The sequence below is a fragment of the Lactiplantibacillus nangangensis genome, assembly GCF_005405065.1.
In the GTDB taxonomy this organism is placed as follows: domain Bacteria; phylum Bacillota; class Bacilli; order Lactobacillales; family Lactobacillaceae; genus Lactiplantibacillus; species Lactiplantibacillus nangangensis.
Genome location: NZ_BJDI01000017.1, coordinates 1 through 57,671, shown reverse-complemented (window position 1 = coordinate 57,671; position 57,671 = coordinate 1). Strand labels below are relative to the sequence as shown.

The following is a 57,671-nucleotide window of genomic DNA, read 5'->3' as shown; positions in this document are numbered from 1 at the left end:
TTGGTGGCACAAAGTCGATTAATTGTGAGGCAGTCGCATTACCTTTTAAATACATAAAGCGCAAAATATTAGTCGTGTCATCGTTTGGATGCATGAATAGATTCGCCCGTTGGTAAATTGAGATGGCCACGCAAAAAGTTGAAACACCTAAAATTGAAATGAACATGCGCACTAGCCAGGGCAGACTTGGGATGCCAAGCGTGGTAAAGGCGGCCGTAAATAGGTCAACAAAATAGCTAAAGCACAAGACGAAGATGATTTCACCGACAAACCGTTTGAGATCTAAACGACGAATGAGTAGCTGATTGGTAATGGCATTGATCAGGCCAATTAGAAATAAAAGCAAGCCAACGTCTAAACCAAAGGCTTCGTTCATATTTACGGCTGAGGCAGTCCAAATCCCACTCCCAACGTTGGAAGTGATACAGAGGGCGTTACCGCAAGCGTTTAAAACTAAACTGAAAATTAAGGCGGCAATTCGTGCGGTTAACGAATTACCAGCAGTTGGTTGGTCATGAGTCAAAATAAATCCTCCTAAAAAGTCACAAGGATTATCATACCGCGCCGAATGGTCGAATAACAGGCTTAGTCACTGGTCACATAATTTTTAATAAGTGGCAACGATTCTTAAGCGCAGCCTAAGCTTGGCATTTTAGCGGCGATATTGGTGGTGTTTTGGGAGTTACTTCGTTAAGTTAAAGAAGTCTTGCAAGTAAACGGCGACCCCGTCCTGTGTGTTAGGCAGGGTAATATCGCTGGCGGCTTCTTTGAGTATGTCCGCTGCGTTGCCCATTGCCACACTGTGTTTAGCGACTTTGAACATGCCGAGATCATTTAAGTTGTCACCAAAAACAATCGTGTGGTCACGGTCAATGCCCGTTGCCGCTTGAATGGCAGTAATGGCGGTCGCTTTGTCGATCCCGTGTGGAATCAGTTCTAAATTGTGGGGGCTCGAACTAGCAATGTTTAAGTTAGTCTGTTGGGCGAGTGCGATTCGAACCAAGGCTAGATCGGCCGGAAGTCCATAAGCAATGGCGTTGGTAATGTGTCCCGCCAAGTTAGGTAACATTTCCGGGCCGATTAATGGCATGGCGTGTAAGTTTGGCATGTCGACGACGTTGGCCTTGGCCGCGTCACGGGCATACGGTTCTTCGTCGCCCGTATAATAGAGGCGGTTCGTTTCAAAGAAGAAGACTTTACAGTTATAGCCGAGCACGATCTCGTAAATTTTGTCGAGTTGGTCGGCAGTGAGAAAGCTGGTGACTAATGAGTCGTTTTGTTCGAAAGTGGCCCCGTTAGCGGCAATGATTTTGACGGGACCACCGATTTGTTCAGCTGCTTGGCGAGCCAACGGTAACATTCGGCCGCTAGCAATATAAAAGTGATGGCCAAGCGACATCACTTGATGGAGCGTTTGTTTGGTTGTCGTTGTCAGACGGGTATGATCGATCATCAAGGTGCCGTCGACATCAGAAAAAATTAAGTAAGTCTGCATGAAATTCCTCCTAGTCATCTTCATTATACTAGACCTGATTGCGTGCAAATCGTTTTATTATTAAATTTATGATTGGGACAAAAGTCCGGTCTGACGGCATTTTTATGAAAATAATTAAAAATTTTCAGTTCAAACTAGACAATTGATATCCAAGTTGTATAATGGACCTGTAAGCGTTAACAAAAACCGAATTTGGGGGCGTTATTTATGGTTAAAAGTAAAGCAATTATGATTGGTTCAGGGCTATCAAACATGGCCGCAGCGGTTTATCTGATTCAAGATGGCCACTGGGATGGTAAAGATATTACCTTCTACGGTGTTGATATGCATGGTGCCAATGATGGTGGGATTACAACTGATTTCACGAATGAATATTGGAACAAGGAACATCCAATGGAAAACACAACTGGGTATGTTGCCCGTGGTGGCCGGATGTTAAATTACCGGACTTATGTTGACCTCATGGACGTCTTGGACCGGATTCCATCAGTGACGGAACCAGGAATGACGGCAGCCGAAGATACGCGTGACTTCGATTCGAAGCACCGCACCTTTGACAAAGCCCGCTTATTACAAGGTGGCAAAGGGATTATCAATGCCAGCAAGATGGGCTTTAACAATAAAGACCGCGAATTGCTGACGAAGTTGATTTTGATGCCGGATAACGAAGAAGAAAAGCTCGACAATGTTTCAATTGCCGACTACTTCAAGGATGATCCACATATGTTCCAGACTAACTTCTGGTATATGTGGGAAACGACTTTTGCGTTCAGAACCCAAAGTTCAGCACAAGAACTACGTCGTTACATGCATCAAATGATTTATGAATTTACACAAATTGAACATTTAGTTGGGGTTAACCGGACCCGTTACAACCAATTTGAAAGTATGATCGAACCATTGATCAAGTACTTACAAGGCCAAGATGTCACTTTCATCGACAACAAGATCGTGGAAGACTGGCAATTTAAAGACACTGACATGCAAGACGAGATCACGGTCACTGGGCTAAAAGTGAAGGATGTTAAATCCGGTGAAGTCGAAGACGTTGAAGTTGACGACGACACGGCGGTTATCTTTACCAACGGCTCAATTACCGACTCCGCAACCATGGGTGATTTCAATACGCCAGCACCTGAAAACATGGAATATGGGATCAGTGCCGCACTTTGGAAGAAAGCCACGGAACGCTTCTACAACTTAGGGACGCCGGACAAGTTCTTCAACGATCGGAGTGCCAGTGAATGGGTCAGCTTCACTTTGACGACTAAGAACCATTTGTTCTTAAACGAAATTGTGCGGATTACGACTCAGGAACCAGGGAACGCATTGAACTCCTTCTTATCAACTACGCCAATCACGCCGTTGAACCAAAAGGATGTCAACATGTCGATCGTGGTTCATCATCAACCACACTTTACCACTCAAAATCCTAATGAAACTGTGCTTTGGGGCTACTTCCTCTATCCACGGCGGCAAGGTGAATTCGTTCATAAGCCATACATTAAGATGACTGGTAAGGAAATGGCACAAGAATTAATTGGTCAACTCTCCAAGGTTGATCCTGGTCCTGGCAACATCAAGGATAAGGAAAAGGAAATCATGGACAGTATCATCAACAACATTCCAGTTTACATGCCATATGCTTCCGCACTCTTCAACAACCGTGCCAAGACTGACCGGCCAGAAGTATTGCCAAAGCATTCAACAAACTTAGCCTTCACAGGTGAATTTGCTGAACAACCTTACCAAATGATCTTCACTGAACAAAGTGCGGTTCGTTCTGGTGAAATTGCGGCTTATCACTTTGCAGGGGTTCCAATGGAGAACTTGGTCAAGACACCACGTTACGACAAGGATCCTAAGACCTTGATGAAAGCTACTAAGAAGTTATTTGATTAAAAATTGAGTTTTAGAAACATACTAAGATTAGCTTCGTAAGATCAAACGGTCTTACGGAGCTTTTTTGAGTTACAGTGAAGATGAAGCTAAAGTCGCACATAGACTCTTGGATTTCGAATCCGTAATATAAAACGATTTCCGTTATTTTCATTTCTAATTCAGTTCTAAGTATGTTGTTCTTCGAGACCGTGTTTAGGAAATTAGATTCGAGAAAATGAAAATTACGCTTACCTGTATTTAGGAGGTTATAATTTGAATCAAATTGATGTTATTGATTGATGTTTCGATGGGAAAAAGTCACTGTGCCGCTTCTCACGACGACAAATGTATTCGTAATTTTGTATCTTCTCACACACAAACAGGATTTTGTACATTACATGATACTGTTTCCTCGTTAAACTAGTCTTGTAATTTATTTTGAATCAACTGGTGTCTACTCACGGCCCGTCAAAGCCTTTTGTGAGGCTAATCAACTAGCTTACGTGGAATTGAATCCACTAAGCTTACACTTTCAAATCAGTACCCTGAGACGATTAAAAACAGATCGTACTGATGCCAAAAAGATTGCCCAGTACGGTATTCAATACCCACAATCACATTCTCATCAATTTACTGATGACTTATCAACGAATTCGTGAGTTAACCCGTTTTTATTTACACATACAGAAGAATATCAAATACCAGCGTACATTACTTCATGCGGTTCTCCAACAAACCTTCCCTGAGTTAAAACACCTATTCTCTAATCGGCTCTCTAAACTTGCACTCAACGTTGTTGGCCTATTTCCACATCCTGATTTAGTCATTGGGCTTTCTCAGACAAAGATTAAGAATATTCTGTTGAAAAGCACCACAAAAAAATCTCAAATGTCAAAGCACTGCGACGCGCTAAAGAGTTAATACACTATGCACATATCAGCTATCCAGCATACAATGCTGACAGTATCCAAGTGAATGAAGTTCGTTACTACGCAAAGTTATTATATGAGCTGACAGTCCAAGCCGAAAAAACTAACAAACAATTGGTGGCTGAAGCTAAAGTTTTGCCTGAATTCGATGTGATGACCAGTATGCCTGGAATTGGTCCATTGTCTGCTTCCGAACGGATTGGTGAAGTCGGTGACATGCGGCGATTTACTAATAATCGTAAGCTGAACGCGTATGTAGGCGTAGACCTCAATCGTTATCAATCCGGCACATATACTCGTCAAGACCATATCAATAAGCGGGGTGATGCCAAAGCACGAGCTGTTCGTTATGTTGTGGTAGACAGTATGATCAAACAACAAGCGGCTGCGCCCAATCACATTGTTAACTATTATTACCGATTAAAAAAAGGACCTCATCCAAAACCGGATAAGGTCGCACGGGTAGCCTGCATGAATAAGACGCTCAAATGTCTTTTAACCATGGTGAAAGCTAACCAAAAGTATGATTACTCATACCACGGACTCGAGGTCCAATAAGATATCACTATCTTATGTTTACATTCTAACAGTTGCACCCTGAAATAAGGTAACCGTTTATAAAAACTAAACCCCAATGCCAAGTTCAAAATCAACATTGCCACCAGTTCAAATTCTTGGCGATTGACCCTTGACTGGAGGTAGGAACATCAATACCAATAACATCGATTTGATTCAAATTATAACCTCCTAAATACAGGCAAGCGTAATTTTCATTTTCTCGAATCTAATTTCCTAAACACGGTCTCGAAGAACAACATACTTAGAACTGAATTAGAAATGAAAATAACGGAAATCGTTTTATATTACGGATTCGAAATCCAAGAGTCTATGTGCGACTTTAGCTTCATCTTCACTGTAACTCAAAAAAGCTCCGTAAGACCGTTTGATCTTACGAAGCTAATCTTAGTATGTCTTTGGTACTATTTTGTAAAATGATTTGATAGGTGAGGGAAAATGGCATCATAATTAACTTGAATCTATAAATTTTGGTGACTGAGATCAACGAATCGATTGAATTTCCTGATCAGAAGAAGCATTCAATTTTTCGATATAGTGATCAATACCATTTGGACTGTCTATTGAATCCAGATATAATCTGGCCGTCCACTTGTTCACTTTAGCAGTTGGTGGAAAAACGGCCACGCGATAAATAATTGGCGAGTTCTTGACGGTTAGGTGGTTGCTGGTTTTGTGTAAATAGTTAAAATACTTATGGCTTACGGTCAATGTCTTTTGATTAGAAAAGCCATATTCATAGTAGCCAACACCACTGAATAATTCATTGCCAGTTAACTTGAAACTAACACGTTCATAACGAGTGTCAGCGGGATAACCTTGTTGCTTTAAAACTTTTTCCATGACTCGCTGGGCTTGATAGCGTTTATAGGCACTAGTTGCCCAGATCCCAGAAATAGCTCCGACAAGTAACAAAGCGATAATAACTGATATGCTGATTAATTTATGCCGTCGGATGATGACTCTCATGATTAGTACCTTCCAACCTTGTAAGGAGCATAAGATTTATAAAAGTATGTTGGAAGAGCTTTTGGTGTGATAAATGCAGGTGTCCCTGTTGCAACGTTTTTATTGCCAGTTCCAAACCAAAATGATTGCCAAACCATCTTAGAACAATAATTTGGATTCGTGGTTCGTGGCCCAGCAACAATTCCATAAGTGATATGCCTATTCTTCTTGGTACCATGAGTACTGCTCCAAAATGTAGCGTCAGCATATGTTGCCGCGCTGCTTCCGATACCATTGCGTGGACGCCAGATTTCTATCCAATTTTTGATGTGGTTCTTTGCCCAATCTCGAGTCCTAAATTGATGATTGTTATCGGGGATACCAGTTTTAGTCCAATTAATAATATTCCCACCACCACTCATTTCTATAATCCAATTGTTAGTGGTGGCAATCGCAGCATGCCCAAATCCAGCACTATTTACGATTATAATATCTCCTTTACGAATATCTTTTACAAATCTTTCGATGTTTCCGGTAGCAGATCGTGGCTCAATTTTGACCGAATTAGGATCAACCCCTGATCCATCTGGCATAGCGCCATAGTTGACATTGTTCAACCAATCATCATAACTGATGTTAACCAGACTATCTCTTTGTTGTGTATATAGACCTAATCCTTGTTCATACGTGTATTGAAAAGCGCTTTTACTATATGTGCTTGGATTTATCTTCCCGGATAAGATTCCTTGTTCATAGGCGCTATCGATATTCTCCTCCGTTATTGAATTTGCACTCGCATCAACAAAAAAGATAGCTAAAAAAAACGCCATCAAACTTGTGGCATAAACTAGTGTGCGATGATAATGTATAGTCATTTGTGTTTCCCCCCTGAAATGTTTTTATAATCCCTCACAAATTAATTCTATCATAGTGTAAGCGCTTTTTCTTGACTTTGTTAGTTATATCACATTACTAATTTTTTTAATCGTATATTGGTACTTTTATATAAACATAATAACTTATTTTATGGTTTCAATATGCTTGTTGATTTCGGTTAAAGCTCTTCGAGTATTTCAGTATTATAATGATTTGGTGGGTTAATAAAAAGTTGTTTTATTAAAGTATAACCGCTATAAAACGACCCCGTTGCTAATAAACGGGGTCGTTTTACTTATGCCGATCAAGATTAAAAGAGCCTATTTAGCGGTTTTTAAACCAGCGGTGGCAGTCCAGCCGGCGCCAGTTAAGAAGACGTATTCATGGGCAGCGGCTTTAGGACTGGTCTTAGCGTAGAATGCTTTAGTTACATGGTAAGTCTTACCAGCTTTGAGGCTGCCGGCTTTAGTTAGGGTAACAGTTGGGCGGTCAGCGGCGAAGGCTGCCTTGTAGTAGGTGGCTGCTTTGACTGCGGTAAGGCCTTTTTTAGTTGCTGTGGCTTCTTTAGTCAACTGTAAAGTTGTGGCCTTAGCCGTGGTCTTCTTTACGGTTGCTTTCTTGGGTGCGATCTTTTTGGTGACTTTCTTAGTAGTCACCTTTTTAGTTGCTTTCTTAGTGGCAACTTTTTTAGTCTTGGCCGGTGCTTTTTTAGCGGTCGCTTTCTTGGCTTTAGCTGGAGTAGTTGCCTTTTTAGCAACCTTTTTAGTTGATTTAGCGGCTGCTTTTGTTTTAGGTGTCGCATAAGCCCCAGCGGCTAAACTAGTTCCTTTGACCCAGCCAAGTGTGGTGCCCTTACTCGTTTTGAGCAAGTAGTAAGTCGTCGGTTTAGCGCCTTTCTTACCAGTGGAAAGCTCGATGGCCTTAGTGGTCGTATACGTGGTTTTAGCGGCTAATTTCGTCTTAGTTGGGGTCAAGGTGGCCGTCGACTTATCGGCGCCGAAAACGGCCTTTTCGAGCGTCAAACCTGACTTGGTGACGTGATAATTGGTCTTTTTTAAAGTTGGGGCTTTAACTAGCGTGTAAGTTGTTCCTTTAGCGGCTTTAGTCGTTGAAGCGTTGGCAATTAAAGTTGCGGCTGGTGCCAGCGGTGTAACTGCCATGGGTAAAGCTAAAGCAACGGTTGCAAGTAAAGTTTTAATTTTTTTCATATCTAGAATCCCCCTTGGATAACTCTTTCTTTGTTACAGGGACAGTCTAGTGCCTTAATTATATTTTTACAATATTATTATCAATAATTGTTTTAAAATATCAGGTTGGCGTAGTTATTATAATTAACGACTTTATACCGAATTTTGAAGTTGCTATTTGACGTTAATTGTGGCCATGTATAAACTCGTGCTTTTCAGGACTATACATTACACCTTGATAAAATTGAAACGTACAAGTCAAGAAATACCGGTGATTATGCTATGCTAATAAAGGATTTTTTTGAAAGGGGTGGGCCAGATGCCTGCAATCACAACTTTAATTACGCCTGCGGAAAATCGTTTTTTTCGACTGAGCGAACAAGCCCGGCGGAGCACGACTTTGCAGCAGATCAGCGGGTTATTGCGTGAGCACGTGACGGTCAAAGTGGATAGTGACTTCTTATTAGATACGGTCCGCAATCTCATCATGCACGATCATGCGGCTTGGTTGACTGCTTGTAGCCACGAGTGGCAGCTGTTGGCAAGTTTGCCCTATGTGATTAACCCGAGCAATAATCGGCGCCAATGGCAGCATTGTGAACTATGCCATAAGCCGGTGCGCTATGAATATCACGTGCAAAATAAGCATGATCAGCGCGAATTAATCGTCGGTTCCGAATGTGTTAAGAAATTTATGAACGCTGAAACGCGTTATTTGATGGTCATTACGACGGAAGATAACTTTTACGCCGTCGCACAATATCAGGATTTGACCGCGCAAGTGCCGGTGGTGCCAGCGATTATGTTCAAGCAACCTTGGCTACCGAAGCTGCCTGAAACACATCAAGCACAGGCAAGAGCTGTTCGGCAAACTACGAGCCAAACGGTGACGACTTATTTAAAACATCGCACGAAGATTTTACCACTGACAGCTTTAAAGCCAACGTTGAAGACCTATGACGACTTGGTACAACTAGAAGCTGACACGATTAAGGCTGAGGAAGTGGCTGAGGCTGAGAAAGTCATTGTGGCGCAACAACACGCTCGCGCAACGGCCCAGCAAGTGGCTCAGGCGGATGAACAGGATTTACGGCAGAGTCAAGCGTATCGGCAATATTTGCGGCAACTCGCGGGCATCATTGTCCAGCGCCCAACGCGAGTAGTGGCTAAGCAGACGTTTGATCAAGTGAAAGCGCCTAGCTTGAAGCGACCACTAGTCAATTCTTACCAGTTTAGCTTGATGGTGATTGAATATGCGCAAACGGGCCAAATTCAAGTTCGACGTTTAGCCATGCTTGACCGGAAATTTGTTACTGATTTAAATCAATTGACGCGCCAGCTCGATCAGCGACAGACGACCCGTTTCTATGATGATGTTTACAACAGTTGTTGGGGTTGGAACTATCATCACAGTGCCGATCAATTGGCCGACTGGCAACGGTTATTAGGGACGCGTTGGGCGGCCAAGTTAACGTTAGCGTGGTTTCAACAAGCGGCACAACTAACGACGCCGGCCACGATTGAGGCGTGGTTAAAGGGCCACGCTGAGCCGGAGCTATTAAAACAGCTGACCAAGCGCTTAGCTGAGCGACCACAATTGACCGGTATTGCGCGGACACGACTCAAACGGTCGGAGTTGCGTGAATTTTGTCACCGTGAATTAGCAGCCAGTCCAGATATGACGACGTTTATCCAGCGGTTTGATCAAGCTTATCAGCTATCGGCACCCAAACAGGCCTTAACGCAAGAAACGTTGGCGTATTACTACATTGCAAAGCACAGTGTTGGTGATCACCAAGCTGCTTTAGCACAGTTGAAGATGCTCTTAACGGACTAACGGTTACCTTTGGGTGAGTTTTAGACAACTGTCATAGCGATAAAAATAAGTCAAAAAACAGGTAGGCCATGACGCTCAAAATGAGTGATGGCCTACCTGTTCTTTTTGAAAAATACCAAAATTATTTTGAATCCAGCAATACTGATGTTCGTTACGTCTAGAATGGCCGTATGTGACTTATCATTCCACTAAAATAGCTGACTAACCATTTAAAATAGTTGACTAGCTGGGGGTTGTGGTTGTGTGCATCGGGCGTGTGGGTGGCGTTTGACCGGTGATTTTCCGGCCTTACGCCACGGACCGGCTGGGAGACTTGTGGTTTAGGCAAGGCTTCCGGGCGAGGGGCAAGACGATCCTATGGCTTGGCCCGGTCCCTCGCCCGCATGTACGCAACCACAACCGGAAGCGGCAATCCTAATCTAACAAGTCTTCCGCCGTCTTCAAGACATTGACTCCGTTCATGGTGCCGTAATCATGCATATTGATGACGGTCATTGGAATACCGGCCTGATCAGCAATGACTTGCGCTTTTTCGGCAATATAACGGATCTGTGGACCGAGTAATAAGACGTCGGGCCGATGATCCCCCGTTAGGCGATCAGGAATCTCAGCAGCAGCCGTAGCGAAAATGTCGTAGTCAGCGCCGTTGGCTTTGGCGGCTGCCTTCATTTTGGTGACTAGCAAGGAAGTGGACATCCCACCAGCACAGGCAAGCATAATGATTTTTTTAGTCATTTAAAAGGCCTCCATATAAGGTTATCGATAAATAACGGTAGCATAATTTTGCGCAAATGGAAAGTCAGGACCATGTGGACACGGGTTGGACGCAACCTGTATTCAAGCCAAAAAGAACGTCTGGCAACAATGATAGTTGTCGGACGTTCTTTGGGTTGAATCTGGTTATGTGTTACTTGTCACCAAGTAGTTTTTCAGCATTAGTCAGAACAGCTTCACCGTTCATCATGCCGTAATCTTGCATATTAATCATGGCCATTGGAATACCAACTTTATCAGTCTTCTTCTTAATGTCATTAGCCATGTAGCCAATTTGTGGTCCAAGTAGCAAGACATCTGGTTTGCTTTCACCATTTAATTGATGATCGATATCAGATGAGGCCGTGGCGAAAATCTTATAATCAACGCCATCAGCTTTAGCGGCCGCTTGCATTTTGGAAACTAAGAGTGAAGTTGACATGCCGGCTGAGCAAGCCAACATAATTGTTTTTTCAGCCATAATGATTAAATCCTTTCAAAATCCGAAATGTTACTTAGCAGCTTCGGCGTTACCGGCAGCAGCTTCAGCAACAGCTTTGTCATGTTCTTGTTTCGTCAAGATAGCATCGTACTTCTTAGCAAATGGGAAGTAGATTCCGACAGACATCAACAAGGTGATGGTTTGCCAGATGGCCATCTTCCAGCCACCGATTAAGAAACCGGAAATAATGGCTGGTGTCGTCCAAGGCGCAGCGAAACCATTTAATGGTGGCACAATCCCGAAGCGGATAACCAAGTAAGTGGAAGCCGCAACGATCACTGGTGTCAAGAAGAATGGAATTGCCAAGAATGGGTTCATAACGATTGGCAAACCAAACAGGAATGGTTCGTTAATGTTGAATAGAGCTGGAACGAATTCAATTTTACCAATAGTCTTAAATTGAACTGAGTGAGCTGCGACTAAGGTGAAGACAACCAACCCTAAGGTAATCCCAGAACCAGTTAAGTTAATGAAGTTATTGTAGAATTCGTTGGTAACAACGTGAGCACCTTGTGCAATGGTCAATTTACCAGCTTTATATAAAGCGGCGTTATCAAAAGTGTTAGGAATTAAGATCCCACTAGTAATACCACCCATGATCAAACCACCATGGACCCCGAAGAACCAGAAGAATGGGACTAAGAAGGCGATGATGACCGCACCACCAAAGGAATCAGATAACCCTTGGAGTGGTGTTTGAAGTAATTTGTAGATTAATTGCAAAACGTCGGTGTTCCCAAAAGCAGAGAAAGCGGCGTAGATTAACATTGCGACGATCAAAATGACGCCGGCAGGAATCATAGCAGTAAATTGGTTAGCAACACTTGATGGCACTTGTTCTGGTAAGGTAATCTTCCAGCCTTTACGAATCATAGCGGAGTAAGCCCAACCAACTAAGATCCCACAAAGGATTGCGGCAATCATCCCTTGGCCACCAAGCCAAGTAATGTTAATAACACCGGTAACAGGTGAGGTTAAGAAACCTTGTAAAGCATGTGGTAATTTGTCGATGTTGGCAGCAACGGCAGTCCCAGACATCACTGTTTTACCAGCGGCGTTGGTAATCCCGGTACCGGCTTTGCCCATCGCACCAACAAGTGGGTTGGCGATGTTCAAAGTTTGAAGGAGTAAGAAGGTTGCCATGGAAGTTAATCCGGCTGGCAAAGCTTCATAGCCTTCGTTACGAACATAGACATACGCGATCCCAACAGCGGCCCAGAGCGCCATGATCCCGAAGGTAACGGTGTAGGCTTGGTTGAAGAAAGCAGCCCAGCCAGAAGCCTTCATTGCTGCAGCGACAGCTGGAATTGGAATATTAGACAAGATCAAGAAGACTGACCCAATAATGATAAATGGTAAGGCGTAAACCATCCCATCTTGTAAAGCTTTCACCGGTTTGGTGTTAACGAACTTCATCACCGGTGGCAAAATTTTGTTGTTAATGAAATTACTAAACGCACTTTTACTTTGCGTATTATCCATTACAATTCATCTCCGTTTTTTTCTAGTAGTGCTTGTAACCAATAGAACGACTTCTTCGGAACGCGCTTCAAGTCTTTCAAATCGTGGTTACTGCGGTTGACGTAAACAACGCCGTAGCGTTTTTCGATGTCGGCATGTGAACTTGGAATGTCGATCAAGCCCCAGCCAAGGTAGCCTAAGACTTTGGCACCATCGATAAACATGGCATCTTTCATGGCTTTGATGTGTTCTGCGTGATACTTAATGCGCAGGTCATCTTCAATCATGTGCTGACCGTCCCAGTGCTCGCTAATGCCGATCCCATTTTCAATTGGGAAAACGGGCACTTGGTAGCGATTGTATAAGTCGGTAATCAATGTTCGAAAACCAAGTGGATCGATTGTCCAATCCCACTCATTGGCATCGAGGAAGCGGTTACTTTCCATCCCGTAATTTAAATAGCGGTTAGGCGCTGTTCCTGCTGGAATCTTATCGGCATTGATCGTGGTTGTACGATAATAGCTAAATGAAATAAAGTCGGCGTGCATCTTGGCGAGAATTTCGTTATCGCCAGGCTGTAAATCATAATCGATATCATGATTCTTGATATAGGTTAAAACTTCGTGGTCATAGTGACCGTAAACGAACGCTTCGTTCAAGTTTTGGTTTGAAAATTGATCCAATTGCCGAGCAGCAAAGACGTCATTCGGTTTAGCGGTGGCCGGATAAACCGGTGTATCCGCTAACATTCCGCCGAATTTTAAATCAGCATAATGGACGTGAACGTACGCATCTAATTGCGCATGGGCGAGCATCGTGTGATGGAAAATCGTATACATATCGTTGAGGGAACGATCACCCTTGGTATAGCCAGAAATATTGAAAACTTCATCACTGAAGTAAAGATTATGTTCGTTGAACGTAATCCAGTAGTGAACGCGGTCGGCGAAGTGGTCGATCACTTTTTTACCAAAACGGACGAAGGCGTCGACCGTGTGACGGGACATGAATCCGTTTTCTTTTTTAGCTAACGCTAATGGCATGTCAAAGTGATAGAGACAGATCATCGGGGTAATGCCGCGTTTGAGCATGGCGTTGACGAGTCGGTCGTAAAAAGCTAAACCGGCTTCGTTGAACTCGCCATCACCATCGGGAACGACCCGTGACCAAGAAACTTGAATCCGATACATGTTCATGTGCATCGACTTCATTAAATCAAGATCTTCATCGTAACGATGATATTCGTCGATGGCGTCGTGCCAATCGGAAGTCTTGTCGGTTGCGGGGCGGACGTCGTAAACGGACAACCCTTTACCGTCAATATTCCAGGCGCCTTCGGTCTGCATACTTGAAACTGAATTGCCCCAGAAAAAATCTTTAGGCATTTTACGTGAAACTGACATATTCTCCTCCAATCTGAGAGTTACAGGAAGCGCTTTCCTTAACATTTGATAGTATAAACTGAATTGGTATTAAAAACAATCCTTTTATCGCAATTTGTATAGTCTTTTATAAATATAAGCGCATGTAATCGCTTTCAGAGCTGACTTGACGCCGTTTGAAAAAATAAAAAAATTTAAGAAAGTCTAAAAAAAACGTGTCGACTGTCAAAGTCGACACGTTAGTTCTAAATTAAGACCCAGTGGTGTAGGTCACTATTTGAACGGATTCCAGAAACGGCCGCCATTCACATGGAAGAGTAAGCCGCCTAAAAGAATCAGTAAGGCAACGATAATTAAGGCTAAGTAGTCGTTAGCGCGGAACTTTTGGGCCATATACCAACTGCGGTGCTTACCCTTACCGAAACGCCGCAGTTCCATGGCTTGGCTGATGATTTCGATCCGATCCAAGCTGGAAAAGATTAATGGCAATAGAATTTGAATGCCGCCCCGTACCCGGGTCATGAATTTTGCTTTTTTAGAAATTTCAAAACCACGGGCTTGTTGCGCCAGACTAATCGTGCGGTAATCGCTTTGCACATCTGGAATGTAACGTAGGGCGATGGCGACCGAGTAGCTGACGCGATAAGAGATCCCGATTTTATTTAAGCTGGCGGCAAACTCGCTAGGGTTCGTCGTCATTAAGAAAATCAACGCCAGCGGCACTGCAAAAGTGTATTTCAATAACAAGTTGAATTCATAAAAGAGCTGTTCCGTTGTCAGGTTGAAATAGTGCTGATTGTTACCAAGTAGCAGATGTTCCGTGCCATAAATTGAAACGCCGTAATGGGGCGCAAAGACGTAGACCATTACGAGGTTCAAGACGGAAAAGCCAATAATAACGCTGACAACGAAAGAAATTTCACGATACTTAATCTTTGAAAAGTGGAAGATCACTAATGAGAATAACATGATGCCAATCAAATAACGGGTGTCATAGGTCATCATCCCGATAATGGACAAGCCGACGAAGCAGAGCAGCTTGGTACTGCCGCTCAAGCGGTTTAGGAACGTGTGTCGATCCGCATAGCCAATTAAAAGTTGGTGTTGCATTAGCGAGCCTCCCGTTCTGCTTGGACGAATTTAGCCACGAATTCTCGTGGATCTAGCTGATTTTGTTCAGCTAAGGTGTAGAGACTCGTTTTAGCCAATGACGCTTGTTCAATAATGGCTTCATTTGTTAAGACGTCCGCGGGGGCAGCGTCCATCAAAATCTGGCCGTTACCGAGGACAATGGTCCGGTCGGTGTATTCCAGCATCAAGTGCATGTCGTGGGTGATCAGCATAATGGTCATCCCTTGTTCGTGGTTAATCTTAGTTAAAAAGGCCATCATTTCCGTATAATGCTGTAAGTCCTGCCCGGCAGTTGGTTCATCGAGAATCAACATGGCGGGTTCGAGGACTAAGATGGCAGCAATCGTGACCCGTTTCTTTTGCCCAAAGCTGAGCGCTGAGATTGGCCAGTGCCGAAATTCATATAGCCCACAGACTTTCAACGTGGCGAGAACCCGTTTCTCGATCGTGGCTTGATCCAAGCTACGTAAGACTAACCCGGCTGCGACTTCGTCAAAAATCAATGTTTTCGATAACATTTGATTGGGGTCTTGCAGAATATAGCCAATGTGATCCGCCCGTTCTTTCACGGACAGGTCAGCTAAATTTTGGCCGTCAAAGGTCATCTTGCCAGCTTGCGGCGTCAAAAAGCCGGTAATCAAGTTGCTGAGCGTCGATTTACCCGTTCCGTTTTGCCCAACGAGGCTGATCATTTCGCCCCGATGCAAGGTCACCGACAAGTCGTCAATGATCTTATGATGGGGGTCATAACCAAACTGTAAGTGGTCAATGTTGAGCAACGGTTCAGAATGGGTCACTGGCGGATTTAAGGTAACCCCAGCGGTCCACTGTTGTAGCGTGGCTTTTAAATTTGGAACCGTCAATTTGTCGAGACTGTCGAGGTGTTGGCAGTCAGCCAAGTCTACGCCGGCGTGTAATAGTGCCGAGAGATACAAAGGTTCACGTAACCCTAATTGTGCCATCAAAGATTGGCGCAGGATTGGTTCGGGCCGGTCATTGGCGACAATTTGGCCTTCTTGCATCACGACTAAGCGGTCGATCGGTTGTTGGAGTACATCTTCAATTCGATGTTCAATGATGACAACGGTTAAGTCTTCAGCGTGGGTCAGCTTGTCGATTAAAGCCATCGAAGCCTTGCCGGACGCGGGATCTAAGCTGGCTAACGGCTCATCAAATAGTAAGATCTTGCTATTATCGATGAGCACGCCCGCCATTGCCACGCGTTGTTTCTGTCCGCCAGATAATTCTTGCGGACGATGGGTGAGCAAGTCTTGCAAGTCCAGTGTCTGGGCCCATTTAGCCGTCGCAGTTTGCATGGTTGCTTGGGTTTGCTGATCATTTTCAAGCGAAAAAGCCATGTCTTCCACGACCGTCAAGCCAACAAATTGGCTGTCGGGATCTTGCAGCACCGTCCCGACCTGCATCGATAAGTCGAAAATTGAGCTGGCTTGAATCTCGTGGCCGTTGATCAAGACCTGACCACTGATCTGGCCGGGATAAGATTGTGGAATCAGCCCGTTCAAACAGCGACCGAGCGTTGACTTACCCGAACCAGAAGGGCCCGCGATCAGGACCTTTTCCCCTGGATAAATGTCCAAGTTCAAGTGTCGTAAGGTGGGCTCAGTTTGGCTATTATATTGAAATGAAAAATCTTTAAAGCTGATAATCGGTGCAGTCATAGGTTAACGTTCCTTTGTTAAGCTCCCGCGTTTAGTTCGAGTTTTGGCGTATAAAACAAGTAAAATCGTCCCAATCACGGCAACTGAGATTGAATCCACGATCCAAGTCGTCACACCTTGGATGTAAACTTTGTTAGCTGGTTCATGATAAATAATGATATCACCGGTTGGGGCTAAAAGCACCCAACCAATGAAGTTAACGATGATTTGATAAATGTTGAACCAGATCAATTTGGCTTTGCCAAGGACACCATTTTCAATTTTAAGGTGATTCTTGGCTAAACCAAAGGCGACCCCAATTAAACCATCAACGATGACCCACGTCCACCAAGGTGAACCATAAGTGACAAAGTCGTTCAAGGCATGCCCGATAAAGACAGCCAGACCAGCGGCAACGGGACCAAAGATGGCGCCTAGTAACGCAAGAAAGCCGATAGCCACGTTGACTTGGGTATTAGGAATCCCGGTTGGAATTGCGACGAACTTCATCAGGACGAAGATCACAGCGGCGCCAATCCCGGTGGCGACGACGGTGCGAATGGAATTAGATTGTTTGTTTTGCATAATTAAGACAACTCCTTAAATAGATAGTAGTAGTAACAAAAAATAATGGCAGGTTAATTCAGCGAACAAAAGCCAACAAAAAACGCGCCCGAAAGCAATTGCTTTCAAGGACGCGTTAGCGCGGTACCACCTAGTTTTTCCGATGACTCGGACTTCTCTTGATGGTAACGGATCGCTCCGGCTAGGCTGGACCTAGCAGCTTCTTCAAGACCATCTTCAACGTGAGTTGTCATCGCTTTGCACCAACAGCGACTCTCTAGGGACAACAGCACGTTTACTCATCTTGTCACAGCTTTTTCTCATCTGAATTTAACTTATCATAGCATACGCCAAACGACGCGCGGGTGCAAGTAAATCCGAACGAATGAAGCCGGTTACATCAAGATTGGCCGGATAATTTATTTTTTATGAACTTTATGGGCCATATAATAGGCGCCCCATTCGGCTAATTGGCCTTTGGAGATAGCTTTGGCATAGCCTTGTTCTAATAATTGTTCGAAAACGGGTAAAAATTGCGCGGTGGTTTCTTTAGCCAGAATGCGGGCCTCTTCTTGATTAGTCGTTTTTGAGAAATCAACGTCGATTTCTGGCTTGAATCCTGACAATGCTTTGATAGCGGCTGAATAGATTACGGCATCTTGATCGAGTTTTAATGTATGGACTTCCATGTGGGTCACCTCAGTTTAGTATTTGGGCTTTAAGTGCGAATTGCGGTTCGTTGCCGCCTGCCGGTTGGCAACGATGAGGCTGGAACGTGGTGGGCACGGTTACGAGCCAAAGGGCGGTCTCGTAAGCCGGCCTTTTACTAAGCCACCGGCCAAACCCGCCGCTGACTAAGTAAAATTTCACCACTGAGCCTCATCGCTGCCAACCTCTCGGCTAGTGCAGTGTTCTGTTGTTATGCTTAGTTTAAAGCTTGATTGGGAATTAAGCTACTAGTCAGTGCGCAAGTAGTAAAATTACATGACGTTTAGACACTTGGTGCTAGTTAAAATTGCCGCCTACCGGTTGGTTCCTAAAACGCTGGAACGCCGTAGGTCATTTTGAAGCCAAAAAGCGGTCTTCAAAACTGTCGTTGGTCTAAGTCCGAGTACACCACTCGCACTAAGGCCAACGACACGGCTGAGCATTTTAGAAACCAACCTCTCGGCTCAATTTGTGGTCGACAATAGGTAAGCGTTAATTTTCGTTAATCAACGCCGGGCGGTTCTGGCCCAATCAAAGTGCCAACTTAAGCTAACTAGCACCGAGCGTAACGTTTATGCTTAAGGCTGACATCAATTCGTTTATTGACAGAGGCTTAATGGGTTGTTTCTAATTTAGTCGTTTAAGTTGGTAAGACATATAGTAGAAACGGTCATAATTTAAATCATAGTTTTAACGAATTTAGCCTCATCTGGCTCGACCGGCAGGCGGCAATGAACGACCAAAACCGTTATTTAATTATTATAGCGATTTAGCAGTTGTGGCGGTCACTTTAAGTTCTAATCAAGCAAAAATGATAGTTTGGCTAAAAAGTATATACAAATGTTTCCCTTTGGGTATGAAATGGGGTAAACTATTTGACAAGAAGTTAACAAAGAAAGAATGTGACTAATTTGGCTTATAAGTATGAAGCAATCGCTGAAAGCTTACGTCAGGACATTAAAACTGGTAAATATGCCCCTGGGGAGCTCATGCCTGATCAGAATAAACTGGCAGCGACGTTTGATACGACCCGGATTACGATTCACAAAGCCATCCAATTGTTGATTATTGAAGGGATGGTTTACTCGAAGCGGGGTGCGGGGACTTTTGTGCGTAAAGATTTCGGTTTAACGGATACTCGGCAAGAAACGCAAGTCGATCGCCCATTGGGGACCACGCGTACGAACGAAGGTAAAAAAGTAACCAGTAAAGTTTTGGAATTAGAAGCCCGTTTACCCTCAAAACGCGAAGCGGAACAATTAATGATCGATACGATGGATCCTGTTTACGTGATTCGGCGGACACGGTACGTTGAGGGTAAGGTTTGGGCCTACGAACACACCATCATGCCAACCAGTATCGTCACCTTGACGAAGCAGGTTTTGGAAGGCTCAATTTATGGTTATTTGGAAAAAGAACGCGGCATGTCGATTGCGGGCACTCACCGTTTGATTTCTGCAGCCAAAGCGACTGAAGAAGATGTAGAAGCCATGAATGCCAAACTCGACGATCCAGTCTTAGTCATTAATCAGGTCAGTTATACGGATGATGGCCAACCGTTTGAAGTTTCTGAATCACATTTTCCTTATGATAGTAGTACCGTCGTCGCGGACGTTCAAGTTCATTAATGACGATTGTAAAAGACTCGTTAAAGAGTCTTTTTTTAACGAAGATTCTTGGGAAGACTGGTCTGCGGACGGGTTTGCATTCGTGAAATAAGAGGTGCATAATTTACGTCATAAAGAAAGCGTTTTCTTTTAAAAAAAGGGGGCTTAAACGATGGCTGGAAATTTTTATCAACGGTTGATCGATAAGTATGAGCCGATGACAGAGGCGGCGTTTTTAACGTTAGTCAGTGTTCGAAAACCGATTAAAAGTGATGATATCCCGCAAAAAATCGCGGATTTGACTCATAACAAACTACAATTGGGTTTAGGGACGCTATTCACGAATTTGCATGCGATGACCAAGGACTATTTAATGACGGAGCGTGTCGATGCAGATGAGGTGCATATTTATGAGATTACGGGGAGCGGCGAAGCCTTGCTAACTGCTGAACGTGAGCGGCTCAAATTGTTGGTGGATATTATTGAAAATGAAGATTTAAAAGCTGACTAGTGATCGAACTAGGGGGAGACTAGTTCGATTTGATGGGGAGTGTTTGGAATGCGACGTTATCGAACGTTAATTAAGGGATCGGCTTCGGAACTGATCTGGTTAAATCGCCTGGCGCAAAAGGGCTGGGTGATCACCAAGGTCCATGGCAATTGGTATGACTTTAAAAGGACCAATGCGCATTATCGGATTTTTAGTGAATACGTGCCAAATGAAATTGCGACCGATATGGCTACGGCTCATGACCAAATTTTTCAGGTGTTGGCTAGTGTGCCATTAGCAGTCGCACCGGTCCAAGTGGTTTATAGCGGCAGTACGCGGGACGAGGTTGCTCAGACGCGGGTCGAGCAACATAATGCGCCGTTGGAATTGAAAATTGCTCTAGCGATGCGTAGTCATCAGTTAAATGTGATGAATACGTTCTTTTTCGTTGGTTTAGCATTCATTATTATCGCGCTATTGATCACGCATGGTGCGATTCCAAATGAAATTCAAAGTTGGATCGGCACAATTTGGCTCACAATTACGGCAGTCTTAGCGCTGCGGTCGTCACATAGTCATCGAATTGCGCGTCAATTGCGACAAGAAACCCAAAACTATGACGGCGCTTGGCGGCCGACGATGCATGTCTTCTTAAAACCATTTTTGAGTGACTTGGATACCGACAAACTCGCAAGCCTAGGTCACTGGCACTTGGTGGGTCACGGTAAAAATGTCTATTGGTATGATTTAGAGACGCTAGCGAGCGATGAGGAAGTTCGCCAATCAGTTAAAAAGATTGTGCCAGCCGATGTCACGGTAACGGTCATGACATCATTAGGACTAGCACCAATTGGTTATTTCTAAGTAAAATTAATGAATTAAGTTATGAGGAAGCGGTAAGATGTGGCGTTATCGATTTTTGATTAAGGGGTCTGTGCAAGAATTAAATTGGTTAAATCGGTTGGCTAAGCATGGGTGGTTACTGAGCAAAATTCGGGGAAATTGGTACCATTTTAAACATGTTAAGACTCACTTTCGAATCTTCAGTGAATATGTTCCCACGGATTTAGTGGCAGAAGTAACGGCTACAACACAAATATTTAAAGTGTTAGCGACTGTACGAGTCAAGCAACCAGATGTTCAAGTGATTTATACCGGCAGTGATCAGTCTACGGTCTTACAAGCGCAAGTGTCTCCTGGCGACCCGCAGATGCGGCTGAACGTTGCGCTGGGAATGCGGGACAAAGCGATGAATACGATGAATTTGGCGCTCTTCTTGGGAGTTATTTTCCTAGGTGTTTTAGTTTTTACAATTAATAGCTCACGTCAAGTTGATCTAATTGGCGTGTATGCCATAATTGGTTTATTTGTTGGGGCACGGTTTGCGTGGACGGCTAAGAATTTGCAAAAACAGATCGTGACTTTACGTCGTGAGACAGAACAATATGATGGCGCTTGGATGCCAACAATGCACGTCTATATTAGTCCATTAAAAGCCGAAATAGATACTGAAGCGTTGAAGTCATTGGGACGCTGGCATTTAGTGGGACATAGCCGTAAGGGCGTATATTGGTATGATCTTGAAACTTTGGCTTCTGAAAGTGAGATTAAGCAAGTGTTACAACCCATAGTTCCAGCAGGCACGACGGTCAATGTGCTTAGTTGGTTGGGATTAGCACCGTTGGGATGGTTTATATAGCGTTTCTATAGCGCTATGTGGAATTGGTTGTGACTTTTATCATAAAAATATTAATAAAATGAGTAGGCGTGACCGTGGCATTATCGGGAACGCCTTTTTGCGTTGTAGGCGCTAGGATAATTCTTAAATAATTATTATATAAATAATATTAAGTGACATTAAATAAAAATAGTAGTATTCTATTGTATGACCAAAGCCGGTATGGGTTGAGTGTTTATTAAATTCTGACGCTAAATTAAAATATCAATAAATAATACTATGAATGTTTTTGTATTCGTCATATTTTTTTCATAAAATCAGTATAAATTATAATTAGGTTCAATTAGTAACGGGTGCGGGACCGAATACTAGAAAATATCGAGGTGATTTTGATGCGACTAAAAGATTTAACTGGCGAGACATTTAGCCGATTAACAGTCATTGAACGTGCTGAAAGCGCGCCAAACGGGAATGCCCGTTGGTTGTGTCAATGTTCATGTGGCCGTAAGGTGGTTGTCGATAGTTATCGACTACGTAAAGGGATTACGAAGAGCTGTGGCTGCTTGCGTGCAGACGTCAGTCGTAAGAATATCTTCGAGAATCCTAAGACCCGACAGAACATGGGTCGAAGCGACAATTTGCCACTATACCAAGGCACTTCCGTGGATCGTTTGAAACCAAACAGTCGTAACCGTAGTGGTGTGATTGGGGTTTCATTTGATCGTTGCTCACAGAAATGGGTCGCACGGTTGATGTATCGTGGGCACTTGGTTTTAAATCAGCAGTTTGCTGACATGGATGATGCGATTTTAGCACGGCGACAAGCCGAAGAACGTTACGTTAAACCCGTTTTGGCGGAATATGCGAAAACAAGCGCGGAATAAAACGCGTACATACAATAATCACAAGTCTAGGCAAACGCTGCTTAGGCTTGTTTTTTTAGGCCACTTTGGTTGTGTTTTAAAGCGATAACCGCTACGCTTAGGCAACTAATTGAGTTGAATGGAGGATTTTAGCATGGAAATGGGTTTAGCACATAAACGAGTTCTTGTTACGGGGTCGACTAAAGGGATTGGACGCGCGATTGCGGCAGCTTTTGCGAAAGAAGGGGCCGATGTGGTCATTAATGGTCGGCGAGCTGAAACGGTCAACGCGGTGGTCGCCGAGTTCGCTGCGGCTTATTCAGAAACCCGGCCGGTGGCAGCGCCATTTGATGTGAGTGATCCAACGGCTGCCAAGCAGCTTTTCGAACTGGTTCCGACCGTGGATGTGCTGGTGAATAACATGGGAATCTTTGCGCCAATGGCTTATGATGCGATTGACGATGCCACTTGGGAACGGTTCTTTAAAGTGAATGTTTTGTCGGGTAACCGCTTGGCACGGCACTATTTACCGGGGATGTTAGCGACTGATTTTGGCCGGATTATTTTTATCGCTAGTGAAGAGGCTGTGATGCCGTCTGGTGAAATGCCACAATATTCGATGACGAAGTCGATGAACTTGTCGTTGGCTAAGAGCTTGTCGAAGCTCACGGTTGGGACGCACGTAACGGTCAATACCGTCATGCCGGGGTCAACGCTGACAGAAGGCGTGCAACATATGCTGGATGAAATGTACGCCGATTCTGATTTGCCAGCCGACCAGTGGGAACACGACTTTATGATCAATCATCGGCCGCTCTCACAGATTCAACGCTTGATTCGGCCTGAGGAGATTGGTCGCTTAGCAGTCTTTGTGGCAAGTCCATTCGCCAGCAGCTTTTCCGGTGAAGCGTTGCGGGCCGATGGTGGCTTGGTCCCAACGATTTTTTAAAGTAGTTTAGGAGCAGCGTGATGATTGCGTTGCTTTTTTTGCGTTTTTAAAGTGACTTATGCTTGCTTGAAGGGCCGATGATGTTACGTTTTAAAGGTGTTGATAAGTTTTGTTGTTTTATTGACTCGCCAGTCATTGACTTATGAGTCAACAGAGACTATGATTGCTCTTACATTAGAAAATCTGAGTGTGCGCGGGTGAGTTTTTATGGTTGAAACGTGTTCGCCAAAGCTGCTGGTTCCGCTTGCTACGCTATCACCAAATGCCAAAAACGCATTCGGTGATAGCTAGGCAATGCTCGTCAGCAACCCGCTTTGGCTCACACTCTAGGAGGAATTTAAAATGGCAACGACAGCACCACTACTAAAGATCTCACATTTACAAAAACGCTTTGGCAAGTTCCAAGCGTTGAAAAATATTGATTTTGAAATTTATCCGGGCGAAGTGTTTGGGTTTATTGGTCCGAATGGCGCGGGTAAATCGACGACGATTCGGGTGCTACTTGGTATTCTTAAAGCCAGTGGCGGGTCCGCGACGATTTTTGGTCAAGATGTCTGGCAAAAGAGTGTCGCGATTCATCGACGCATTGCGTATGTGCCGGGGGACGTTTATTTGTGGCCGAATTTAAGCGGTGGTGAAATTATTGACCTCTTCTTAAAAATGAACGGGGCTAAACATTCTGCGACGACGGATGCGTTGATCAAAGAATTTGGGTTAGATCCTCGTAAGAAGGCACGGACGTATTCGAAAGGTAATCGGCAAAAAGTCGCGTTGATTGCGGCTTTTTCCACGCCAGCTGATTTTTACATTTTTGACGAACCCACTTCCGGACTGGATCCGTTGAACGAGCAAACGTTCCAAGAACATGTGCTGCAACTTAAAGCGCAAGGCAAGAGCGTTCTTCTATCGAGTCACATTTTATCGGAAGTTGAAAAAATGTGTGATCGAATTGGCATCATTCGTGAAGGGACGATCGTGGAAACGGGGACCTTAGCTGAGATGCGTCATTTGACACGGACGACGATTGAGGTGCAAACGGTCCAACCGTTGACGAAATTGGCAAGTTTACCGGGGGTGCATGGGCTAACGAGTAAGCACGGTGAAAATCACATGAGTTTGGCGGTTGACGCGGACCAGTTATCGGCAGTGATGAGCTACTTGACGGCGCAACAATTAGTCACTTTGACGAGTACCCCACCAACTTTGGAAGACCTGTTCATGCGTTATTATGAATCACCAAACGATGCGCGGGCCAACGATGGGAAGTGAGTCGACGATGTCAGAACAATTATTGACACGGACCGGATTACTGATCCGGCTAAATTTAAAACGCGATTGGACGAAAATCCTCATTTGGACGCTGGCTTTGGCCGGCTTATTTACCGCGATTGCGGCTAAATTTGATGGTATTTACAGCACACAAAAGGCCATCGATTCGGTTGTTGTCACCCTGAAAACGCCCGCAATGATCTCCTTATTTGGGGCGTTCACGGCCAAAGCACCGTATACGACGGCTAAGATTTTTGCTACCGAAATGGTTGTTTTCATGGCAATGGTCATGATTATCATGAATATTATGTTGGCCGTCGCTACGACACGTGGTGAAGAAGATGATGGTCTATTAGAATTAGTCCGCGCACATTCAGTGGGTCGCTTGGCGCCGTTAACAGCGGGTATCGTTGAATTGACTGGGCTAAACGTTGTGATTGGGCTGTTATTCGGCGCAGGGTTGCAAGTTGCTGGGATGCCGGGGGCTAACACGACCGGAAATTGGTTGATTGGTGCCGGTCTAGCGGCAATGGGCTGGTTGTTTGGTATGTTGACCTTGCTCGTTGCACAGCTGGCTGACAATGCCGGCGAGACCACCATGCTCAGTTATGCCATCTTCGGGATCATGTATATTGCCCGGATGGGGACGGATGTCAGCAATCCGAAGCTCACTTGGTGGATCCCATTTGGCTGGATTGAAAAGCTCAGTATTTATCAACATAATGATTGGCTACCAGTGCTCTGGATACTGTTACTAGGCATGGTCGTGGCGATTGCCGCGGCTGGGTTGAATTGGAAACGTGATCTCGGGGCAGGTTTCTTAGCGACTCGGCAAGGCCGACCAACCGCGTCACCACTATTACGGGGGCCATTAAGTCTGCTGTGGCGCAACTCTCGCACAACAGTGATTGCTTGGCTGGTTGGGAGCTTTGTCTTAGGCGCGTCGTATGGGTCAATCTTTAATACGATTGGTGATTTGGCCAAAAGTAACCCGATGATCAAGCAACTTTTAGGGGCAACGGCATTGGCGGCAGCTAATCGGGTGATTGTTAAAAACTTCATCGCCGTCCTCGCCATCGTCGTCGTAATCGTGGCTTTAATTCCAGCTGTGCAAACGATGCTGAAACTTGTTAGTGACGAAAACAAGGGCTATTTGCATCAACTGTACGCAACGGCGACGTCGCGTTGGCAAGTTTGGGGCAGTTATACGGGTTTTGCCTTGGTCGAAGCGATCCTAGTCGCCTTTGCTGGTTTCGGCGGGATGTATTTAACCGGCGCCGTTGTGATGAGTGATCCGATTAAATGGCTCACATACTGGCATGTGCTATTGGCCTATGTTCCGGCCATGCTAGTCATGATTGCCTTCGCCAGCTTCTTAGCGGGCTGGCTACCAAAATGGCGGGTTTTAGCCTGGGTCTGGGTACTCTATGGGTTCTTCTCACTATATTTAGGCGCCTTGATCAAGTTGCCAACTTGGGCGAAAAAGTTAACCCCACTCGGCTTTGTCAATAAAGTACCGTTGCACGCCATTGATTGGTCAACCAACTGGTGGTTGCTGGCGCTAACTGTGCTAATATTGGTGGTAGCAAGTCTTGGCTATCGTCATCGTGATTTGGCGCAGTAGCAGAAAGGAAGTCGGGCAATGGTACGGGAAAATACCCCCAAAGATCCCGAAAAAGTTAAACGCATCATGGCCGCTGCAACGCATGAGTTTGCGAGTCAGGGTTATACCGCGGCAAAGACCGAAGCAATCGCCAAAAACGCTGAGGTTTCCAAGGGACTGATCTTCCATTACTATGGGAGTAAACAACGGTTATACTTTCAGACGGTCGTGGCCGCAACGGAACGAATTAAGGCTGAAGTTAATCCGAAAGCGTTTGAGATTCCAGACGATCTCGTTACGCTGGTCGTTCGAAGTACGAAATATAAGAGTGAATTTGGTCGGCAACACCCCGATGAAATGCGGCTAATGATTAACGCGTACGGTAACGTTGATAAATTGCCAGCTAAAATTCAAGGCGAAATGCAGGCCTTGTATACGCAGAGTTTGAAGGTCTCACAAGTCATGATTGGCCAGATTGTGGACCGCTTACCGTTACGACCAGAAGTTGATCGCGATACGGTTGTTAGCTTAATTATGGGTGTTTATAATCAGATTTTTGCAGAATTTAAAGCGCATATGCAGACAACACCGGACGTCGAAACGATGCAGGATGCCCAATGGGTCGTCGATTTGGCGAAGAAATATATGACGATTTTAGAAAATGGGTTTATTCAACCTGAATAGGTCAAGGGTGGTGGCGATTGTCACCGCCTTTTTTGTTGAATTGTGTTAAATTAGAGCTAGTAAATCGATTAAGTGAGGTCGCGGGGATGAAGTTACAATTGACGCCAGAACAGCAAGCATTATGGCAGCAGTTAACTAAATTTAGTCAAGAAAAGTTAGCTCCTTTTGATGCACAGCTGGCACAAGGACAACAAGCTAGCACCGAAATTTATCAGTTGCTCGTCAATGAGGACTTGCCGGAACTGGGTTTAGCAAAACCGTTCGGACTGGGGGCGAGTCTGACCGAACAAGTTATTGCGATTACGGCAATTGCGCAAGGGTCAGTGAGTGCCGCATTAACGCTTGCCGGAACGTGGGTTGCGGCAACGGCATTAACGCTATATAGCCAGCCCGCTCAATTTGCCGAAACGCTACAAGCGGCGAAGGCCCAACCACTCGCACTGGCAGTAACTGAGCCGGACGGTGGTGGTCATGATGCCATTCAGTGTAGTGCGTCCAAACAGGCGGATGATCGTTGGTCGCTCGTTGGTGACAAGACTTTCGTCCTCAATGGTGGTCAGGCAGCGGCCTATATTGTCTTGGCGAAGACGCTACGCGAAAACAGTTTACAGTTTGTCATTCCAGCTGATCAGACTGGTCTACGTTTATTGGCGCCAGTCTCATTGGCCGGCTTACCGGCTGTGCCGATGGCAACGTTGCGTTTGAATGGTGTCCAAGCAGAAAAAAACCAACTACTAGGCTATCAAGGGCAAGGTCTGACCATTGCGCGGCATATTAATGCTTTAGCCAGAATCTTCATTGGCGCGATCAGTGTTGGAATTGGTCAACGAACCATGGCGATCGTCAAACGCTATACGCGTGAACGGACGTTAGGCAAAGGGCTATTAAATGCCGATACTAGCATTCAACAACAAGCTGGTATACTCGCAACCAAGTTACGCGTCAATGAATTGTTAACTTGGGATGCCGCCCGACAAGTCGATCAAAAACAAGATTTTGAAGTTGCCGCGACCATGGCCGCAGTGACAGGAAGTGAGCATAGTGGTGCCATTGTGCAGCAAGCTAGTCAGTTACTGGGTGGTATTGCGGCGACGACGGCACTGCCACTGACGCAATTAGCCGGTGAGGCTCAGGCCTTGTCGTTAGTGACGGGGACATTAACCCAATTGCAACGCCAAATTGGGCAGCAGGCGCTCGGTTTGACTCATACGGAACCGTTGACGGCGGACCAGCCAGTGGCGGTGGCAAAACGGATTCAAGTTTCCAGTTTGCACCGTGTGGTTAAAGACTTGCGTTTGACGGAAGAAGTCCCCGTCAATGTCGGGTCCATTAAAAATGCAAAGCGCATTATTGCCCTCGGTCAAGGGGCGCTTGAACCAGCGACACTGCTACAAGCCCAGCAACTGGCGAAGTGGATTGGGGCAGCGATTGCGGTAACCCAACCACTGACTAAGTTGGAACAATTTAGTTTGGAACAGTTAATTGGCATCGATGGCGCTACGGTCACGCCAGAAGTGATCATCAATATCGGCATCTCTGGCGCGGAACAATACGTGTTAGGTATGGCCGGGGCCCAACATATTTTATCAGTCAATCCAGATGAAAAGGCACCGATCTTTAAAGTTTCTCAACAAGCCTTTGTCGGTACCGCAACGGACTTCTTAACTGGCATGATTGCAGCATTGAATTAAACGTTAATATTGTGAATGATGAGCTAACTGTTTTAAATGGTTAGCTCTTTTTTAGTCTCATCAGTGCCTAAATAGTTATCTAAAAGGGGTTCCGTTGGTTAGTTAACTCATGTTACAATTAATTCATCATTTCACAATATTAGTTAAATTCATTTTGGAGGGGATCGCTATGAAGACACGTGGCTTGGCGCTAGTTGCCAGTTTGACCATGATTGTCGCAAGTTTGGCTGGTTGCGGGAGTACCAGTTCAACGAGTTCGAAATCAAGCTCCAGTAGTAAAAGTAGTTCTAAGAAAACCGAAGTGACTTCGGGTGCTTCGAAGACCCAATATTCATCGATGAAAGATCTCAAGTCAAAATATGATGTGGTTATCGTCGGGGGCGGTGGTGCCGGGATGTCGGCCGCTTTAGCCGCCAAAGAGAAGGGCTTGAAGCCGGTTATCTTAGAAAAAATGCCAGTTGCTGGTGGGAACACCTTGAAAGCTTCTTCTGGGATGAACGCTTCGGAAACGAAAGTGCAGAAAAAAGCCGGTATCAAGGATACTAACGATAAATTTTATCAAGAAACCTTAGCTGGCGGTCATGGCACTAATGATAAAAAGATGCTGCGGTTTTTTGTGGATCATTCAGCCAGTGCCGTTGATTGGTTAGATGGCATGGGAATCAAGTTGACTAACTTGACGATTACTGGTGGGATGAGTGTTAAACGAACTCATCGACCAGCAGATGGGTCCGCAGTCGGTGGCTATTTGGTAAACGGCTTACTCAAGAATGTGAAGAAGCAGGCAATTCCAATTTATGTTAATGCGGATGTAAAAAAGATCAACGAAACTGACGGAAAAGTTGCTGGGGTCAAAGTGACTTTTGACCAAGATAAGACGAAGACAATCAGTTCAAAAGCCGTTATCGTAACAACGGGTGGTTTTGGCGCCAGCAAAGCGATGATTAAGAAATACCGGCCAGACCTTTCAAAGTACGTCACGACTAATCAAGCCGGGAGCACTGGTGACGGAATTAAGATGATCACTGATTTGGGTGGTTATACGGTCGATATGAGTAAGATTCAAATTCATCCAACGGTCTATCAAAAGCCACCATACTTAGTTGGTGAAGCGGTTCGTGGTGAAGGCGGTATCCTAGTGAATACTAAGGGTGAACGCTTCACCAATGAAATGGGCACGCGGGATGTCGTTTCAGCCGCCATCAACAAGCAACCAGACAAGTATGCGTATGTCTTATTTGATGGTGGGGTTAAGCAACGGGTCACTGCGATTAATCAGTACGAAAAGAAAGGCATGGTCGAATCAGGCGCAACGCTGGGTGATTTAGCGAAGAAGCTAAATGTTCCAAGCAGTACGTTGGAAAAGACGGTGCAAGCTTGGAATACTGACGTTAAAGTGAAAAAAGATGCCCAGTACGCGCGGACAACTGGGATGGATCATCAGTTGAACACACCGAAGTATTATGCCATCAAGATTGCGCCCGGCATCCATTACACGATGGGTGGCGTGAAGATCAATCCACAGACAGAAGTTTTAAAGAAGTCCGGTCAAGCCATTCCTGGCCTTTATGCGGCAGGTGAAGTGACTGGTGGCCTCCATGGAGATAATCGAATTGGCGGGAACTCGGTCGCCGAAATCGTGATCTTTGGACGCCAAGCTGGGACTCAAGTTGCTAAATATGTTAAGTAGGTAAGACAAAAATGATCGATTAACCAAACGCTGGCTAATCGATCATTTTTATTTGGCGTTAAACTGAGCTGTTAATTGGTTAATAATGGGTACTTTGAATAGCACCACCAGCACAGTTGTATAGACTAGGTAAGAGACGATTTCTTGAATGAACCGAGTCGTCAGTAACGCTGACCATGGCGTCATATACATGATGTGGAGCCAGAGACTATTGAGAAAGAGGTTCAAAATGAATAGCACGATAAAGTTAGCCAGCAGAATGCGCGTTAACGAGGTCCGTTGTTGAAAGGCCATCCCAAAAATGAGGCCGGTCAAGAAGGCGGTCAAAATAAAGCCAGGGAAAAAAGTGAACTTAGGAAACAAGACCATGCCGAGAAAGTAAGCCAGCGCAGTGCTACCGGCAGTCACGAGTGGTGAAAATAGCCGGGCCGTGATGGCGACGACGACAAAGGCAAACGCAATCTTGGTCGTGAGAAATTGGATCGATAACAGACTATTCAACATGATTTGCATGGCGGTTAAGACGCCGAGTAACGTAATCGATTTGACGGATGCATGGGTAGACATGAGTGGGACCTCCTGAATTGATGCTTTGTTTAGTATTGTACTGGAAAAAGATGGGTAATGCTAGTGAAAAATCAGCTTGAGTTGATTTAAAAACTATCTTGAATGAATATGGAATTTGCAAAAGTATCTCATAAGCTAAGATGTGCCAGATTTGGAATACTTTATAGCCAGGTAAAAAGATGACAGATGTTTTATGGAACCTTTACAAAAATATGATAGTCACCAAATCGCATTGCGCTATGGTTAAGCTAATTAAATGATTAGTGGAGGGTGACAAATGAGTAAGGTCATCGAGGTTGAGTCATTACGGGTCACCGTTTTGACGACGAAATTAGTTCGCATTGAATATTCACCAACGGGGGTCTTTGAAGACCGATTCACGCAATTGGTTCAAAATCGTGAGTTTGAACCGTGTGAGGTCACGGTATTACAGCCATCACCACAACATGTGCTAGAAGTTGTGACGACCGGCTTTCACTTGTACTATGACGGCGGTGATCCCGCTGTGGGTAATCTCTATATTGATGCGGCCCATAATTGTCGCACCTATGATAATCGTTGGTTCTTTGGCGATGCCGTGGGGCGAAATCTCAAGGGGACAATACGCACGCTTGATAAGGTCGATGGGGCAACACCTTTGCCAGATGGCCTAATGTCACGCGATGGGATCAGTGTGCTGGACGATTCGCAATCGTTCACTTTGATGGGTGAGACGGTGGCGCCACGACAGCACGCCGAAACGGATCTTTACTACTTTGCTTACGGGCATGATTACCAACAAACGTTGACCGCATATTATCAATTGACGGGCTTTCCACCGTTGATTCCGCGATTCGCGCTTGGCAATTGGTGGAGTCGCTTCTATCGCTATACGCAAGCAGAGTATCTGCAGTTAATGGCTAAGTTTGATCAGGAAAAAATTCCAATTAGCGTGGCCGTATTGGATATGGATTGGCATCCAACCCAGATTCCAGCCAAGTATGGGAGCGGTTGGACCGGCTACACGTGGAATTTAGATTATTTTCCAAAGCCAGAAGCGCTATTAGAAACGCTACACGCACAAGGCCGAAAAGTGACGTTGAATGTGCACCCAGCGGCCGGAATTCGGGCTAACGAGGCTTGTTATCCAGCAGTAGCGACAGCTTTAAAGCTCGACCACGATCAACCGGCCAAATTTGACTTGCAGAATAAGGCCTTCAAACAAGCCTATTTTAAGTTGGCGCACCGACCGTTAGAACGCGCGGGTGTGGATTTTTGGTGGCTGGATTGGCAACAGGGCGGTGCGCGGAGTGCCGTCAAAGTTGATCCACTCTGGTTGTTGAACATCGCTCACTATCAGGATAATGCGCGACAACATCCCGGTGCTGGCCTGATATTGTCGCGCTATGCCGGTCCGGGGAGTCACCGTTACCCCATTGGTTTTTCTGGCGATACGGTTGCGTCATGGGCTTCATTACAGTTTCAACCGTACTTTACGGCGACAGCGACGAATATTGGCTACACTTGGTGGAGTCATGATATCGGGGGACATATGCACGGCGCCTACGATGCGGAATTAAGCTTACGTTGGCTACAGCTAGGTGTGTTTAGTCCAATCTTACGGCTACACAGTTCAAGTAATCCATTTATGAGTAAGGAACCTTGGCGCTATCCGAGTAATATTGCGGCGTCAATGCGGCAGTTTTTGCAATTACGGGCGCAACTGATCCCGTATTTAGAGAGTGCGAATGCCATGACGCATACTACGGGCGTCCCACTGATTCGGCCAATGTATTACGGGCATGGTGATGAGAATCGGGCCTATCAAGTCCCCAATGAATTTCAGTTTGGCTCGGCAATGATCGTGGCGCCGATCACGACCCCCGTTGATGCGGAAGGACATTTAGCTAGTACCGCCGTTTGGTTGCCTGCTGGCCAATGGGTCGATCTCTTCACCGGTATTCATTATCAAGGTGATCGTTACTTTCAAGCGTATCGTGAACAGACGCAGCTGCCGGTTTTTGTTAAGGTCGGCAGTATTATTCCTTTGAATCCGGATGTCATGCTACCAGCTGACACGTTGCCGTCCAAGTTAAAGCTCAAGCTTTTTGTCGGTGCTGATGGCACCTATGAGCTAATTGAGCATGCCCACGGCGCCACGGCAACAACGACCTTTAGTTGGAATGACGCTGAGCGTCGTCTCACAATTAAGGTGGATGATCCGAGTCAGATCATTCCAGCACAGCGTGAGGTTCAACCCGAATTAGTGGGAGCAACGGGTACGGTCGTCAGTTCGTCAAAAACGCAATTCAACTTTTCCACCATGACGATGGTTGGGGATAACTTTAGCGTGATGACGCTGATTCAGCAACGGTTACAGTTCGCAGATTTACCGTTCGACTTGAAGCGTGAGATTTGGCAGATGGTTCAGACGAGTCCGAGTCACGATCGGTTGTTAGCGTACATTAGCACCCTCAAGCAACCTAGCTTGCAAGGAATGCTCACAGAATTACTCACTTGCTAAATTAAAAGCCGCCACCACGGGGCTTTTTTTTGGACACTATTTGAACTTTAAGCCAGCGGGTTAGTCCGCAGTAAGTTTTAAAACAATATAATTAATGAAACGGGACTACGCAAATTTATGCAATCGCTTGCAAAAAGTGTGGAAACGTTTTATATTTAAGCAGTAATGTATTCGGATTGGAGGCAGTAATATGGCAACAATCAAGGATGTTGCCCAGCGTGCAGGGGTATCGCCATCGACGGCGTCACGCGCGTTGCATGGCAGCAAGATTATTAGTCAGCCAACACGGGAAAAAGTAGTTAAGGCGGCACGCGCCTTGAATTACGCACCGGATTTTAACGCGCAAAATTTAGCAACCAAGGCCAGCAATACGATTGGGGTCGTTTTGCCGGTCGATCATCATGAAATTTTCTCGAATCCATTCTTCTTGGAAATGATTCGTGGCATTAATGAGGTTTGTAGTCAAAATGGGTCGATGACGACTTTAGCGACGGGGATTTCTAGCGATGAGCTCGTACACAACATCGATGTGATGATTGCGCAGGGACATATTCGCAACTTTATTCTATTATATTCGGAGAAGAATGATCCCGTTGTCGAACGGTTAAATCAGTTTGACGTGCATTATGTCGTGATTGGGAAACCGTATCACGATGTTAACCGGATCTCATACGTTGATAATGACAACGTGCAAGCTGGGACGGATGCGGCGCAATATTTGCTCGATCACGGGCATCGCCGGATTTGTTTCTTGTGTTCAGATCTCTCGAAAATGGTTCAGGGTGACCGCATGTTGGGGTATCAACGGGTGATGATGCAACATCAGTTGCCGAATATTATCTTGTCAGAACGCTTTGAAAGCCATGAAACGGGTGTGCAAGCCTTACATAAATTCTTTAAAAATTATCCAGACGTGACGGCGTTTGTGGCCGTTGACGATATGATGGCTTTGAAGTTGCAGCAAGTTTTGCACAATGACGCCGAGTGGAAAGTTAAGCAGTTTTCGCTAATTGGCTTTAATAATTCAATCTTTTCGGAATTGGCGCACCCGACTTTAACGTCGATCGCGGTCTTTCCGCAACGTTTGGGTGAAGAAGCCGCGAAGATTGCCATTGCAGATCGTCCCAAAGATGAACTTTCAACGGCGGTCATCGTCCCACACCAAATTATTAAGCGTCATTCTGTGCATCAAGTTAAAAAATTATTGTAGTGGGCCGTTAGCGCTGTAGCGTCACCATTGGCTACGGTGCTTTTACGATTAAAGGGGGAGTTTTGGTTATGGCAACGTTAAATGACGTCGCACAACGCGCAAATGTTTCCAAAATGACCGTTTCGCGGACAATTAATCACCCGGAACAGGTCCGACCGGAATTACGATCGGCTATTTCGCAAGTCATGCGTGACTTGAATTATCAGCCGAATGCGGCGGCGCGGGCGTTGGTGAGCCGGTGTACCCGCGTGATTAAGTTGACGATTTTCGAGGATATGGATACAACTGAGCCCTACTATATGATGTTGTTAGCCGGCATTGCCAATGAGCTGAACCGGCATCAGTATGCGCTCCAGCTGGCAACGCGCAACTCTTATGAAGTTGGCGAGTGTGATGGGTACATTTTAACGGGGATTCGTGATGAAGATTACGCTTGGGTCAAGCAATTGCAACAACCCGTAGTCTTTTTTGGTCGCAACTTAAAGGGCTATGACTATGTGGATACGGACAACTATCAAGCGATTCGTGACAGCACGATGTACGCCCTACATCGTGGCTACACGCGCCTGATCTTTATCGGGATCGCGGCGGATAAGCCGTTTGAACTGGATCGTGAACAGGGCTTTCGCGAGCTGATGGCCGAAAAGCATTTACCCGCTGAAGTGGTGCGCTTAGCCAATCATGGTCATGTCGCCACCAAGTATATTGATGAACATTGGGCGACGATGACCCCTAATACGGCTTTTATTTGTGCCAGTGACCGCTTAGCTATCGGGATAGAGGATGGCATTCTGCTGCATGGCGGACGCGTCCCAGAAGATTTCGGCGTGATTGGGTTCGACGGCATGCTCTTGAATCAAGTGGCGTCAAAACGCTTAACCACGATGAAGCAGCCGCTAGAAGCCATGGGGCAAGCTGCGGCCAAACTATTACTGACCAAGATTAATCAGCCGCAGCCCGAACAAACAAAAGTTATTGTGAAATCAAAATTGTCGATTGCAGAATCGACACGTTAAAGAGGAGTTTACAGCATGAACAAGCATTGGTATGACCAACAGACGATTTATCAAATTTATCCGAAGAGTTTTAACGACAGTAATCATGACGGAATTGGCGATATTCCTGGGATCACGGCGAAAGTGCCTTATTTGAAAAAGTTAGGGATCACGACACTGTGGCTCAATCCGATCTATCAGTCCCCGCAAGTGGATAATGGTTATGACGTTTCAGATTACTACCAAGTTGATCCCAGTTTAGGGACGATGGCTGAAGTGGAAACGTTGATTAAAACGGTGCATGCAAACGGCATGTATCTCATTTTTGACTTTGTCTTGAATCATACCTCAGACCAACATCCTTGGTTCCAGCAGGCGATTGCTGACCCCAAGAGCCCTTACCGAGATTACTATTTGTGGCAAGATCCGGCAGCCGATGGTGGTCGCCCCAACAATTGGGGCTCGTTCTTTGGCGGCAGCGTCTGGGCGAAAGATCCGGCCGGCACGGGTCAGTATTATTTCCATTTGTTTGATAAGCGGATGCCCGATTTAAACTGGCAAAATCCCGCTGTGCAACAAGCCATGCGCGACGTTGCGGAATTTTGGGTTGAAAAAGGCATTGATGGCTTACGGTTGGATGCCTTTATTCATCTAGCCAAAGCCGATTTTCGGCAAACATACCCTAGCAAAACCGGTGATCAGACGCCAATTATTTCAGATATGTTCTATGCCCATTTACCAAAAGTTCATCAATATTTACATGACTTTGTGGCCGCAATCAAGGCTAAGCACCCAGAGACCTATGTCGTGGGGGAAGCGTCGTCAGCTGATCCTCATTTGATGGTCGATTACACCAAGCCGGGGACGGATGAATGCGATAATGTCATTACTTTCAAGACGTTTGCGGATGACGATTCCGTGAATGATCCTAGTTTCAATGACACGTTCCAACCGCGCCCAATGGACGTGACGACGTACAAGCAGCATACTGTCGGGATTCAAGCGGCTTTAAATGGGGTCAGCTTACCGACGCTTTATTGGAATAACCATGATATGGCGCGGGTGGCAACGCGCTATGGCGATGCCAACTATCCAAAGCAAAGTGCGAAATCCTTAGCGACCTTACTTTATCTGCAACCGGGGATTCCCATCATCTATTACGGCGAAGAAATTGGCTTGACCAATATTCGTTATACCGACTTGGCCGACTTCGAAGACCAAACCGTGCCAGAATTTGCCGCCAGTGCTAAAGCGGCGGGCAAGACGGATGCCGAGATCATGACAATGCTTAATCGGACGCACAAAATGGCTGGTCGTGGCCCCATGCAGTGGGACGAGACCGCTTATCATGGCTTTTCAAATCATTTGCCATGGAAACATGGTGACACGGATGCCATGAATGCTGCCGACGAAGCTAAAGACCCTGACAGTGTTCTGAACTACTATCGGGCGCTACTCGGACTTAAGCGGCAACCGTTATTTGCAGCGGGTAAATTTGTGATGTTACCAAGCGATGACCAACTATTTACGTACTTGGTCGATAACGGTCAGCATCAAGCCGCAATCGTTTGCAACCTAACCAGCAAAGCACAGACATACACGTTGCCATTTGCGGCCAAACAAGTCTTACTAGGTCAAGGTGGCGCCACGGTTGCTGACCGGACCGTCACGTTACCAGCTTGGAGCAATTTGGTCGTTAAGGCCTAGGCGTGCAAGAAAATGCATCGAGTTTCATAATTGGTCTAGATACAAAAGAGTTAATATTAATAAACGATTAGAATGATTTTTTGATAAATCGGTCTAATCCTTACAGCGACAATAACTCTCAGCATTTTTGACGGCTGAGAGTTATTTTTTGGTTTATTTTGTTAACGTTAACATTACGAAATCGCTTGCGAAAGCGTTTGCACAGTTGCATAATAACTTATGTAAACGAATTAAGTTATCCGCAAGGAGGAAGAACTATGAGTACTTGGAAGAAGTTGGGGATGGGTGTCTTAGCCACTGGCTTGGCACTCACGCTTGTAGGTTGTGGTAATAGTAAATCATCATCGTCAAGTTCATCAAAGATGGGCAAGACCTTGAAGGTATCTGCTGATCCTTCATATAAGTCATATATGAAGTCAGTAATACCTAAGTTCGAAAAGAAGTACAATGTCAAAGTTAAGGTTTCATACAAGGCAATGCTTGATGAAGACGATGCTTTGAAGTTGGATGGCCCATCTGGGAAAGGGCCTGACGTTTTGATGGCACCATACGACCGGGTTGGTCAAATGGCGTCACAAGGCCAATTGACAACGGCTAAATTAGCATCTGGTCGTTACAATGCAGTTGGTAAAAAGTCCGTTACATACAAGGGCAAGGTTTACGCTTCACCTGTAACAATTGAATCTGACGTCTTGTACTACAACAAGAAATTGTTGAAGAACGCACCTAAGAACTTCACTGAATTAGAAAAATTAGCGCAAAACAGCAAATATGCTTACGCTAACGATAAGACTAAGAACGTGGCCTTCTTAACACAATGGACTAACTTCTATAACTCATTTGGGGTTATTAAAGGCTACGGTGGTTACGTCTTCGGCGACAACAACACCAATTACAAGAAGATTGGTTTGAACAATGCTGGTGCCGTTGAAGGACTATCATACATGACCAAGTGGTTCACTAAGTACTGGCCAAGTGGGATGCAAAACGTTACATCAAACGAAAACTTTGTGACGCAACAATTCACAACTGGTAAAACAGCTGCTGTGATTGACGGTCCTTGGATGGCCGCAACTTACAAGAAGTCTAAAGTTGACTACGGTGTTGCCGTATTACCAACTTTGACCAATGGTAAGGATTATCAAGCGTTTGCCGGTGGTAAAGCTTGGGCAATCTCAAACTACAGCAAGAACAAGACTGCTGCACAGAAATGGTTAGACTTCATTTCAAACAATGCTAACCAAAAGTCATTCTACAAGAAGACTGGCGAAATTCCTGCCAACACTGTTGCACGTAAGACCGCTTCTGATAGTGGCGATGCCATGGCTGCTGCCGTATCAAAGCAATATGACAAAGATGTTCCTTTGATCAACTTGCCACAAATGGCTGAAGTTTGGACACCAGCTCAAACGATGATGACCAATGCTGCCGCTGGTAAGATGACACCAAAGCAAGCTGCTAATAAAGCAACTAAGACCATCAAGACTAACATTTCGCAGAAATACGATAAATAGTCAATCAACTTAAATAGTTCGAAGGGGGCTGAAACAAAATTCGTTTTGTCTCAGCCCTTTTCAAAAGAAAAAAGTACACTTAATTTAGGATTTATTCGGAAAGGGGTACGGGCGACATGCAGAAAAAAGATGTTAAAAAAGCGCAACGCCTGTCAATTATTCCCGGTCTAGGGCAATTCTATAATGGTCAAAAGATCAAGGGTGTCATGATGCTGGTCATCTTGGCCCTCTTCATCGCCGAATTCGCTTTAGTTGGGGTTAGTGCGTTCGCTAACCTGTTCACTTTAGGGTCAGTTTCAATGGAAGACAACTCCCTGTTCATGATGATTTATGGGACGTTACAAATCTTAGTAACCATTGTCTTCATCGTGTTCTACATCGCAAACTTATATGATGCGAAACACGTTGCGGAATTGATCAATAACGGGAAAACAGTTTCACATACGTTTAAAGAACTTGGTTCAAACCTATTAGGTGGCGGGTTTGCTTATTTACTAACAACGCCAGCTTATCTCTTGATGATCTTCACGATCGTCTTCCCAGTCGTTGTTACGTTGTTGATGGCGTTCACCAACTATGACTTTGCCCACATTCCACCGGCAATGCTGTTGGATTGGGTCGGCTTCAAGAACTTTACGCAAATGTTCTTCTTAAGTAGTTATCGGGCCACTTTCAGCGCTGTCTTCGGTTGGACGGTTATCTGGACAGTTTGTGCCACGACGTTACAAATTATTATCGGGATCGCCACGGCGGTGATCGCCAACCAAAAATTCATCAAGTTCAAGCGGATTTTTGGGGTTATCTTCCTATTACCATGGGCGATTCCAGCATTCGTTTCCATCATGAGTTTTTCAAATATCTTCAACGATTCCGCTGGTGCGATCAACGTGCAAGTCATCGGCTTATGGAACACGTTAGTCCCATTTGCCCACATTGCACCAATCCACTGGATGACGGATACGTTCTGGACGAAAGTTGCCATTATTTTAATTCAAGGCTGGTTAGGTTTCCCATACATTTATGTGATGATTACGGGGATCTTACAAGCTATTCCGGACGATTTATACGAAGCTGCTACCTTGGATGGGGCCACGGTTATCCAAAAGTTCCGCAAGATTACGTTACCAACCATCTTTGCGATTGCAGCGCCAATCTTCGTCACACAATACACGTTCAACTTCAATAACTTCTCGATGATCTATCTGTTTAACCAAGGTGGTCCCGGCGATGTCGGTGCCAACGCTGGTGGGACGGATATCCTGATTTCTTGGATTTACAAGTTGACCACTGGGACGTCGCCACAGTATTCACTAGCGGCCGCCGTTACCTTGATCATCTCCGTCTTAGTCATTGGGATTTCGTTGATTGTCTTCAAGAAGACGCACGCATTTGAAATGGAGGACTGATGTTATGGATAATACAGCAGTAGCACCTAAAAATGCCAATTCAAAGCAAAACACCGCGCGTCGGCATCGTTTCTGGAAGCAATTCTGGACCTACTTCTACATGGTTGTCTTGGGAATTATTATTATCTATCCCGTTTTAATCACGTTTATCACGGCGTTTAAAGATGCCAACGTCCAAGCTTTCGTTTTAGACTTTGGTGGTAAATGGACTCTAGCCAACTTTAAGACGTTATTCACGTCAACCCTGTACGGGAGTTGGTACTTGAACACGATGGTCATTTCGATTTCATGTATGGTCATTCAAGTTATCGTTGTTACTTTGGCTGGTTATGTTTACAGTCGTTACCGTTTTGCCGGTAAGAAATTCAGTTTGACCTTCTTCATCGTCATCCAAATGGTCCCAACAATGGCCGCTTTAACGGCTTACTACGTTTTGGCTAACATGTTAAACGCGTTGGACCACTACTGGTTCTTAACCGCTATTTACATTGGTGGTGGGATTCCACAAAACACTTGGTTGATGAAAGGTTACTTCGACAATGTCCCTTACGACTTGGATGAGTCTGCTAAGTTGGATGGTGCCGGTAACTTCAAGATCTTCTGGTCAATCGTCTTACCACTTGTTAAACCAATGATCGCCGTTCAAGCGTTATGGGCCTTCATGTCACCAGTGCAAGATTACCTGATGGCGAAGTTCTTGTTGACCTCCGAATCGCATTACACGGTTGCCGTGGGGTTACAAACGTTCATTAATAACGCCCAGAACCAACAAGTCGTCTTATTCTCGGCAGGGGCCATTCTGGTTGCCTTCCCAATTGCGGCCTTGTTCTTCTACCTGCAACGCTTCTTCGTTTCCGGATTGCTCGCTGGTGGTAGTAAGGGTTAGTTAGTGGCTGCTTTGCCGCACACCATCCGCCGAGACGGGCTGGAACGCGGTGGGCAGCGACTTTGTGAGTTGAAAATATTAGTAGAGGTGAATTTTGATGCAGACAACAACTAAAGGAACCATTTCGTTCCCTGTTCGGTTTTTCGGTAGCCTCTTCTCACCTCGAAGAATGTTTACAAATCGAAATAGTTATAACTGGTTACAAATTATTGTTTTGTTTCTCTTCTTAACTGCGGTGATGTTGATGCCGATTCCGTTTTACTATAATCATCAAACGAATTTTAATCTGCAGCCGTTCTTACCACAGATTGACAACATGGCAAAGAGTAATCAGATGCAAACCGCTTTGAACAAAATGACTTATCAAGATCGTGAATTCAAGGACGTGCAACATGCCGTGATCATTAAGACTAAAACGAATGTGGCGGGGTTCAATTTGACCAAAGCGGATCGTGCCGGTCGTAAAAATGTGATCAACTTGCATGCGACGGGCTTCGATATTCAGTCAGTCGGTAGTCAGTTCAAAGCCAAATATGCCACGCGACACCAAGTTCACAAAGACGCGCATGCGTTTCTCGTGGATTCTTGGTATCAGAGTAACAAAGTCATGATTGGACTCTTTATGTTGATGACTTTGGGCATGATCATCGTGGGGGTCAACTTGATCCTCGTGAACGGGGCGGCAGTATTCCTACTACTTTCTCGTCACAATAAGATTACCGATATCCGCAACTTCCGCGAAGCCGTTAATACGACCTTAGCGATGATGGGGATTGGGAGTTTAATTGCGATGGTCATCGGGTTGATTCACTTTGATGTGACGATTGAATTGACCGTCCAATCTTTGAGTCTCGCGTTCGTGGTCTTATGGGTTTACATGAAAACTAAATTTAAAGATGTTGATAAAACAGCGTTGATGTAAGTTGTCGACCAGTTTAACAGTTAGAAATGAGGAAATTAAATGGCACTTGAAACGAATACGGATTTACGCCAAAAACTAATCTATTGTGTTTTTGTTCGTAATTATTCTAAATCTGGCAAATTCTCAGCAGTCACTGCTGATTTACAACGGATCAAAGATTTAGGGACCGACATTCTGTGGTTATTACCAATTAATCCGATTGGTGAAGTTAACCGGAAGGGCACGTTAGGCTCGCCTTATGCGATCAAAGACTATCGGGGCATCAATCCGGAATATGGGACGTTAGATGATTTCAAAGCGTTGACTGAAAAAGCCCATGAATTAGGCTTAAAGGTCATGCTGGACATCGTTTATAATCACACTTCACCAGACTCTGTCTTGGCAACTGAACATCCTGAATGGTTCTACCATGACGCTGATGGTAATTTGAGTAACAAAGTTGGCGACTGGAGCGATGTTAAAGATTTAGATTATGGTCATCATGATTTATGGCAATATCAAATCGATACCTTGCTCTACTGGAGTCAATTTGTGGATGGGTTCCGTTGCGACGTGGCCCCATTGGTTCCCCTCGATTTTTGGTTAGCTGCGCGTCAGCAAGTAAACGCCAAACATCCTGGGACCCTTTGGTTGGCTGAATCAGCTGGCACGGGCTTCATTCAAGAACTACGGGCACAAGGGTTCACCGGCTTATCCGACAGTGAACTTTATCAAGCCTTTGACATGACTTACGATTACGATGTTTTCGGTGATTTCAAAGATTATTGGAATGGCCGTTCGACCGTTGATCGTTATATCGACTTGCTGCAGCGGCAAGATACTTGGTTCCCAGCCAACTATCTGAAGATGCGGTTCCTTGAAAATCATGACAATGCGCGGATGATGAGCATGATGCATAGTGATGCGGAAGCAATTAATAATTTAACGTGGATCTTCCTCCAACGGGGCATTCCACAGCTCTATGCGGGTCAAGAATTCTTGGCAGAACATCAACCGTCCTTGTTTGATAAAGATGTGATCGTTGATGATCGGCATGGTGATATGACGGCGCTAATTCAAAAATTAGTGGCCATCAAACGTGACCCGATTATGTCCGCAAACGACTATCAATTAGCGGTTGCTAACGAGGGGGTCATTAAAGTGACCTACCGCGGCAATGGTGAAGAATTGGTCGCTTGGTTACCGTTAAAGGGTCAAGTTACCACGGTTAAAACGGACTTAGCCGCTGGCGACTATAACAATCTGCTGACGGATCAAGCCGTGACCGTGACGGCGGGCGAGTTAGCCGTTAAGGGTCAACCAGTTCTGATTAAACACACAATTAAAGCGACAACTGGCAAAGTTGCCGATCAATCAAACTAAGCTGTTAAGGCAGCTTTGTTTTTAAAGTAAAAAGCAACCGGTTGCGGCCGAGTTGCGCTTAGGATGTAGTTAGAAACGACAGACAAGGGAGTGGCTTTCGATGGTTGAAATGAATCTCGAACACATTTATAAAAAATACGAAGGTAACGAAAAGTATTCTGTTACTGATATGAATCTTGAAATTAAAGATGGTGAATTTGTCTTCTTCATCGGACCATCTGGCTGTGGTAAATCAACCACGTTACGGATGATTGCCGGTTTGGAAGATATTACCAAAGGTGATTTGAAGATGAATGGTCAAATCATGAACGATGTTGAACCTAAGAACCGTGATATCGCCATGGTTTTCCAAACTTACGCGTTGTATCCAAATATGACGGTCTTCGATAACATGGCCTTCGGGTTACAAATTCGAAAGACTTACAGTCAATCAGAAATCAAGAAGCGGGTCGACAATGCCGCTGAACAATTAGGACTAACCGATTTCTTGCAACGTCGGCCAGCGAACCTTTCTGGTGGGCAACGGCAACGGGTCGCGTTAGGCCGTGCGATTGTGCGGGATGCCGGAACCTTCTTGCTTGATGAACCTTTATCAAACTTGGATGCTAAATTGCGGGTCGATATGCGGACGACGATCGCCCAAATGCACCAACGTTTAAAGACGAATATGATCTATGTGACGCATGATCAAATTGAAGCGATGACCATGGCTGATCGGATCGTCATCATGAATGACGGGAAGATCATGCAAGTTGGAACGCCACATCAACTTTACAATGAACCAGTTAACAAGTTCGTTGCTGGGTTCATGGGCTCGCCATCGATGAACTTCTTTGAAGCGACCTTACATGATGGGCATGTCAGTGATGGTAAAGGCTTGGATGTTGCGGTGCCAGAAGGTCGGTTAAAGACTTTAGGCGCTTACAATGGCAAACACATCACCGTTGGGATTCGTCCAGAAGATATCCACGCTGAAAGAGTGGCCTTAGACGCCATGCCAGATCAAATCGTGCACACAAAAGTGGTTGTTTCTGAATTCTTAGGTGCCGAAACCATGCTCTATTGCACGGCTGGTCAATCGAAGTTTACCGCTCGGGTTGATGCCCGTGATTATCGTAATCCAGGTGAAAATGTCGATGTTGCTTTTGAAATGAGCAAGGCTCACTTCTTTGATCCAGAAACTCAGGATGTTATTCGCTAATAAAGCGGGGTATTTAGGAGGACGTATCTAAATGAAACGTATTTTTGAGGTTGACCCGTGGCACGTCATTAGTCATGAATTAGTGCCAACGGATAAACGGTTACAAGAAAGTATGACCAGTATCGGGAACGGTTATATGGGGATGCGTGGGATGTTTGAGGAACATTATTCCAATGACACCTTGAAAGGCATCTACATCGGCGGGGTCTGGTATCCAGACAAGACTCGCGTTGGCTGGTGGAAGAATGGCTATCCGGATTATTTCGGGAAAGTCATCAATGCCGTCAACTTCATCAAAGTCAATTTAACGATTGATGGCGACCAAGTTGACTTAGCGAAAGACGCAATCAGTGACTTTACGATTGATTTGGATATGCACACCGGCGTTTTACGGCGGTCATTTATCGTGACCAAGGGTGAGAAGCGCGTACAATTCATGATTGATCGGTTTGTCAGTGTCGCCCAAAAGGAATTATTCGATGTGCACTATAGTGTGCATAATTTGAGCGATGAGCCCGTCCAAATCGGCTTCATTTCACAGATTGATGCGGATGTCTTCAATGAAGATGCCAACTATGACGAGCAATTCTGGCAAGTGCTCGACAAGAGTCATGCGGTGACTGGTGGTAGTATGGTCGCTGAAACGAAGCCGAATGACTTTGGGACGCCACGCTTTACCTTAGGCATGCAAATGATGCATCTCACGGACTTCCGTGGCTCCAATGCGCCAGATACGGAAAAAGCGGTCACCAATATTTTCCGGGGGACCTTAGCGCCTGATGAGACTAAGAACTTTGAAAAACGGGTCATTGTGGTGACCTCGCGGGATTACTCAGACATGCGTGCCTTACGTGCCGGAATGGCGAAGTTGGCTGAAATGGTCCATACGCAAAGTTATGAAGACTTGCTCAAGGCGCACGTCGCTGTTTGGGAGAAACGTTGGCAATTAGCCGATGTTGAAATCGACGGCGACGATGCGGCACAACAAGGAATTCGCTTTAACTTATTCCAGTTATTCTCCACTTATTATGGTGAAGACAAGCGCTTGAACCTTGGGCCTAAAGGGTTCACGGGTGAAAAGTACGGTGGTGCCACTTATTGGGACACTGAAGCCTTCGGGGTACCGTTCTATCTCTCATTAGCCAAACCAAAAGTGACCGAAAACTTGTTGGAATACCGTTACAATCAATTGGACGGTGCGTTCCATAACGCGAAGATGCAAGGCCTTGATGGGGCACTCTTCCCAATGGTGACCTTTAACGGGATCGAATGCCATAACGAATGGGAAATCACCTTTGAAGAAATTCATCGGAATGGCTCAATCGCTTATGCCATCTATAACTACACTCGTTACACCGGCGATGAAACTTACTTGAAGGAAAAGGGTATCGATGTCTTAACCGCCATTTCACGGTTCTGGGCTGATCGGGTACACTTCTCTGAACGTAAGCAACAATATATGATTCACGGGGTCACTGGGCCTAATGAATACGAAAATAACGTTAACAATAACTGGTACACGAACTTCTTGGCTCGCTGGACGTTGCAATACACGTTGGCAAGCTTGAAGAAGGTCGACGATGCCAAACGCGACGCTTTGAATGTGAGTGCCGACGAATTAGCCAAGTGGCAAGATATTGTTGATCGGATGTACTTCCCACATGATGATAAGTTAGGCATCTTTGTTCAAAATGATACGTTCTTGGATAAAGATTTGAAGCCAGCTTCATCAATTCCAGCGGATCAACGGCCAATCAACCAACACTGGTCATGGGATCACATTTTGCGGTCACCATATATCAAGCAAGCCGATGTGCTACAAGGTATCTACTACTTCATGGATCACTTTACGACGGCGCAAAAGAAGGCTAACTTTGATTTCTACGAACCATTAACGGTTCACGAATCAAGTTTGTCACCCGCTGTGCATGCAATTTTAGCGGCTGATCTCCATTATGAAGACAAAGCCGTTGAAATGTATCAACGGACTGCTCGTTTAGACTTGGATAACTACAACAATGATACGGTCGATGGCTTACACATTACGTCCATGACTGGTTCATGGTTAGCGATTGTCCAAGGTTTCGCTGGCATGCGCGTCCGGGACGGCAAATTGTCCTTTGCCCCATTTGCACCAAAAGAATGGTCACATTATCAATTCCACGTTAACTTCCGGGGACGGTTGTTAAAAGTCGATGTTGATCAAAAACAGACGACGGTTGAGTTGGTTAGTGGCGATGCTTTAACAATTGAACTAAATGGCGAAGATGTGATCTTGAAAGACAAGGTTACAGCGACGACCAAAGCTTGATTTCGACGTGTCCGAAACTTGTTGAAATCAAGCCCTAAAACCTAGAATGACCTAACTTTCATTCTAACCTACTCCTAAATAGGACCTGCACTCATTAACTGGTGCAGGCCTTTTTAGGCGGTTAGAATTAGTTGCCGCTCCGGTCGTTGCTAGTTAATTTAAATTGCCACTCTGGTTGGGCCAGAATTGGCTGGAACGTGGTGGCCACGTTTGGAAGCCAAAGAGCGGTCTTCCAAGCCGGGCTTTATCTAAGTCGGAAAATCACCGACCAAGATAAACGACACCACTGAGCCAATTCTGGCCCGCCCGACGTTAATTAACAGCTATTAAAAAATTAACGATTAATTATTTTTAGTTCAGTCATTTAGCAACCAACCGGCAGGCGGCAATTTCAACTAGCACTAAGCATAGCTAGTTAACTGTTTTGAGACAAATGGTGTTATTTGATTTGGTGCATCAGTGACTAAAGGAGGGGGTTCGTATGAGTAAAAAATTTCATCATGCTTTTGGGGTTTACGGCATCATCACGATCAATAGTCAATTAGTGGTGATCAAGAAGACGGGTGGTCCGTATCTAAATCGTTATGATTTACCCGGCGGCAGTTTGGATGATGGTGAGCCATTGAACCGTGCGATTGGTCGTGAGATTCATGAAGAAACCCAGCTGACCGTTGAACGGGCTGTCCAGCTTGGTACGACCAGTTTTCGTTATCCGTGGTGTTATCAACATTGGACGTTTAATCAGCATATTTGTGTGTTTTACGAGATTACGCAATATACGGGAAGTCTTGCAACGGTGGTGCCACAATTTGTCGGACAAGATGCGTTAGGGGCGGTGGCAATGAGCCTTGATCAATTGACGCTGGACAACGCCTCGCCATTGGTTTTAAAAGCAATCGAATATCTTAAAAACCAGCGTCATTTTGATCCCTGTGATCAGTATTTTGAAACCTGGTCAGTATTAACTAAACCTGTATTCTAAGTGGCTAAAACACAAAAGCGCCGTCAAGACTGTCGAAAGTCTTGGCGGCTTTTGTGGGTTACGAACTCGCAAGTTAAGTTCTAAAAATACCTCAGGGGGTGATACGTTTGTTTCACCTTTTAATATACGCAGGGTATACATAGTTATGATGTAGCTTGTGTATGAAAACTGTAAAGATTTAGGCATTTTGAATGAATCCTGCTAGATAAGGTGTGCCGTGTGAAAATCAGCGTTGATCCTTACATGGCAGCTGGCTAAAGCAAGTGACAAAAAAGCGAGCACTAGGCTCGCTTTTTAACGTTTTAATGTGATGCTTATTCAGCTGGTTGTAACCAAAGCAACTGACTTTCAAAATCCTGCTTTGCTGGCGGCATCGTCAAGCCAACGTGGTTCAAGGTTTGTCCGCTAAACGAGTGCCCGTGAACCAAATAGTGACGTTGGTCAGCCAAATAGTGCAGTGGCAGCTGGGTTGGCACTTTAACCGCTGAACTTAAGCCAGTGGTATAGAAGCATAGCGCTTGTCGTTGGTCACGTGTGACCAGTAGCCAGGCCTGACAATCAGGCTGGTCGCGCCAATCGGTAAGCCGGTAAAACCGGGCGTTATTGAAGCGTGGTTGCCAGACTTTAGCTTGCTTGATCTGCGTCATCACGACTTGACGCTCGGCGGGGGTTAACGTGTCTAAGGCCATTTCAAAACCAAGGTTGCCGATTGTTGCCAAGTTTAGGCGCGTCTGCAACGGCGTGAATCGACCATTTTGACCATTCGGTGACGCGGAGACGTGCGTACTGAAACACGACGGCGGAAAGAGATAACTAAAGCCATTCTCGATTTTTGCGCGGTCGACTGGGTCGGTGAGGTCGCTCAACCAAGTTTGGTTTGTATAAGCGAGCATGCCGAAATCAAGGCGACCACCGCCGGCCGAACAGTTTTCGATAATCAATTCTGGAAAACGGGCGCGTAGTTGGTTGAGCAAGGTGTAGAGCCCTAACACATAACGTGTGTACAGTTCACCTTGTTGGCTGCTAGGAAGCCAATCGTTGCCAACTTGCGTTAAATGGCGATTCATATCCCACTTTAGATAGTCAAGTTGATTGGTCTCAATCAACCCCGTAATCGTCGTGAGCAGATGTTGCCGGACAGCGGTTTGAAATAGATCTAAGACCAGTTGATGCCGTGCAGTGATTGGGGCGCGCTGTTGATAATGTAAGACCCAATCCGGGTGCTCACGGTACAAGGCACTGTTGGTCGTGATCATCTCTGGCTCAAGCCATAAGCCAAATTTGAGTCCTTGTTGGTGAGCCTGATCAGCAAGTGGTCGTAAGCCCTGTGGAAACTTGACCGGATCCACTTGCCAGTCGCCTAATTGCCCATTTTCGCCATTTCGATTAAAGAACCAGCCGTCATCGACCACGACCATTTCGAGATCAAGGTCGGCGGCTTGCTGAATCAGTTGGCTCACTTTGGTGGCGTTCACGTCAAAAAAGTTACTTTCCCAAGTGTTGATGGCAATTGGACTGGTAGCAAGTGTCGGTTGAAGCTGGTTGCCAAAGTCATGAAAGACTTGGGACAAGCCATTGAAGCCCGCATCTGACCAAGCTAACACGGCCTCTGGTGATTGGAAACTAGTCCCAGCAGCCAGTTGCCATTGAAACGTGGTTGGCTCGAGCCCGAGTGTGAGCCGTGAGTGGGCGTACTGATCAACTTCGACGGCCGCCTGGAAATTACCACTCCAAACTAAGGCCGTCCCCAAGACCTCACCGCTAAATTCGGTAGCATGTGGTCGGGCAAGCCCCATGAATGGTTGTTGCTGGGGACCACTGGTGCCGCGAAGACTCCGCTGACACTGGATTCCGGGACGCAAAGGTGCCAGGGTGGGGTTTGCTTCATGCGCATGCGTGCCACTAAACGTTAAAGCGTCATAGTGATCATCGGCGAGATCTAGTTGCAGACTATTGAGTGTCTGAACGGTCAATGGCTGCTGACCGGTGTTAGTTAACGTCGTACTTCGCAAGATCAGTGGCGAATGGTCGAAAAGCGTGTAATTTAAAGCTAGTTTAAGGCCAGTAACCGTGTCGGCGAGGTGTAACACGAGGGTCGTCACGTCCGTGCCAGCTGCAACTGTTGGGGGCAGCTGGTCAGGGTTAATGGGCTGATCGGTCACCCGCATGCCAACGTAAGTCAAAATTGGCAACAGTTGGTTTGCGGGCGTTTCAATCAGGTAGCCGGGTTGCCGATAATCACCACTCCCAATCGTTGAATATTCCAAGGGGAGTGAGGTGACGGAATAAGGGAAATCTGGCTGCGTATCGGCGGCAAACGCATGATTGCCGCTCGGTAGTGGCGCTAGTTCTGTAGCATCGGTCAAAACGGCGCCAAAGTAACGATGGACTGGATAACGGTTCTTTAGAATTTGAATGACATAACTGATTTGATCATTAAAAAGGTTGATCAAACCCGTTTCTGGATCAACTTTAACTGGCATGATCAGCCTTCCTTAGTGTATTAGATTACGGCCGCTACGCCAGTTTGAGCTGGTTCGGTTAAAGCGACGATTTGGTCGCCAGCGGTCACTTGTTGTGCTTTAAGTCGTTCAACAGTTGCATAATCAGCGGTATTGGTGATGACGAGCATCACGGTTGGATCATAGTTAGCGGCTTTTAACGCTTTAATATCGAAAGTCCCTAATAAGTCACCTTGGTGGACGGTATCGCCTTTTTTAACATTGCTAGTAAAGTGTTCACCATTCAAGTTGACGGTATCGAGGCCTAAATGAATCAGGACTTCGGCGCCATCAGTGGTTTTGAGACCATAAGCGTGTTTGCTGTCATAAGTGACGGTGATAGTCCCATCGGCTGGGGCTAAAACTTGATCGGCGGTTGGGACGAAAGCGGCCCCTTTACCCATAATTTCAGCGGAGAAAACTTGATCATTGACGTCGCGAAGACTTTCAACAGTTCCACTCACGGGAGCGGCTAAAACTTCATCACTCACAAGGCTAACAGCTGGTGTGGCTGCTGTAGGGGTGGTTGTAGCTTGATCACGATCGTCACCTAAAGTCCGTTTAGCATAAACGAAAGTTGGGACGAAGGCAACGATGAATGAAACCAAAGCGCTCAACATGAAAGCTGGGATTGATTTGGACGCAATTGAGATGAACCCAATCACCGAAGCGGGTCCCATGGCAACAGCTAAGACGTGGAATAAGCCTAAGAAGACACAGGCAATCCCAGAAGCAATCGCCCCAAAGACGAATGGAAATTTCATTTTCAAGTTGACCCCGAAGATGGCAGGCTCAGTAATCCCAAGTAACGCTGATAGGCCGGCGGATGAAGTCAAAGCCTTTTGTTTTTGACTCTTAGTGGCAAAGAAGATGGCTAACGTTGCGGCCCCTTGACCAATATTAGCCATGGAAGCAACTGGGAAGATGAATGAGCCACCAGTTGTGGCAACGTTTGCAAGTAATTGCGTTTCAATTGCCGGGAACGTTTGATGCAGCCCAGTAATGACAATTGCGGAATATAAGAGACCGAAGATCCCCATGCCAATCCAGCCAGTTGTGTTGTAAAGGCCGACTAAACCGTTTGTTAAGGCGTCACTGACTGTCCGTAGCACTGGACCAACGATCGTGAAAGTTAAGAAACCGGTAATGACGATTGAGAACATGGGGGTAAACGTAAAGTCGAAAGCCCCTTTGATGTGTTTGTGGAAGAATTTTTCCAACGTGGCTAAGATAAAGGCCACGGCTAAGACTGGTAACACTTGACCTTGGTAGCCGGCTTGGGAAATATGCAACCCAAAGACGTTCCAATAAGGCATTTTGCCAGCGGCCATGGTTGCAGCGACACTGTAACCGTTGACCAAGTCTGGTAAGACCATGATCATCCCCATGGCAGCCCCCAAATAAGGATTCCCACCGAAACGTTTTGTGGCTGAGAAGCCTAACAGAATTGGTAAGAAGGTGAAGGGCGCGCTCGCCATGGCGTTGATCATTTCAGCGATCCCTTTGACACCGGGATAAACTTCAACGACTGATTTTGCCATGAATAAGTGTTCCGCGGTTAAAACGTTGTTCAAAGCCATTAATAGCCCACCAGCGACCAATGCTGGAATAATAGGAATAAAAATATCTGATAGCACTTTAAGAAAGTCCATTAATGGATTGCGTTTTTGACCAGCACTCGCGACGGCTTTGATATCGTCGGGGGTTGCTTCTTTTAAACCGGTTTCAGCGATGAGGGCATCGTAGACGTGGTCAACGTCGCCAGGGCCGATAATGATTTGATACTGACCATTAGTTTCAAAGGTCCCTTTAACATCGGGATCGTCATCTAAAGCCTGCTGATTGATTTTCGACTCATCCTTGATGACTAATCGTAAACGGGTCGCACAATGGGCGGCGGCTTGGATATTGTTTTTACCAATCGCGGCTAAAACGCGGTTCGCAACTGCTTGATGGTTCATTTAAGACCACTCCTTTTGAGTTTTGCTAATTTCAAAAAATCGTTTTGCAAGCGCTTTACAAAACCAATCATAACAAGTTTTGAATTTATGTCAAGCGTTTACCACAAAAATATTTTGAACCAAAAAGATACTGGTAAGCGTGTTTTGTCAGAAAATAGCAGAAAATTAGTATAAAAATGATAAACGTTTGACATACAACTGTAAGCGGTTTTATAATGGGGTCAACTTAAATTAACAGTCAGAGGAGTTTTAACTAATGATTTGGAATCGTGAAACGAGATATACCCCATATAATGCTTGGCCCAAGTCAACTTTGCCAACTTTAGAAGCCCAAGTGGCACAGTCTAAATGGCGCATGCAACATCATCTTCAACCAACTTCTGGTCTTTTGAATGATCCAAATGGCTTTTCGTATTTTAACCATCAATGGCACTTATTTTATCAGGTTTTCCCATATGGCCCAGTACACGGTTTGAAGGCTTGGCAGCATGTAACGTCTAAAGATTTGATCCACTGGCACGACGAAGGTTTGGCGATCCAACCGGATTCCAAATATGACTCACATGGCGCCTATACTGGGACAGCTTTGCCAGTTGGTGACCGCCTATTTATCATGTATACCGGTAACGTTCGCGATGCCGACTGGAACCGGCACTCCTATCAAATTGGGGCCTGGATGGGTCCAGATAATCAGGTTGAGAAAGTCACGCCGCCAGTGATTGACGCTGCGCCAGCGGGCTATACGACCTCGTTTCGCGACCCTTATCTTTTTGAGCGCGATGGTCAGTATTATGCCTTAATTGGTGCGCAAACGACGACTGAAGTGGGGGCAGTGTTGCTGTATCACAGTGCCGATTTGCAGCAGTGGGACTTCCAAGGGGAGCTTAATCTGCCAGCCAGTTTACGCGGCTTTATGGTGGAATGTCCTAACGTGGTTGAGATTGACGGGCAACCGGTTTTGATTTTCTGCCCCCAAGGCTTACCACAAGCAACCTTAGCTTATGAAAATATTTATCCGAACGTTTCTTTAGTTGGTCAGTCGTTTGACTTAGATCAAGTGAACTTCACCCCAGCCGGTGCGCCAACTCAGCTCGATGCGGGTTTTGATGTTTATGCGACCGAAGCCTTCAATGCGCCAGATGGCCGGGCCTTAGCAGTGAGTTGGATTGGTTTGCCAGAAATTGCTTACCCAACTGACGCCGAAAACTGGGCGCATGGTTTAAGTTTAGTGAAGGAATTGACTTTAAAAGACAATCACTTATATCAGAATCCAGTGGCGGAAACGGCACAATTACGGGCGACCCCCCAGCCAGTTCAAGCTAAAGTTAATGATTTAACGGGGGCGTTTGAGACTGAATTCACCTTAGCGGCGGATGAACAGATCCGTTTAAAGGTCATGACAGCCGACGCTGATCATTACTTGTTAGTTGATTTGGATGCCCAAGCCGGCACCGTGACGATTGATCGTAGTCATACTGGACGACCATTTGGTGAAAAATACGGCCAAATCCGTCGCGCACAAGTCCAACCACACGCTGAACTCAAACTGCGACTCATCATAGATGTCTCAGTGTTTGAATGCTATATTAATAATGGGTATACAACGATGACGGGGCGCTTTTTCTTAGACGATGCCCCAACTCAGCTACAATTAGCTGGGAACGTTGCGGCAGTCACCGGAACGGTCTGGAATTGGCTTAAATAAGGTGTTATTGGAGTGGTTTGAATGAAGCCAAAATTAAATGATGTCGCACAACTCGCTGGGGTGTCGGTGACGACCGTCTCACGGGTCATCAATGACCACGGCTATCTGAGTGAAAGGACGAAACAGAAAGTCTTTGCGGCGATGCGCGAGTTACATTATCAACCAAATAATATGGCGCGTTCTTTACAAGGTAAAAATACGCAATTAGTCGGCTTAATCTTTTCGGATATTAGTAATCCTTTTTTCGCTGAACTCGTGTCGCGCATTGAAAAAATTTTGTTTGCGAAAAATTATAAAGTGATTTTGTGTAATAGTGCGGATGATCCGCAAAAAGAGCGCGATTACCTGCAAATGTTGATGGCTAACCAAGTGGATGGCATCATCGCTGGGGCCCATAACCTCGGCATTGAAGAGTATAAGCAGTATGGGTTACCGATTATTTCGTTTGATCGATACTTGTCTGATAACGTCCCAATCGTCAGTTCTGACAACTTTAATGGTGGTTGGCTGGCAGCTCAGACGTTACAACAAGCTGGTGCGGATAAGATTGCCATTTTTACGGGTAAAAGTCATGCGGGATCACCTACAAATGGTCGGCGGGAAGGCTACGAAGCCTATTTAACGCAACACGGTCTGACACCACATGTGCACGAATTACCTTTCGAATTATCGCCAGCATTAAAAACTATGGAAATTCGCACGATTTTAGAGAATCACGACTACAATGGTGTTTTCTGTAGTGACGATTTGACGGCGTTATTGACTGCGAATGTGGCGCAACAATTAAAGCTGACGATTCCAACCGAGCTACGCTTAGTTGGTTACGACGGCACGGCGTTAATACGCAATTATCACCCGAATTTAACGACGATTGAACAACCGCTGGCGGATATTAGCACATTGTTAGTCTCACTATTGCTACAACGGATTGCGGATGCCAATTGCAAGTTGGAAGCAAAATACACCTTACCAGTGAAATTGATTAAAGGGACGACAGCTTAACTTGCTTCCGGTTGTCAGTGATAGTGATGCTTGGTGCTAGTTGAAATTGCCGCCTGCCGGTTGGTTACTAAAATGCTGGAACGCCGTGGGCCATTTTGAAGCCAAAAAGCGGTCTTCAAAACTGGCCTTGGCGTAAGTCCGAGCAGACCACTCGCACTAAGGCCAACGACACGGCTGAGCATTTTAGCAACCAACCTCTCGGCTAAAATTTGTGATCGACAATAGATAAACGTTAATTTTCGTTAATTAGCGTTGGGCGGGCCAGAATTGGCTCAGTGGTGTCGGTTATCTTGGTCGGTGATTTTCAGACTTAGATAACCCCCGTCTTGTGGTAGACCGCACTTGGTTTCCAAACGCAGGTACCACGTTCTAGCCAATTCTGGACCAACCAGAATGGTAATTTAAACCAACTGGCACCAAACATACTAGTTATGTCTGGATTTGTTTGCGTTTTGAGTGGCGTGAACAAGTTAAAAAGCAAGCACATCGCTTTTTTTAACGTTAACTAGCCGGAGGGCGTCGCTGATAGCATCGGTCGTGAAGGTGGCGTTTGGCCGGCGTTCTTCTTGCCGGTCTTACGCCACGGACCGGCCGGGACAATTGCGGGCTTGGCAACTGTTCCGGGCGAGGGGCAAGACGTTTCTCAGGCTTAGCCCGGTCCCGCGACCGCATGTTATCAGCGAGGCTCGGAGGCGGCAATGAACTAACAATTAAAAATTGGAGGAATTTGACGTGGCAGAAACAACAATCAAGTGGTGGCAACAAGCCGTTGTCTATCAAGTTTATCCGCGAAGTTTTCAGGATACGAATCACGATGGTATCGGTGATATTCAAGGGATTATCGACCATCTGGATTATTTAAAACAATTAGGGATCGATGTCATTTGGTTGAATCCAATTTATCAATCACCGAATGACGACAATGGTTACGACATTAGTGACTATCAAAAAATTGCGAGTGAGTTTGGGACGATGGCAGACTTTGACCGGCTGTTAGCGGCGGCACATGACCGTGACTTGCGGATTATTATGGATTTGGTAGTCAACCATACTTCAGATGAACATGCATGGTTTAAACAAAGCCGGGCGAGTCGCGACAATGCTTATCGTGATTTTTATTTCTGGCGGGCCGGTAATGGCGAAAAGGCTCCTAATAATTGGGATTCAGCCTTTGGTGGCTCGGCTTGGCAGTATGATGATAAGACCCAAGAATACTATTTGCACATTTTTTCAAAAAAACAGCCTGATTTAAACTGGGAAAATCCGCGTTTGCGTCAAAGTATCTATGACATGATGACTTGGTGGCTGGACAAGGGGATTGATGGGTTTCGGATGGATGTTATCAATCAGATCTCGAAGTTGCCAGGACTACCAGATGGGCCAGCCAAGCCCAATAGCGACTACGGCGATTCACGGGTGACCAATGGGCCGCGCGTGCATGAATTTTTGAAAGAAATGCATCAAAAAGTCTTGTCAAAATATGACATTATGACGGTTGGCGAAACCCACGGCGTGACGCCAGCTGATGCGCTGAAATATGCGGGGACCACAAGTCAAGAACTCGACATGGTCTTTGAATTTCAGCATTTAAAACTGGATAATAGCCAACATGGTTTTGGCAAATGGAGTACCCGGAAAACGCCGTTAGTTGGGTTAAAGCAAGTGATCAATGAGTGGCAAACGGGGCTGCATGGCGCCGCTTGGAATAGTTTGTTTTGGAATAATCACGACACGCCGCGAGCTGTTTCACGCTTCGGCAATGATACCCCACAATATCGGGAACGTTCGGCCAAAATGTTAGCGACCTGCCTACATTTGTTACAGGGAACGCCCTATATTTATCAGGGTGAAGAAATTGGGATGACGAATGCCCATTTCAAACAGTTATCAGACTATCGTGATATTGAGACGCTGAATGCTTATCAAGAAATCGTGACTGATCAGCACCGACTTTCCTCAGCAGATATGATGGCGAGAATTGAAGCAAACTCACGAGATAATTCTCGGACACCGATGCAATGGAATCAGACAGCTAATGCTGGTTTTAGTGATGCTCAGCCTTGGCTGAACGTGAACGCCAACTATCCAACGGTCAACGTTGAAGCGGCGTTAGCGGATCATCAGTCAGTCTGGTATTATTACCAAAAATTGATTGCGCTACGGCACGACTATCCATTGGTTACACTGGGAGACTTCAAGCTATTGTTGCCAGCGGATGAGGCCGTCTTTATGTATGAACGTCGTTGGCAAAATAAAACCTGGTTAGTGATCTGTAACTTCACGGCGACTACGATTGAACGGGATTTAACGTCAGTTTTAACAGCCCAACCAGAATTAATCATCAGTAACTATGACGATGATGCTGGGAATAAGTTGCGACCATACGAAGCCAAGGTTTATGGGTTATAATTTAAACCGAATAGCACTAAATAAGGCCCCTATCTAATCAATGCTATAGTCCCCTTAAGGTTGACAGATGAAAAACTATAATTCATCTATCAATCTTAAGGGGATTTTATTATGC

46 protein-coding genes and 1 other annotated feature (1 of these 47 running past the window's edge) are annotated in these 57,671 nt (G+C 45.4%); of the genes, 30 read left to right on the top strand and 16 right to left on the bottom strand.

Annotation, left to right across the window (positions count from 1 at the left end):
• On the bottom strand, positions 1-523 hold the 5' portion of the coding sequence (locus tag FFM70_RS12430; RefSeq protein WP_479686842.1) for a DUF6198 family protein. It extends 158 nt beyond the left edge of the window; 523 of the gene's 681 nt are visible here — the first part of the coding sequence; it begins with the start codon at positions 521-523; its stop codon lies off the left edge, out of view.
• 159 nt (positions 524-682) lie between these two features.
• Positions 683-1,495, bottom strand: coding sequence for an HAD family hydrolase (locus FFM70_RS12425; RefSeq protein WP_171002374.1), 813 nt, complete (start codon positions 1,493-1,495; stop codon positions 683-685).
• A 207-nt stretch (positions 1,496-1,702) separates the two neighbouring features.
• Here FFM70_RS12425 and FFM70_RS12420 point away from each other — a divergent pair, with 207 nt between their 5' ends.
• The 3 genes from FFM70_RS12420 (at position 1,703) to FFM70_RS13980 (ending at position 4,863) form a co-directional block, all read left to right on the top strand.
• Complete coding sequence (locus FFM70_RS12420; RefSeq protein ID WP_137617163.1) at positions 1,703-3,397, top strand: oleate hydratase; 1,695 nt, start codon at positions 1,703-1,705, stop codon at positions 3,395-3,397.
• Between the two features lie 410 nt (positions 3,398-3,807).
• On the top strand, positions 3,808-4,035 hold the full coding sequence (locus FFM70_RS13985) for an IS110 family transposase (RefSeq protein WP_223877498.1): 228 nt from the start codon (positions 3,808-3,810) through the stop codon (positions 4,033-4,035).
• Positions 4,036-4,347: 312 nt separating this feature from the next.
• Positions 4,348-4,863, top strand: a complete 516-nt coding sequence (locus FFM70_RS13980; RefSeq protein WP_223877497.1) for a transposase — start codon at positions 4,348-4,350, stop codon at positions 4,861-4,863.
• Between the two features lie 501 nt (positions 4,864-5,364).
• Here FFM70_RS13980 and FFM70_RS12410 read toward each other — a convergent pair.
• The 3 genes from FFM70_RS12410 to FFM70_RS13885 form a co-directional block, all read right to left on the bottom strand.
• Complete coding sequence (locus tag FFM70_RS12410; RefSeq protein WP_137617162.1) at positions 5,365-5,850, bottom strand: hypothetical protein; 486 nt, start codon at positions 5,848-5,850, stop codon at positions 5,365-5,367.
• Positions 5,851-5,852: 2 nt separating this feature from the next.
• The gene (locus FFM70_RS12405; RefSeq protein WP_223877496.1) at positions 5,853-6,704 is read right to left on the bottom strand and encodes a hypothetical protein; all 852 of its coding nucleotides are present in this window, start codon (positions 6,702-6,704) and stop codon (positions 5,853-5,855) included.
• Between the two features lie 321 nt (positions 6,705-7,025).
• Positions 7,026-7,913, bottom strand: a complete 888-nt coding sequence (locus FFM70_RS13885; protein ID WP_171002373.1) for a hypothetical protein — start codon at positions 7,911-7,913, stop codon at positions 7,026-7,028.
• Between the two features lie 298 nt (positions 7,914-8,211).
• Between FFM70_RS13885 and FFM70_RS12390 the strand changes: the two genes are divergently transcribed.
• Positions 8,212-9,729: a hypothetical protein gene (locus tag FFM70_RS12390; protein WP_137617160.1), complete on the top strand. Its 1,518-nt coding sequence runs from the start codon at positions 8,212-8,214 to the stop codon at positions 9,727-9,729.
• Positions 9,730-10,143: 414 nt separating this feature from the next.
• On the opposite strand, the gene FFM70_RS12385 is transcribed toward FFM70_RS12390, so the two are convergent.
• The 8 genes from FFM70_RS12385 to FFM70_RS12350 form a co-directional block, all read right to left on the bottom strand.
• Positions 10,144-10,464 carry a PTS sugar transporter subunit IIB gene (locus tag FFM70_RS12385; RefSeq protein ID WP_137617159.1) on the bottom strand — a complete coding sequence of 107 codons (321 nt, stop codon included), beginning with the start codon at positions 10,462-10,464 and terminating at the stop codon, positions 10,144-10,146.
• Positions 10,465-10,636: 172 nt separating this feature from the next.
• Entirely contained in the window at positions 10,637-10,963 is a 327-nt protein-coding gene (locus FFM70_RS12380) for a PTS sugar transporter subunit IIB (RefSeq protein WP_137617158.1), read from the bottom strand.
• 30 nt (positions 10,964-10,993) lie between these two features.
• Positions 10,994-12,466 carry a PTS sugar transporter subunit IIC gene (locus FFM70_RS12375; protein ID WP_137617157.1) on the bottom strand — a complete coding sequence of 491 codons (1,473 nt, stop codon included), beginning with the start codon at positions 12,464-12,466 and terminating at the stop codon, positions 10,994-10,996.
• On the bottom strand, positions 12,466-13,848 hold the full coding sequence (locus FFM70_RS12370; RefSeq protein ID WP_137617156.1) for a glycoside hydrolase family 1 protein: 1,383 nt from the start codon (positions 13,846-13,848) through the stop codon (positions 12,466-12,468). Before FFM70_RS12370 ends, FFM70_RS12375 begins: the two co-directional genes overlap by 1 nt.
• A 252-nt stretch (positions 13,849-14,100) precedes the next feature.
• The gene (locus FFM70_RS12365; RefSeq protein ID WP_137617155.1) at positions 14,101-14,937 is read right to left on the bottom strand and encodes an energy-coupling factor transporter transmembrane component T family protein; all 837 of its coding nucleotides are present in this window, start codon (positions 14,935-14,937) and stop codon (positions 14,101-14,103) included.
• Positions 14,937-16,637, bottom strand: a complete 1,701-nt coding sequence (locus FFM70_RS12360) for an ABC transporter ATP-binding protein (protein WP_137617154.1) — start codon at positions 16,635-16,637, stop codon at positions 14,937-14,939. Before FFM70_RS12360 ends, FFM70_RS12365 begins: the two co-directional genes overlap by 1 nt.
• Before the next feature lie 3 nt (positions 16,638-16,640).
• Entirely contained in the window at positions 16,641-17,201 is a 561-nt protein-coding gene (locus FFM70_RS12355; protein WP_137617153.1) for an ECF-type riboflavin transporter substrate-binding protein, read from the bottom strand.
• A 103-nt stretch (positions 17,202-17,304) separates the two neighbouring features.
• Positions 17,305-17,500, bottom strand: a binding site (T-box leader).
• Between the two features lie 99 nt (positions 17,501-17,599).
• Positions 17,600-17,869: a hypothetical protein gene (locus FFM70_RS12350; RefSeq protein WP_137617152.1), complete on the bottom strand. Its 270-nt coding sequence runs from the start codon at positions 17,867-17,869 to the stop codon at positions 17,600-17,602.
• A gap of 930 nt (positions 17,870-18,799) precedes the next feature.
• Between FFM70_RS12350 and FFM70_RS12345 the strand changes: the two genes are divergently transcribed.
• The 11 genes from FFM70_RS12345 to FFM70_RS12295 all read left to right on the top strand — a co-directional run bounded on the left by FFM70_RS12345 (position 18,800) and on the right by FFM70_RS12295 (position 30,412).
• A complete protein-coding gene (locus tag FFM70_RS12345) occupies positions 18,800-19,516 on the top strand; it encodes a GntR family transcriptional regulator (RefSeq protein WP_137617151.1) in 717 nt (238 codons plus the stop codon).
• Between the two features lie 151 nt (positions 19,517-19,667).
• The gene (locus tag FFM70_RS12340) at positions 19,668-20,006 is read left to right on the top strand and encodes a helix-turn-helix transcriptional regulator (RefSeq protein WP_137617150.1); all 339 of its coding nucleotides are present in this window, start codon (positions 19,668-19,670) and stop codon (positions 20,004-20,006) included.
• A 48-nt stretch (positions 20,007-20,054) separates the two neighbouring features.
• Entirely contained in the window at positions 20,055-20,849 is a 795-nt protein-coding gene (locus tag FFM70_RS12335; RefSeq protein WP_137617149.1) for a hypothetical protein, read from the top strand.
• A 37-nt stretch (positions 20,850-20,886) separates the two neighbouring features.
• Positions 20,887-21,684 carry a hypothetical protein gene (locus FFM70_RS12330; RefSeq protein WP_137617148.1) on the top strand — a complete coding sequence of 266 codons (798 nt, stop codon included), beginning with the start codon at positions 20,887-20,889 and terminating at the stop codon, positions 21,682-21,684.
• 371 nt (positions 21,685-22,055) lie between these two features.
• A complete protein-coding gene (locus FFM70_RS12325; protein WP_137617147.1) occupies positions 22,056-22,547 on the top strand; it encodes an alcohol dehydrogenase in 492 nt (163 codons plus the stop codon).
• A gap of 133 nt (positions 22,548-22,680) precedes the next feature.
• Positions 22,681-23,475 carry an SDR family NAD(P)-dependent oxidoreductase gene (locus tag FFM70_RS12320; RefSeq protein ID WP_137617146.1) on the top strand — a complete coding sequence of 265 codons (795 nt, stop codon included), beginning with the start codon at positions 22,681-22,683 and terminating at the stop codon, positions 23,473-23,475.
• A 342-nt stretch (positions 23,476-23,817) separates the two neighbouring features.
• Positions 23,818-24,744, top strand: a complete 927-nt coding sequence (locus FFM70_RS12315; protein ID WP_137617145.1) for an ABC transporter ATP-binding protein — start codon at positions 23,818-23,820, stop codon at positions 24,742-24,744.
• Positions 24,745-24,751: 7 nt separating this feature from the next.
• Positions 24,752-26,368, top strand: a complete 1,617-nt coding sequence (locus FFM70_RS12310; protein WP_137617144.1) for an ABC transporter permease — start codon at positions 24,752-24,754, stop codon at positions 26,366-26,368.
• Between the two features lie 18 nt (positions 26,369-26,386).
• Complete coding sequence (locus tag FFM70_RS12305) at positions 26,387-27,031, top strand: TetR/AcrR family transcriptional regulator (RefSeq protein WP_137617143.1); 645 nt, start codon at positions 26,387-26,389, stop codon at positions 27,029-27,031.
• Between the two features lie 86 nt (positions 27,032-27,117).
• Entirely contained in the window at positions 27,118-28,722 is a 1,605-nt protein-coding gene (locus FFM70_RS12300) for an FAD-binding protein (RefSeq protein WP_137617142.1), read from the top strand.
• Between the two features lie 169 nt (positions 28,723-28,891).
• Positions 28,892-30,412 carry a flavocytochrome c gene (locus FFM70_RS12295; RefSeq protein WP_137617141.1) on the top strand — a complete coding sequence of 507 codons (1,521 nt, stop codon included), beginning with the start codon at positions 28,892-28,894 and terminating at the stop codon, positions 30,410-30,412.
• Between the two features lie 48 nt (positions 30,413-30,460).
• Here FFM70_RS12295 and FFM70_RS12290 read toward each other — a convergent pair whose 3' ends face one another.
• Entirely contained in the window at positions 30,461-30,979 is a 519-nt protein-coding gene (locus FFM70_RS12290) for a folate family ECF transporter S component (protein ID WP_137617140.1), read from the bottom strand.
• A gap of 277 nt (positions 30,980-31,256) precedes the next feature.
• Here FFM70_RS12290 and FFM70_RS12285 point away from each other — a divergent pair, with 277 nt between their 5' ends.
• From FFM70_RS12285 to FFM70_RS12230, 12 genes are all read left to right on the top strand, one after another.
• Entirely contained in the window at positions 31,257-33,482 is a 2,226-nt protein-coding gene (locus FFM70_RS12285) for a glycoside hydrolase family 31 protein (protein ID WP_137617139.1), read from the top strand.
• Between the two features lie 190 nt (positions 33,483-33,672).
• A complete protein-coding gene (locus FFM70_RS12280; RefSeq protein WP_137617138.1) occupies positions 33,673-34,692 on the top strand; it encodes a LacI family DNA-binding transcriptional regulator in 1,020 nt (339 codons plus the stop codon).
• A 68-nt stretch (positions 34,693-34,760) separates the two neighbouring features.
• Positions 34,761-35,708: a LacI family DNA-binding transcriptional regulator gene (locus tag FFM70_RS12275; RefSeq protein ID WP_137617137.1), complete on the top strand. Its 948-nt coding sequence runs from the start codon at positions 34,761-34,763 to the stop codon at positions 35,706-35,708.
• A gap of 15 nt (positions 35,709-35,723) precedes the next feature.
• Positions 35,724-37,394 (top strand): alpha-glucosidase, encoded by a 1,671-nt coding sequence (locus FFM70_RS12270; RefSeq protein ID WP_137617136.1) that lies wholly within the window; start codon positions 35,724-35,726, stop codon positions 37,392-37,394.
• 257 nt (positions 37,395-37,651) lie between these two features.
• Positions 37,652-38,908, top strand: a complete 1,257-nt coding sequence (locus FFM70_RS12265) for an extracellular solute-binding protein (RefSeq protein WP_137617135.1) — start codon at positions 37,652-37,654, stop codon at positions 38,906-38,908.
• Between the two features lie 116 nt (positions 38,909-39,024).
• Positions 39,025-40,314: a carbohydrate ABC transporter permease gene (locus FFM70_RS12260; RefSeq protein ID WP_137617134.1), complete on the top strand. Its 1,290-nt coding sequence runs from the start codon at positions 39,025-39,027 to the stop codon at positions 40,312-40,314.
• Between the two features lie 100 nt (positions 40,315-40,414).
• Entirely contained in the window at positions 40,415-41,200 is a 786-nt protein-coding gene (locus FFM70_RS12255) for a sugar ABC transporter permease (RefSeq protein ID WP_171002375.1), read from the top strand.
• A gap of 97 nt (positions 41,201-41,297) precedes the next feature.
• Positions 41,298-42,122, top strand: a complete 825-nt coding sequence (locus FFM70_RS12250) for a DUF1189 domain-containing protein (RefSeq protein ID WP_137617132.1) — start codon at positions 41,298-41,300, stop codon at positions 42,120-42,122.
• A 39-nt stretch (positions 42,123-42,161) separates the two neighbouring features.
• Positions 42,162-43,484 carry an alpha-amylase family glycosyl hydrolase gene (locus FFM70_RS12245; protein ID WP_137617131.1) on the top strand — a complete coding sequence of 441 codons (1,323 nt, stop codon included), beginning with the start codon at positions 42,162-42,164 and terminating at the stop codon, positions 43,482-43,484.
• A gap of 100 nt (positions 43,485-43,584) precedes the next feature.
• A complete protein-coding gene (locus FFM70_RS12240) occupies positions 43,585-44,685 on the top strand; it encodes an ABC transporter ATP-binding protein (RefSeq protein WP_137617130.1) in 1,101 nt (366 codons plus the stop codon).
• A gap of 31 nt (positions 44,686-44,716) precedes the next feature.
• Positions 44,717-46,996, top strand: a complete 2,280-nt coding sequence (locus FFM70_RS12235) for a glycoside hydrolase family 65 protein (RefSeq protein ID WP_137617129.1) — start codon at positions 44,717-44,719, stop codon at positions 46,994-46,996.
• A gap of 481 nt (positions 46,997-47,477) precedes the next feature.
• The gene (locus FFM70_RS12230; RefSeq protein WP_137617128.1) at positions 47,478-47,978 is read left to right on the top strand and encodes an NUDIX hydrolase; all 501 of its coding nucleotides are present in this window, start codon (positions 47,478-47,480) and stop codon (positions 47,976-47,978) included.
• A gap of 314 nt (positions 47,979-48,292) precedes the next feature.
• Here FFM70_RS12230 and FFM70_RS12225 read toward each other — a convergent pair whose 3' ends face one another.
• Both FFM70_RS12225 and FFM70_RS12220 read right to left on the bottom strand, forming a co-directional pair.
• On the bottom strand, positions 48,293-50,461 hold the full coding sequence (locus FFM70_RS12225) for an alpha-galactosidase (protein WP_137617127.1): 2,169 nt from the start codon (positions 50,459-50,461) through the stop codon (positions 48,293-48,295).
• A gap of 20 nt (positions 50,462-50,481) precedes the next feature.
• Positions 50,482-52,440, bottom strand: a complete 1,959-nt coding sequence (locus FFM70_RS12220) for a sucrose-specific PTS transporter subunit IIBC (RefSeq protein WP_137617126.1) — start codon at positions 52,438-52,440, stop codon at positions 50,482-50,484.
• 256 nt (positions 52,441-52,696) lie between these two features.
• On the opposite strand from FFM70_RS12220, the gene FFM70_RS12215 reads away from it, so the two are divergent.
• The 3 genes from FFM70_RS12215 (at position 52,697) to FFM70_RS12205 (ending at position 57,556) form a co-directional block, all read left to right on the top strand.
• Positions 52,697-54,145 carry a sucrose-6-phosphate hydrolase gene (locus tag FFM70_RS12215; protein ID WP_137617125.1) on the top strand — a complete coding sequence of 483 codons (1,449 nt, stop codon included), beginning with the start codon at positions 52,697-52,699 and terminating at the stop codon, positions 54,143-54,145.
• 21 nt (positions 54,146-54,166) lie between these two features.
• The gene (locus FFM70_RS12210; protein WP_137617124.1) at positions 54,167-55,147 is read left to right on the top strand and encodes a LacI family DNA-binding transcriptional regulator; all 981 of its coding nucleotides are present in this window, start codon (positions 54,167-54,169) and stop codon (positions 55,145-55,147) included.
• A 732-nt stretch (positions 55,148-55,879) separates the two neighbouring features.
• On the top strand, positions 55,880-57,556 hold the full coding sequence (locus FFM70_RS12205) for a glycoside hydrolase family 13 protein (RefSeq protein ID WP_137617123.1): 1,677 nt from the start codon (positions 55,880-55,882) through the stop codon (positions 57,554-57,556).
• Positions 57,557-57,671: the final 115 nt, after the last annotated feature.

What these genes read in the sequence shown, in the direction of transcription:
- FFM70_RS12425 (WP_171002374.1), bottom strand. Translation starts at nt 1,495, where the DNA reads ATGCAGACTTACTTAATTTTTTCTGATGTCGACGGCACCTTGATGATC.
- FFM70_RS12420 (WP_137617163.1), top strand. Translation starts at nt 1,703, where the DNA reads ATGGTTAAAAGTAAAGCAATTATGATTGGTTCAGGGCTATCAAACATG.
- FFM70_RS12410 (WP_137617162.1), bottom strand. Translation starts at nt 5,850, where the DNA reads ATGAGAGTCATCATCCGACGGCATAAATTAATCAGCATATCAGTTATT.
- FFM70_RS12405 (WP_223877496.1), bottom strand. Translation starts at nt 6,704, where the DNA reads ATGACTATACATTATCATCGCACACTAGTTTATGCCACAAGTTTGATG.
- FFM70_RS13885 (WP_171002373.1), bottom strand. Translation starts at nt 7,913, where the DNA reads ATGAAAAAAATTAAAACTTTACTTGCAACCGTTGCTTTAGCTTTACCC.
- FFM70_RS12390 (WP_137617160.1), top strand. Translation starts at nt 8,212, where the DNA reads ATGCCTGCAATCACAACTTTAATTACGCCTGCGGAAAATCGTTTTTTT.
- FFM70_RS12385 (WP_137617159.1), bottom strand. Translation starts at nt 10,464, where the DNA reads ATGACTAAAAAAATCATTATGCTTGCCTGTGCTGGTGGGATGTCCACT.
- FFM70_RS12380 (WP_137617158.1), bottom strand. Translation starts at nt 10,963, where the DNA reads ATGGCTGAAAAAACAATTATGTTGGCTTGCTCAGCCGGCATGTCAACT.
- FFM70_RS12375 (WP_137617157.1), bottom strand. Translation starts at nt 12,466, where the DNA reads ATGGATAATACGCAAAGTAAAAGTGCGTTTAGTAATTTCATTAACAAC.
- FFM70_RS12370 (WP_137617156.1), bottom strand. Translation starts at nt 13,848, where the DNA reads ATGTCAGTTTCACGTAAAATGCCTAAAGATTTTTTCTGGGGCAATTCA.
- FFM70_RS12365 (WP_137617155.1), bottom strand. Translation starts at nt 14,937, where the DNA reads ATGCAACACCAACTTTTAATTGGCTATGCGGATCGACACACGTTCCTA.
- FFM70_RS12360 (WP_137617154.1), bottom strand. Translation starts at nt 16,637, where the DNA reads ATGACTGCACCGATTATCAGCTTTAAAGATTTTTCATTTCAATATAAT.
- FFM70_RS12355 (WP_137617153.1), bottom strand. Translation starts at nt 17,201, where the DNA reads ATGCAAAACAAACAATCTAATTCCATTCGCACCGTCGTCGCCACCGGG.
- FFM70_RS12350 (WP_137617152.1), bottom strand. Translation starts at nt 17,869, where the DNA reads ATGGAAGTCCATACATTAAAACTCGATCAAGATGCCGTAATCTATTCA.
- FFM70_RS12340 (WP_137617150.1), top strand. Translation starts at nt 19,668, where the DNA reads ATGGCTGGAAATTTTTATCAACGGTTGATCGATAAGTATGAGCCGATG.
- FFM70_RS12335 (WP_137617149.1), top strand. Translation starts at nt 20,055, where the DNA reads ATGCGACGTTATCGAACGTTAATTAAGGGATCGGCTTCGGAACTGATC.
- FFM70_RS12330 (WP_137617148.1), top strand. Translation starts at nt 20,887, where the DNA reads ATGTGGCGTTATCGATTTTTGATTAAGGGGTCTGTGCAAGAATTAAAT.
- FFM70_RS12325 (WP_137617147.1), top strand. Translation starts at nt 22,056, where the DNA reads ATGCGACTAAAAGATTTAACTGGCGAGACATTTAGCCGATTAACAGTC.
- FFM70_RS12320 (WP_137617146.1), top strand. Translation starts at nt 22,681, where the DNA reads ATGGAAATGGGTTTAGCACATAAACGAGTTCTTGTTACGGGGTCGACT.
- FFM70_RS12315 (WP_137617145.1), top strand. Translation starts at nt 23,818, where the DNA reads ATGGCAACGACAGCACCACTACTAAAGATCTCACATTTACAAAAACGC.
- FFM70_RS12310 (WP_137617144.1), top strand. Translation starts at nt 24,752, where the DNA reads ATGTCAGAACAATTATTGACACGGACCGGATTACTGATCCGGCTAAAT.
- FFM70_RS12305 (WP_137617143.1), top strand. Translation starts at nt 26,387, where the DNA reads ATGGTACGGGAAAATACCCCCAAAGATCCCGAAAAAGTTAAACGCATC.
- FFM70_RS12300 (WP_137617142.1), top strand. Translation starts at nt 27,118, where the DNA reads ATGAAGTTACAATTGACGCCAGAACAGCAAGCATTATGGCAGCAGTTA.
- FFM70_RS12295 (WP_137617141.1), top strand. Translation starts at nt 28,892, where the DNA reads ATGAAGACACGTGGCTTGGCGCTAGTTGCCAGTTTGACCATGATTGTC.
- FFM70_RS12290 (WP_137617140.1), bottom strand. Translation starts at nt 30,979, where the DNA reads ATGTCTACCCATGCATCCGTCAAATCGATTACGTTACTCGGCGTCTTA.
- FFM70_RS12285 (WP_137617139.1), top strand. Translation starts at nt 31,257, where the DNA reads ATGAGTAAGGTCATCGAGGTTGAGTCATTACGGGTCACCGTTTTGACG.
- FFM70_RS12280 (WP_137617138.1), top strand. Translation starts at nt 33,673, where the DNA reads ATGGCAACAATCAAGGATGTTGCCCAGCGTGCAGGGGTATCGCCATCG.
- FFM70_RS12275 (WP_137617137.1), top strand. Translation starts at nt 34,761, where the DNA reads ATGGCAACGTTAAATGACGTCGCACAACGCGCAAATGTTTCCAAAATG.
- FFM70_RS12270 (WP_137617136.1), top strand. Translation starts at nt 35,724, where the DNA reads ATGAACAAGCATTGGTATGACCAACAGACGATTTATCAAATTTATCCG.
- FFM70_RS12265 (WP_137617135.1), top strand. Translation starts at nt 37,652, where the DNA reads ATGAGTACTTGGAAGAAGTTGGGGATGGGTGTCTTAGCCACTGGCTTG.
- FFM70_RS12260 (WP_137617134.1), top strand. Translation starts at nt 39,025, where the DNA reads ATGCAGAAAAAAGATGTTAAAAAAGCGCAACGCCTGTCAATTATTCCC.
- FFM70_RS12255 (WP_171002375.1), top strand. Translation starts at nt 40,415, where the DNA reads ATGGTTGTCTTGGGAATTATTATTATCTATCCCGTTTTAATCACGTTT.
- FFM70_RS12250 (WP_137617132.1), top strand. Translation starts at nt 41,298, where the DNA reads ATGCAGACAACAACTAAAGGAACCATTTCGTTCCCTGTTCGGTTTTTC.
- FFM70_RS12245 (WP_137617131.1), top strand. Translation starts at nt 42,162, where the DNA reads ATGGCACTTGAAACGAATACGGATTTACGCCAAAAACTAATCTATTGT.
- FFM70_RS12240 (WP_137617130.1), top strand. Translation starts at nt 43,585, where the DNA reads ATGGTTGAAATGAATCTCGAACACATTTATAAAAAATACGAAGGTAAC.
- FFM70_RS12235 (WP_137617129.1), top strand. Translation starts at nt 44,717, where the DNA reads ATGAAACGTATTTTTGAGGTTGACCCGTGGCACGTCATTAGTCATGAA.
- FFM70_RS12230 (WP_137617128.1), top strand. Translation starts at nt 47,478, where the DNA reads ATGAGTAAAAAATTTCATCATGCTTTTGGGGTTTACGGCATCATCACG.
- FFM70_RS12225 (WP_137617127.1), bottom strand. Translation starts at nt 50,461, where the DNA reads ATGCCAGTTAAAGTTGATCCAGAAACGGGTTTGATCAACCTTTTTAAT.
- FFM70_RS12220 (WP_137617126.1), bottom strand. Translation starts at nt 52,440, where the DNA reads ATGAACCATCAAGCAGTTGCGAACCGCGTTTTAGCCGCGATTGGTAAA.
- FFM70_RS12215 (WP_137617125.1), top strand. Translation starts at nt 52,697, where the DNA reads ATGATTTGGAATCGTGAAACGAGATATACCCCATATAATGCTTGGCCC.
- FFM70_RS12210 (WP_137617124.1), top strand. Translation starts at nt 54,167, where the DNA reads ATGAAGCCAAAATTAAATGATGTCGCACAACTCGCTGGGGTGTCGGTG.